51 protein-coding genes (2 of these 51 running past the window's edge) are annotated in these 56,862 nt (G+C 64.2%); 31 read left to right on the forward strand and 20 right to left on the reverse strand.

Annotated features, from left to right (window positions below; translation table 11 throughout):
• The 3 genes from NKG59_RS20905 to NKG59_RS20915 all read left to right on the forward strand — a co-directional run.
• Window positions 1–498: the 3' portion of a malonate decarboxylase holo-ACP synthase gene (locus NKG59_RS20905; RefSeq protein WP_253540790.1), read on the forward strand. Its footprint begins 138 nt before the window's first position; 498 of the gene's 636 nt are visible here — the last part of the coding sequence; its start codon lies off the left edge, out of view; its stop codon occupies window positions 496–498.
• Window positions 495–1,430: a malonate decarboxylase subunit epsilon gene (gene mdcH / locus NKG59_RS20910; protein WP_253540792.1), complete on the forward strand. Its 936-nt coding sequence runs from the start codon at window positions 495–497 to the stop codon at window positions 1,428–1,430. Before NKG59_RS20905 ends, mdcH begins: the two co-directional genes overlap by 4 nt.
• Window positions 1,431–1,509: 79 nt before the next feature.
• Complete coding sequence (locus tag NKG59_RS20915; RefSeq protein ID WP_253540794.1) at window positions 1,510–2,067, forward strand: hypothetical protein; 558 nt, start codon at window positions 1,510–1,512, stop codon at window positions 2,065–2,067.
• Here NKG59_RS20915 and NKG59_RS20920 read toward each other — a convergent pair.
• Entirely contained in the window at window positions 2,064–3,659 is a 1,596-nt protein-coding gene (locus tag NKG59_RS20920) for a peptide chain release factor 3 (protein ID WP_045205917.1), read from the reverse strand. The two genes, NKG59_RS20915 and NKG59_RS20920, sit on opposite strands and share 4 nt — an antisense overlap.
• A gap of 360 nt (window positions 3,660–4,019) precedes the next feature.
• On the opposite strand from NKG59_RS20920, the gene NKG59_RS20925 reads away from it, so the two are divergent.
• Together NKG59_RS20925 and NKG59_RS20930 are read left to right on the forward strand one after the other, a co-directional pair.
• The gene (locus NKG59_RS20925; RefSeq protein ID WP_004632457.1) at window positions 4,020–4,247 is read left to right on the forward strand and encodes a hypothetical protein; all 228 of its coding nucleotides are present in this window, start codon (window positions 4,020–4,022) and stop codon (window positions 4,245–4,247) included.
• Between the two features lie 137 nt (window positions 4,248–4,384).
• Window positions 4,385–4,693: a hypothetical protein gene (locus tag NKG59_RS20930; protein ID WP_253540796.1), complete on the forward strand. Its 309-nt coding sequence runs from the start codon at window positions 4,385–4,387 to the stop codon at window positions 4,691–4,693.
• A 10-nt stretch (window positions 4,694–4,703) separates the two neighbouring features.
• On the opposite strand, the gene NKG59_RS20935 is transcribed toward NKG59_RS20930, so the two are convergent.
• The 4 genes from NKG59_RS20935 to NKG59_RS20950 form a co-directional block, all read right to left on the reverse strand.
• Window positions 4,704–5,717 (reverse strand): YihY/virulence factor BrkB family protein, encoded by a 1,014-nt coding sequence (locus NKG59_RS20935; RefSeq protein WP_253540798.1) that lies wholly within the window; start codon window positions 5,715–5,717, stop codon window positions 4,704–4,706.
• A 120-nt stretch (window positions 5,718–5,837) separates the two neighbouring features.
• Complete coding sequence (locus NKG59_RS20940; protein ID WP_253540800.1) at window positions 5,838–6,143, reverse strand: hypothetical protein; 306 nt, start codon at window positions 6,141–6,143, stop codon at window positions 5,838–5,840.
• 69 nt (window positions 6,144–6,212) lie between these two features.
• Window positions 6,213–6,380 carry a DUF1328 domain-containing protein gene (locus NKG59_RS20945; RefSeq protein ID WP_004632450.1) on the reverse strand — a complete coding sequence of 56 codons (168 nt, stop codon included), beginning with the start codon at window positions 6,378–6,380 and terminating at the stop codon, window positions 6,213–6,215.
• A gap of 90 nt (window positions 6,381–6,470) precedes the next feature.
• The gene (locus NKG59_RS20950; protein WP_253540802.1) at window positions 6,471–7,877 is read right to left on the reverse strand and encodes a sigma-54-dependent transcriptional regulator; all 1,407 of its coding nucleotides are present in this window, start codon (window positions 7,875–7,877) and stop codon (window positions 6,471–6,473) included.
• Window positions 7,878–8,418: 541 nt separating this feature from the next.
• Here NKG59_RS20950 and NKG59_RS20955 point away from each other — a divergent pair.
• Window positions 8,419–9,522 carry a sigma-54 interaction domain-containing protein gene (locus tag NKG59_RS20955; protein WP_253540806.1) on the forward strand — a complete coding sequence of 368 codons (1,104 nt, stop codon included), beginning with the start codon at window positions 8,419–8,421 and terminating at the stop codon, window positions 9,520–9,522.
• 64 nt (window positions 9,523–9,586) lie between these two features.
• On the opposite strand, the gene NKG59_RS20960 is transcribed toward NKG59_RS20955, so the two are convergent.
• Window positions 9,587–9,733: a hypothetical protein gene (locus tag NKG59_RS20960; protein WP_253540818.1), complete on the reverse strand. Its 147-nt coding sequence runs from the start codon at window positions 9,731–9,733 to the stop codon at window positions 9,587–9,589.
• Window positions 9,734–9,755: 22 nt separating this feature from the next.
• On the reverse strand, window positions 9,756–10,307 hold the full coding sequence (locus tag NKG59_RS20965) for a hypothetical protein (RefSeq protein WP_253540820.1): 552 nt from the start codon (window positions 10,305–10,307) through the stop codon (window positions 9,756–9,758).
• Between the two features lie 171 nt (window positions 10,308–10,478).
• Here NKG59_RS20965 and NKG59_RS20970 point away from each other — a divergent pair, with 171 nt between their 5' ends.
• The 3 genes from NKG59_RS20970 to NKG59_RS20980 are packed head-to-tail and all read left to right on the forward strand — an operon-like array spanning window position 10,479 to window position 14,037.
• Complete coding sequence (locus NKG59_RS20970; RefSeq protein WP_253540822.1) at window positions 10,479–11,981, forward strand: RNA polymerase factor sigma-54; 1,503 nt, start codon at window positions 10,479–10,481, stop codon at window positions 11,979–11,981.
• Between the two features lie 25 nt (window positions 11,982–12,006).
• Window positions 12,007–13,221: a glycosyltransferase gene (locus NKG59_RS20975; protein WP_253540824.1), complete on the forward strand. Its 1,215-nt coding sequence runs from the start codon at window positions 12,007–12,009 to the stop codon at window positions 13,219–13,221.
• 21 nt (window positions 13,222–13,242) lie between these two features.
• Window positions 13,243–14,037, forward strand: coding sequence for a DUF2334 domain-containing protein (locus NKG59_RS20980; protein WP_253540826.1), 795 nt, complete (start codon window positions 13,243–13,245; stop codon window positions 14,035–14,037).
• A 9-nt stretch (window positions 14,038–14,046) separates the two neighbouring features.
• Here NKG59_RS20980 and NKG59_RS20985 read toward each other — a convergent pair whose 3' ends face one another.
• The 6 genes from NKG59_RS20985 to NKG59_RS21010 all read right to left on the reverse strand — a co-directional run bounded on the left by NKG59_RS20985 (window position 14,047) and on the right by NKG59_RS21010 (window position 20,994).
• Window positions 14,047–14,583 carry a phosphatase PAP2 family protein gene (locus NKG59_RS20985; protein ID WP_024978053.1) on the reverse strand — a complete coding sequence of 179 codons (537 nt, stop codon included), beginning with the start codon at window positions 14,581–14,583 and terminating at the stop codon, window positions 14,047–14,049.
• A complete protein-coding gene (locus tag NKG59_RS20990; RefSeq protein WP_253540829.1) occupies window positions 14,561–15,733 on the reverse strand; it encodes a glycosyltransferase family 4 protein in 1,173 nt (390 codons plus the stop codon). Before NKG59_RS20990 ends, NKG59_RS20985 begins: the two co-directional genes overlap by 23 nt.
• 7 nt (window positions 15,734–15,740) lie before the next feature.
• Window positions 15,741–16,172 (reverse strand): hypothetical protein, encoded by a 432-nt coding sequence (locus NKG59_RS20995; RefSeq protein ID WP_253540832.1) that lies wholly within the window; start codon window positions 16,170–16,172, stop codon window positions 15,741–15,743.
• A 225-nt stretch (window positions 16,173–16,397) separates the two neighbouring features.
• Window positions 16,398–17,654, reverse strand: coding sequence for an AI-2E family transporter (locus NKG59_RS21000; protein WP_253540835.1), 1,257 nt, complete (start codon window positions 17,652–17,654; stop codon window positions 16,398–16,400).
• A 52-nt stretch (window positions 17,655–17,706) separates the two neighbouring features.
• Window positions 17,707–20,124, reverse strand: a complete 2,418-nt coding sequence (locus NKG59_RS21005; RefSeq protein WP_253540848.1) for a hybrid sensor histidine kinase/response regulator — start codon at window positions 20,122–20,124, stop codon at window positions 17,707–17,709.
• An 87-nt stretch (window positions 20,125–20,211) separates the two neighbouring features.
• Entirely contained in the window at window positions 20,212–20,994 is a 783-nt protein-coding gene (locus tag NKG59_RS21010; protein WP_253540851.1) for a DUF4397 domain-containing protein, read from the reverse strand.
• A gap of 300 nt (window positions 20,995–21,294) precedes the next feature.
• On the opposite strand from NKG59_RS21010, the gene NKG59_RS21015 reads away from it, so the two are divergent.
• Window positions 21,295–22,557 carry an integrase gene (locus tag NKG59_RS21015; protein ID WP_253540855.1) on the forward strand — a complete coding sequence of 421 codons (1,263 nt, stop codon included), beginning with the start codon at window positions 21,295–21,297 and terminating at the stop codon, window positions 22,555–22,557.
• Window positions 22,558–22,847: 290 nt separating this feature from the next.
• On the opposite strand, the gene NKG59_RS21020 is transcribed toward NKG59_RS21015, so the two are convergent.
• Window positions 22,848–24,152 (reverse strand): NCS2 family permease, encoded by a 1,305-nt coding sequence (locus NKG59_RS21020; RefSeq protein ID WP_253540858.1) that lies wholly within the window; start codon window positions 24,150–24,152, stop codon window positions 22,848–22,850.
• 1,434 nt (window positions 24,153–25,586) lie between these two features.
• Here NKG59_RS21020 and NKG59_RS21025 point away from each other — a divergent pair.
• Window positions 25,587–26,663, forward strand: coding sequence for a replication protein RepA (locus NKG59_RS21025; protein WP_045205615.1), 1,077 nt, complete (start codon window positions 25,587–25,589; stop codon window positions 26,661–26,663).
• A gap of 76 nt (window positions 26,664–26,739) precedes the next feature.
• Here NKG59_RS21025 and NKG59_RS21030 read toward each other — a convergent pair whose 3' ends face one another.
• Entirely contained in the window at window positions 26,740–26,943 is a 204-nt protein-coding gene (locus NKG59_RS21030) for a cold-shock protein (RefSeq protein WP_004632415.1), read from the reverse strand.
• 416 nt (window positions 26,944–27,359) lie between these two features.
• On the opposite strand from NKG59_RS21030, the gene NKG59_RS21035 reads away from it, so the two are divergent.
• From NKG59_RS21035 to NKG59_RS21065, 7 genes are all read left to right on the forward strand, one after another.
• Entirely contained in the window at window positions 27,360–28,028 is a 669-nt protein-coding gene (locus NKG59_RS21035; RefSeq protein WP_045205614.1) for a ParA family protein, read from the forward strand.
• Window positions 28,025–29,035 carry a ParB/RepB/Spo0J family partition protein gene (locus NKG59_RS21040; protein WP_253540860.1) on the forward strand — a complete coding sequence of 337 codons (1,011 nt, stop codon included), beginning with the start codon at window positions 28,025–28,027 and terminating at the stop codon, window positions 29,033–29,035. Before NKG59_RS21035 ends, NKG59_RS21040 begins: the two co-directional genes overlap by 4 nt.
• A 320-nt stretch (window positions 29,036–29,355) precedes the next feature.
• Window positions 29,356–30,174: a DNA-binding protein gene (locus NKG59_RS21045; RefSeq protein WP_253540862.1), complete on the forward strand. Its 819-nt coding sequence runs from the start codon at window positions 29,356–29,358 to the stop codon at window positions 30,172–30,174.
• Window positions 30,175–30,442: 268 nt separating this feature from the next.
• Window positions 30,443–31,393 (forward strand): UTP--glucose-1-phosphate uridylyltransferase GalU, encoded by a 951-nt coding sequence (gene galU / locus NKG59_RS21050; protein WP_253540865.1) that lies wholly within the window; start codon window positions 30,443–30,445, stop codon window positions 31,391–31,393.
• Between the two features lie 282 nt (window positions 31,394–31,675).
• On the forward strand, window positions 31,676–33,016 hold the full coding sequence (locus NKG59_RS21055; RefSeq protein ID WP_045205610.1) for an MFS transporter: 1,341 nt from the start codon (window positions 31,676–31,678) through the stop codon (window positions 33,014–33,016).
• A gap of 4 nt (window positions 33,017–33,020) precedes the next feature.
• On the forward strand, window positions 33,021–34,937 hold the full coding sequence (locus NKG59_RS21060; RefSeq protein ID WP_253540868.1) for a sensor histidine kinase: 1,917 nt from the start codon (window positions 33,021–33,023) through the stop codon (window positions 34,935–34,937).
• Window positions 34,934–36,292 carry a sigma-54-dependent transcriptional regulator gene (locus NKG59_RS21065; protein WP_253540870.1) on the forward strand — a complete coding sequence of 453 codons (1,359 nt, stop codon included), beginning with the start codon at window positions 34,934–34,936 and terminating at the stop codon, window positions 36,290–36,292. The genes NKG59_RS21060 and NKG59_RS21065 overlap by 4 nt, the downstream gene beginning before the upstream one ends.
• Here the strand turns inward: NKG59_RS21065 and NKG59_RS21070 are convergent.
• Complete coding sequence (locus NKG59_RS21070; RefSeq protein WP_253540872.1) at window positions 36,289–37,089, reverse strand: YhfC family intramembrane metalloprotease; 801 nt, start codon at window positions 37,087–37,089, stop codon at window positions 36,289–36,291. The genes NKG59_RS21065 and NKG59_RS21070 overlap by 4 nt on opposite strands.
• A gap of 125 nt (window positions 37,090–37,214) precedes the next feature.
• Between NKG59_RS21070 and NKG59_RS21075 the strand changes: the two genes are divergently transcribed.
• The 7 genes from NKG59_RS21075 (at window position 37,215) to NKG59_RS21105 (ending at window position 45,492) form a co-directional block, all read left to right on the forward strand.
• A complete protein-coding gene (locus tag NKG59_RS21075; protein WP_045205606.1) occupies window positions 37,215–37,655 on the forward strand; it encodes a surface-adhesin E family protein in 441 nt (146 codons plus the stop codon).
• Window positions 37,656–37,763: 108 nt separating this feature from the next.
• Window positions 37,764–40,445, forward strand: a complete 2,682-nt coding sequence (locus NKG59_RS21080) for a diguanylate cyclase domain-containing protein (RefSeq protein WP_253540882.1) — start codon at window positions 37,764–37,766, stop codon at window positions 40,443–40,445.
• A 449-nt stretch (window positions 40,446–40,894) separates the two neighbouring features.
• Window positions 40,895–42,055 (forward strand): ABC transporter substrate-binding protein, encoded by a 1,161-nt coding sequence (locus NKG59_RS21085; RefSeq protein ID WP_045205604.1) that lies wholly within the window; start codon window positions 40,895–40,897, stop codon window positions 42,053–42,055.
• 109 nt (window positions 42,056–42,164) lie between these two features.
• The gene (locus NKG59_RS21090; RefSeq protein WP_045205603.1) at window positions 42,165–43,046 is read left to right on the forward strand and encodes a branched-chain amino acid ABC transporter permease; all 882 of its coding nucleotides are present in this window, start codon (window positions 42,165–42,167) and stop codon (window positions 43,044–43,046) included.
• Between the two features lie 10 nt (window positions 43,047–43,056).
• The gene (locus NKG59_RS21095) at window positions 43,057–43,965 is read left to right on the forward strand and encodes a branched-chain amino acid ABC transporter permease (RefSeq protein ID WP_253540884.1); all 909 of its coding nucleotides are present in this window, start codon (window positions 43,057–43,059) and stop codon (window positions 43,963–43,965) included.
• Between the two features lie 7 nt (window positions 43,966–43,972).
• The gene (locus NKG59_RS21100; protein ID WP_024978075.1) at window positions 43,973–44,770 is read left to right on the forward strand and encodes an ABC transporter ATP-binding protein; all 798 of its coding nucleotides are present in this window, start codon (window positions 43,973–43,975) and stop codon (window positions 44,768–44,770) included.
• Window positions 44,767–45,492, forward strand: coding sequence for an ABC transporter ATP-binding protein (locus tag NKG59_RS21105; protein ID WP_253540887.1), 726 nt, complete (start codon window positions 44,767–44,769; stop codon window positions 45,490–45,492). Before NKG59_RS21100 ends, NKG59_RS21105 begins: the two co-directional genes overlap by 4 nt.
• A gap of 108 nt (window positions 45,493–45,600) precedes the next feature.
• Here the strand turns inward: NKG59_RS21105 and NKG59_RS21110 are convergent, their stop codons facing one another.
• Complete coding sequence (locus tag NKG59_RS21110; RefSeq protein WP_253541008.1) at window positions 45,601–46,473, reverse strand: LysR family transcriptional regulator; 873 nt, start codon at window positions 46,471–46,473, stop codon at window positions 45,601–45,603.
• Between the two features lie 205 nt (window positions 46,474–46,678).
• Here NKG59_RS21110 and NKG59_RS21115 point away from each other — a divergent pair, with 205 nt between their 5' ends.
• From NKG59_RS21115 to NKG59_RS21135, 5 genes are all read left to right on the forward strand, one after another.
• Window positions 46,679–47,677 carry a quinone oxidoreductase family protein gene (locus NKG59_RS21115; protein WP_253540889.1) on the forward strand — a complete coding sequence of 333 codons (999 nt, stop codon included), beginning with the start codon at window positions 46,679–46,681 and terminating at the stop codon, window positions 47,675–47,677.
• Window positions 47,678–47,804: 127 nt separating this feature from the next.
• On the forward strand, window positions 47,805–48,122 hold the full coding sequence (locus NKG59_RS21120) for a YciI family protein (protein ID WP_253540891.1): 318 nt from the start codon (window positions 47,805–47,807) through the stop codon (window positions 48,120–48,122).
• Window positions 48,123–48,174: 52 nt separating this feature from the next.
• Window positions 48,175–49,578, forward strand: coding sequence for a ClcB-like voltage-gated chloride channel protein (locus NKG59_RS21125; RefSeq protein ID WP_253540893.1), 1,404 nt, complete (start codon window positions 48,175–48,177; stop codon window positions 49,576–49,578).
• Window positions 49,579–49,862: 284 nt separating this feature from the next.
• Window positions 49,863–52,091 carry a TonB-dependent receptor gene (locus tag NKG59_RS21130; protein ID WP_253540896.1) on the forward strand — a complete coding sequence of 743 codons (2,229 nt, stop codon included), beginning with the start codon at window positions 49,863–49,865 and terminating at the stop codon, window positions 52,089–52,091.
• A 48-nt stretch (window positions 52,092–52,139) separates the two neighbouring features.
• Window positions 52,140–52,826, forward strand: a complete 687-nt coding sequence (locus NKG59_RS21135) for a Fe2+-dependent dioxygenase (protein ID WP_045205595.1) — start codon at window positions 52,140–52,142, stop codon at window positions 52,824–52,826.
• Window positions 52,827–52,892: 66 nt separating this feature from the next.
• Here NKG59_RS21135 and NKG59_RS21140 read toward each other — a convergent pair whose 3' ends face one another.
• The 3 genes from NKG59_RS21140 to NKG59_RS21150 form a co-directional block, all read right to left on the reverse strand.
• Window positions 52,893–53,039: a hypothetical protein gene (locus NKG59_RS21140; protein WP_252694076.1), complete on the reverse strand. Its 147-nt coding sequence runs from the start codon at window positions 53,037–53,039 to the stop codon at window positions 52,893–52,895.
• A 124-nt stretch (window positions 53,040–53,163) separates the two neighbouring features.
• On the reverse strand, window positions 53,164–55,692 hold the full coding sequence (locus tag NKG59_RS21145) for a PEP/pyruvate-binding domain-containing protein (RefSeq protein WP_253540898.1): 2,529 nt from the start codon (window positions 55,690–55,692) through the stop codon (window positions 53,164–53,166).
• The gene (locus tag NKG59_RS21150; protein ID WP_253540900.1) at window positions 55,692–56,321 is read right to left on the reverse strand and encodes a TetR/AcrR family transcriptional regulator; all 630 of its coding nucleotides are present in this window, start codon (window positions 56,319–56,321) and stop codon (window positions 55,692–55,694) included. The genes NKG59_RS21145 and NKG59_RS21150 overlap by 1 nt, the downstream gene beginning before the upstream one ends.
• 121 nt (window positions 56,322–56,442) lie before the next feature.
• Here NKG59_RS21150 and pip point away from each other — a divergent pair, with 121 nt between their 5' ends.
• Window positions 56,443–56,862, forward strand: partial view of a prolyl aminopeptidase gene (gene pip / locus NKG59_RS21155; protein WP_253540901.1) — the 5' end (the start) only. 534 nt of this gene lie beyond the right edge of the window; only the first 420 of its 954 coding nucleotides appear in the window; it begins with the start codon at window positions 56,443–56,445; its stop codon lies off the right edge, out of view.

A 56,862-nucleotide genomic window follows, 5' to 3' on the forward strand; every position in this document is an offset into this window, starting at 1 on the left:
CGCGGCAGCAATGGTGCAGTGCCGGTCGGCCTGCGCGGCGGTGCGCGGCATGAACGCTGTGCAGCCACCGTTGCCGCCAGCGCCATCACGCGCGTGCTCTCGCCCGAAGCGCTGGCGACCACAACGGCCTCCATCGCACCCGACGCGCCGTTTGCGGCACTGCGCACCTTGCGTGCGCTTGCGCCAAAACTCGACGCGCTGGGCTGGGCGTGGGGCCCGACCGGCGGAGCGGGCTTTGCGCTCGCCAGCGGCTTGGCGGTGCTGCATGCGGACAGCGATCTCGATCTCGTGCTGCGCATGCCGCATGCACCGTCGGCCGCGCAGCGCGATCAGCTCGTGCACGTGCTGGCCGAAACCGAATGCCGCGTCGACCTGCAGATCGACACCGGGCGCGGTGGATTCGCGTGGCGCGACTGGCTGACCTCGCCACGCCAGACCTTGCTCAAGACCGATCACGGCCCACACCTCGTTGCAGACCCGTGGAGCGAACTCGCATGAGCGTGCTCTTCATGTTTCCCGGCCAGGGCAGTCAGCGTGCGGGCATGCTGCACGCGTTGCCTGTCGATCCGGCCGTCGTGCAGACCCTGGCCGAAGCGGGCGACGTGCTGGGTACGGACCCGCTCACGCTGGATACGACAGAAGCACTGCAGTCGACCGTGGCCGTTCAACTCTGCCTGCTGATTGCCGGTGTTGCGGTAGCGCGCACGCTGGTCCGGCAGGACGCCGCGCCCGACATGGTGGCCGGCCTGTCGATTGGTGCGTGGCCTGCAGCGGTAATCGCGGGCGTGCTTGATTTCAACGATGCGCTGCGCCTGGTCCGCCTGCGCGGGCAACTCATGGAAGACGCGTATCCGAGCGGTTACGGCATGGCCGTCACGGCGGGGCTGACCGAACCCGAAGTCGCTGCCATCGTTGCGCAGGTCAACTCGGCCGCAACGCCAGCCTATGTCGCCAACCTGAATGCGGAACGGCAGATTGTCGTAGCGGGCAACGATGCGGCGCTCACGCAAGTCATGGCGCGCGCGCAAGCGGCGGGCGCATCAACGGCAACGCGGCTGTGCATGGCAGTGCCGTCGCACTGCCCGCTGCTGGATGCACAGGCTGCCGAGCTAGCTGCCGCCGCCGCAAAGGTCACGGCCCACGCGCCGCAACTCACCTACGTCAGCAGCAGCCGGGCGCGAGCGCTCTTTCGCGCCAATCTCATCGTCGAGGATCTTGCGTGGAACATGGCGCGGCCCGTGCTTTGGCACGACACGCTGCAGCATGCACTCGAGCGCGGCGCGCGCATGGCGGTGGAGGTGCCGGGTGGCGGCACGCTGGCGCGTCTGGCGCAGGGTGTGTTTGCGGACAATGCGGTGCTGGATGCAGGCGGCGGACTGGATGCGGTGCGGGTGCGGATACAGCGCCAACGCTGCGGGGATGGCCTTTGAATTGGCTGCAGCATAGATTTGTCGGCGGCATTCCGGCATTGTTGCGCACCGGATTTCATAGCTCGTGAGAGGCTCCGAATTGCGCGTCCTGTCCATTGCTGCCATCGCCACCTTGTTCGCCACATCCGCGTTGGCGGCCGCCACGGAGACCGTCGAAGAGGAGCTGGCAAGCTGGTACTACGTCCCACAGTCATTGACTTATGGCGGTTATGAAACCGATGGCCTGAGCTTTTCCGCCGACTGCGAGGACAAGCAGCTCCACGTTGCGGTATTCACAAACGCGCAACCGGAGCAAAACGGAAAGGCCCTCCGCATCCAATTGGCTTCCGGCCCTCTCCGTTTGACGATCCCCGCGCGCCTTGAGGTGTCGGACATGGACGCGTATGCCGTGGGGGACGTGAAGTCGCGGGCGCGCTTCTACGCGTTGTTCCATACAGGCAAGCCGATCACGGTCAAAGTGACCGGCGCAGACCCGCAGACCCGCAGCCTCTGCAGCTTCTGCAGCTTCTGCAGCTCTCACAGCGAAACGCCGACACCGGTGCCCGCGGACTTGAAGCGGTTTGCCCGGTGGCGCGCCGAAGAGGTCAATAAAAAACGGGGCTCTACGCCCCGTCTCTTTTCACCCATCGTCGCTTAAACGATTTCCCGCGTTTCCATGAACTGGATGTCCGGAAAGCGCTCCTGCGTCAGCCGCAGGTTCACCTGGCTCGGCGCCAGATACACGTAGTCACCCGCACCATCCAGGGCTACGTTGTGGCCGGCCTTGTCGATCAGCTTGTCGATATCTTCCTGCTTGCCGCGCAGCCAGCGGGCCGTTGAGCATTCGTGCGGTTCGAAGATGGCATCGACGCCGTATTCGTGTTCAAGGCGATGCGCCACCACGTCGAACTGCAGGATACCGACGGCGCCGAGCACCAGATCGTTCGACGCCAGCGGGCGGAACATCTGCGTGGCGCCTTCTTCGGCCAGTTGCTGCAAACCCTTCTGCAACTGCTTCAGGCGCAGCGGGTTGTTCAGGCGCGCGCGGCGGAAAAACTCCGGCGCAAACGACGGGATGCCCGTGAACTTGAGCGCCTCGCCTTCCGTAAAGGCATCACCCAGCCGGATCGTGCCGTGGTTGGGCACGCCGATGATGTCGCCGGCAAATGCCTCTTCCGTGGTGTTGCGGTCTTGCGCCATGAACGTGATGGCGTTGTTGATGGCAACCGTCTTGCCGGTCGACACCTGCAGCAGCTTCATGCCGCGCTCGAAGCGGCCCGAGCACACGCGCACAAAGGCGATGCGGTCACGGTGCTTCGGGTCCATGTTGGCCTGAATCTTGAAGACGAAGCCGGTGAACTTCTCTTCCATCGGCTTGACTTCGCGCGTTTCGGTGGGGCGTGCCAGCGGCTCGGGCGACTGATCAACCAATGCATCCAGCAGCGATTGCACACCGAAGTTGTTCACCGCCGAACCGAAATACACCGGGCACTGCTTGCCGGCCAGGAATGCCTCTTTGTCGAACGTGTGCGATGCGCCCCGCACGAGTTCGATGTCGATGCGCAGCTCTTCTGCCTGCGAGCCCAGCACGCGGTCCAGTTCGGGGTTATCCAGGCCTTGAATCAGGCCGGCGGTGGCGCCCTTCTCGCTGTCGGCGTTCGGGTCGAACAGCTGGACCGTATCGTTCACGAGGTGATACACGCCCTTGAACGACTTGCCCATGCCGATCGGCCACGTCATCGGCGCGCACTGGATCTGCAGCACGCTTTCGATTTCATCGAGCAATTCGATGGGCGCACGGCCTTCGCGGTCGAGCTTGTTGATGAACGTGAGAATGGGCGTGCTGCGCAGGCGGCAGACGTTGAGCAGCTTGATGGTCTGCGCTTCCACGCCGTTGACGGAGTCGATCACCATCACGGCGGAGTCGACTGCCGTGAGCGTGCGGTACGTGTCTTCCGAGAAGTCTTCGTGGCCCGGGGTGTCGAGCAGGTTGACGATGTAATCGCCGCCGGCGTTGCGGTACGGGAACTGCATCACTGAAGACGTGACCGAGATGCCGCGCTGCTTTTCCATCTCCATCCAGTCGGAGGTGGCGTGGCGGTTGGCCTTGCGCGCACGCACGGCGCCGGCCATCTGGATGGCGCCCCCGAACCACAGCAGTTTCTCGGTGAGCGTGGTTTTACCCGCATCCGGGTGGGCAATGATGGCGAACGTCCGGCGGCGCCGGATCTCCTGCTGCAGCGTACTCACGGGCAAAAACCGAAAGGGAGAAGTGATGAATGCGCCCATGGCATGGGCGCTGGCTGGCGGGGTCATCCCGGCGGCCGATGGACTGCCCGATCAGAGTTGTCAATCCGGGCAGCCGAGATTGTACGCGATCGGCGCCCTTGCTTAAGATCGACTGATCCGAGCGGCAAACAGGGGAAACTCCCTAGGAACCGTCCCCCGGACGGAGGAGACCAACCCGTTGTGGGAATGCACTGACAACCCTTTCGGAGTCGATGTTATCGAAGTTGTCATGAAGCTCCCGTATTGTGGAGGCCGTCGCGAAACCCGCCTTTGGGTACGCCGCGACGTCGAAAGAAGCAAAGAAGCAAGGAGTCCAACATCGTGCGTAGTCGAATCCCTGTCGATCCGGCAGTGCAACGCATCATCGAGACCACCCGCAAGGCGTGGCAACTCGACGAGCAAAGCGTGCGCGCGGCGCGTCAGCAGCGTGCCGCCAATCGCCGCAAACGGATCAAGGCTTTGCCGCAGGACAGCCTGCAGGCACTCGCCGCACTCGCCCTACAAGCTGAAATCTGGGCCGTGCGCAAGACCGTGGTGACGGTCGGCTAGTCGCGCAGTTCCTCACCGTGTCGAGGGCCACAGTCGTGGCCCTTTTCTTTTGGGCGTCACGCAACGATCGGGTGCCATGAGACGGGGCATGGCGGTTGCTTGTGATTGGCTGACACGACTCAACTCAGGAGGCCGACATGACCGAACTGACCCCCAAGCCGCCCACCAGCAGCAATGGCACCAACGGTGCGACGGTCACCACGCTGCACCCGCAGATCGATCACACCGCGCAGCGCGTCAAAGATGCCACGGCAGAAGGCATCGACCGACTGGCAAGCGTTCTTTCCACAGCGCTGACGCAGTTCGACAAGCGCACCGAACAGTTGAAGAACCTGCACGCGAATGTGTCGGAGCAGGCAAGCGGTTCCGTGCGTCAGCACCCGGTCATTACGATCGGCTTGGCGTTCGTGGCCGGAATGCTGCTGGAGCAGTTGACGCGGGATTGAGCCGGCGTCCTTAGGTCTTAGCGGCTGTTGCGCGCTGCGTTCGGGTTACCGCCCGTTCGCCGTTGGACAGGTTTGCCGCCAGCGCCGGGTTGAGCAACGCCGCCTGCGCGGCCGCACCGGTCTGACGTGACGCTTCGTACTGGCGGCTGCCGAATCGCAGCGCGTATTGCCGCGTGACCAGCGCGCCAAAGAAGAAAATCTGGGCAGAGTAGTAAATCCACAGCATCAGCGCCACCACCGAACCCGCCGCCCCGTAAGACGACGCCACAGCGCTGTTGCCGAGATACAGACCGATGAGGTGTTTGCCCAGCGTGAAGAGCAGCGCCGTAACGATGGCGCCCAGAGCAACGTCGCGCCAGGCCACGCGCGTTTCGGGCAGCATTTTGAAAATGGTGCCGAACAACAGCGATACGACAGCAAACGAAAACGCCGACGACAGCACCTGCGCCACCAGCAGCGCAATGCCCGAAGTGGAGCCCGCCCACAACGCCCCCCAGAAGCGCTCCACCACCGCCAGCGCCGCGTTGATGGTGAGCGACACCAGCAGCAGAAACGCCAGCACCAGGATCAGGCTGAACGACAGCAGGCGCGATCGCAACAAGCCCCAGAGCCCTGCTTGCTGGCGCGGCGGAACTTCCCACAGTTCGTCCAGGCTGTCCTTGAGTTCGGAGAAGGCCGTGGTGGCGCCTATCAGCAATAGCGCGACGGCCGTGACTGCAGCGAAAAGGCCGCTGCCCGAGCGCCGGGTAGCCGCGAGCACGGCTTCCACCGCAGAGGCGCCCTGCGCTCCCACCAGACCTTGGATCTGCCCAAAGATTTCGCCACGCGCCGCCTGTTCGCCAAAGAACAAGCCGGCAATGGAAATGACCAGCACCAGCACCGGCGCCATCGAGAACAGCGTGTAGAACGACAGCGCCGCGCCCTTGCTCGCAGCGCGGTGCGCAGACCACTGCCGCACCGCCCCCATCAGCACTTGGGCAGAGCGCTTGAGCAGGTCGCGGTCGAAGAAGGCAGCCGGGCGCATGGAGGTTCCTTGCAAGGCGATGCGGCCAGCGCTGTGCCGGCCTCGACCTTGAGCCTAGTCAGCGCACGGCACGCGCGCAAGCGCGACCGTGGCTGCGAGGAATCTTGAGGGCTTGCGCCCTCAGTCGTTACCGCTGCCCAGCAACCGGCTGATCAGAAAGCCTGCGCCGAACGCCAGGCCGATCGTCGCAAGCGGATGCGATCGCATGCAGTCCGCCGCATCGCTCATCAGACGCTGCTGCGAGGCGCGCCACTGATCGCGCTTGGCAGCGGCCTCGTCAAGTGCGGTGGCCGCTGCGTCGGCAGTGCGGTCGATGGCCTGTGCCGTGGTCGCCTTTACACGCTCGGCGGCTTGCGCCACGTCGCCGCGGATGAGGTTGCCGTTGGTATCGGATTTGGGAAACGGGTTGGTTTGAGACGGTTCCATCAGTCAGCGCTCCTGGAGTTGCGTGGCATCGTGAGAGCCGGGTTGAAAGCTATGCGCATCATCCCGGCGTCATCCTCTGCCCGCGACCAGACCCCAGATCAGGCTGACCACAAACAGCACCACGAAAATCATGAACAGGATCTTGGCGATGCTCGCTGCGCCGGCAGCGATGCCGCCAAACCCGAGCACGGCCGCAATCAGGGCGATGATGAAAAAGACGACTGCATAACGCAGCATGGTGACCTCCTGTGCAGTTGAGTGAGCTTGCCGCCATGGGGCGGATACCCCACTGGTTCAGCAAGCCGCGTACCGCGCCAGGAGTCCGGGTTATGCCTCAGTGGCATGCGCGCGGCCGGAGCCCGCGCTGTTGCCGTCGCCGCCGTCGTCGGCGTTGCTGTTGCCGTATTCCTCCAGCCGGTTGTAGAGCGTCTTGAGGCTGATACCGAGCAGTTCAGCCGCGCGCTTTTTCACACCGCCGCACTGTTCCAGCGTGGCAAGAATGATCTTCTTGTCGGCGCTCGCCAGCGAGGTGCCTACCGAAATCGTCAGCGTGGAACCAGACGAAACCTGCGTGCTCGACACCTGCAGCGGCACGTTGGCTGTATCGATGCCGGCGTCGTCGGACAGGATGTATGCGCGTTGCACGTAATTGCGCAGTTCGCGCACGTTGCCCGGCCAGTGATAACCGCGCAGCGTTTCCATGGCCGGTGGCAGGAATGCCTTCTTGGTATTGCTCTGCGCGTTGAGCTGGTCGAGGAAATGTTGAGCCAGCAGCTCGACATCCTTGCCGCGCTCGCGCAGCGGCGGCAATTGCAACGGAAACACGTTCAGGCGGTGATACAGGTCGGCGCGCAGCTTGCCGTCGGCCACGGCCTCTTCCGGGTCACGGTTGGTGGCGGCAATCACGCGCACATCGGAGTCGATCTCGCGGTTGGTGCCCACGCGCATGAACACGCCGGTTTCCAGCACACGCAGCAGTTTCACCTGCAGCTCGACCGGCATCTCGGTAATTTCATCCAGGAACAGCGTGCCGCCGTTGGCGCGTTCGAAATAGCCCTTGTGCTGACGGTCTGCGCCGGTAAAGCTGCCGCGCTCGTGGCCGAACATTTCGGACTCGATCAGGTTGGGCGAAATGGCACCGCAGTTGACCGGCAGAAACGGCTGCTTGCGACGCAGACTGAGGTCGTGGATGGTCTGCGCGGCCAGTTCCTTGCCGGTGCCCGATTCGCCAATCAGCAGCACGGTCGCCTCGGTGGGCGCCACGCGGCTGACCTGGTCATACAGCGTCTGCATCACGGTCGAATTGCCGAGCATCTGGCCGAAGAGCCCCAGGCGGCGCAGCTCACCACGCAGGTTGCCAATCTCGGCTTTCAGATCGCCCGGGCGCGGGATGCGCGCCAGTACGGATTTCAAACGTTGGAAATTGACGGGCTTGACCAGGTAGTCGGCCGCGCCCATGCGCAGGGCCTCGACGGCGGTTTCCACGCTGGCGTGGCCTGTCATGACGATGATCTCGGTGCCGGAGTGCGGCGCGATGTCTTCCATCAGATCCATGCCGTTGCCGTCGGGCAGGACAAGGTCGATCAGCACGGCATCGGGGCTGTGACGCGACATCTGAATGCGCGCATCGCGCAGCGACCCGGCCAGCGCGGTGGTGAAGCCTTCGGCGCCCACCAGCTCACCTAGAGCGGCGCGTGCGTTGGCATCGTCTTCGACAATCAGGATATGTGGCATCTCGATTTGGTTGGATGAGCCGGTTATGTGCCGGCGGTCATGCAGAGCACAACGGCCCGTTCGACTAGAGGACCGGCGGCAAGTGCAAAAAGTATTCCATCCAATACAACCTCCGCCATCACGCGCCTAAACCCGTGTCGTCAACGCGGGGGTCGGTAATTTTTACACGCACGCATGCAAGAAATGGATCGAATACATCACTCCAGGGTGGGCCACTGGTACTACGCAGGAGTCAGCATAGTTGAGAAGGTCAGCGCTTCGCCACCTGCGGGCCGAAATGGACACCTTACGCCGCATGACAAATGTGAAACCCGCGCGGCATCTGCGTCTCAGGCCCGTTTCTTGTCAGCGTTTGGCCGACAGGATGGAAGAAACGTCAGCGCATGCCCGACATACAACGCGCTTGGGCGGCCCTGATAATGGCTCAACTTTTCAACACAATGTGACGGGATGACGACGTACCCTGCCTTCCGAAGACTGCATCGCTGAAGATGCAGCCGCTCGCCAGGACGTCCCCGTCGCGACCAACCACGAGGGAGCCATGTCCTTGAGCGAAGCCTTCGCCGACGACCGCGCAGTGACCGTCGGGCGCCTGCGCTATCCCCCTGCCCTGGCCGACTTTGGCGACACCGAACGCGTGCCGTCCGACGCCGAAACATCCCCTACCCAACCGATCGCCGAGCCGGATTTCGGTCACCTCTACGGCCGCTCGCCCGTGATGCGTGCGCTGTACGACCAGATCGGCAAAGTGTCAGGCACGCTGGCCACGGTGCTCATCATGGGTGAATCGGGTACGGGCAAGGAGTTGATCGCGCGCACGGTACACGACATGAGCCCGCGCGCAGACCAGGCCTTCATCGCGGTGAACTGCGGCGCCATCTCGCCCAACCTGATCGAGTCGGAACTGTTCGGCCACGAGAAGGGCAGCTTTACCGGGGCGGCCCAGCGTCATGTCGGCTATTTCGAACATGCCTGCGGCGGCACGATCTTCCTCGATGAAATTACCGAGATGCCGGTCGAGATGCAGGTCAAGCTGCTGCGCGTGCTGGAGACCGGCGTGTTCATGCGGGTGGGCGGCACTGAGCCGATCCAGACGCGCGCGCGCATCATCGCGGCCACCAACCGCAATCTCTTGGAAGCGGTGAGTGAAGGTGCCTTTCGCGAAGATCTGATGTATCGCCTGGCCGTGGTGCCGCTGCAGGTGCCGCCGCTGCGCGATCGCGAAGACGACATCGAAGAGCTGGCCTTGCACTTCCTTGCCCAGTTCAACGCTGCGCACCAGACCGACAAGGTGTTCTCGCGCCAAGCCCTGGCGGCACTGCGTGGCCAGCTGTGGCCCGGCAATGTGCGCGAGTTGCGCAACGCCGTGCAGCGCGGCTACATCCTCGGCGAGAAAACCGTCGAACTGGCCGCACCGCTGGCGCCTGCCCGCGGCCCTGCGCGCCCGACCGTCAAGGAAGGTGTGCTCAGCCTGTCGGTGGGCGTGACGCTGGCGGATGCGCAACGCGCAATGATCCTGGCCACGCTGGAGCATTTTCATGGCGACAAGCGCCAGGCCGCCAAGACGCTCGGCGTCAGCCTGAAGACGCTGTACAACCGCCTCGACCTCTATCAAAGCACCGCAGCAGCCGCCATGGCGGCTTGACCGCGCGCTTTCAAGCTCAAACGCCCCCCGGCCCTGACGCACCCGGCGCATCCGCGCTGACGTTCTAGCGCGGATGCGCGTGCGCGCGCTCGCCCGGATGCTCATGGCGGCGGCGCTCCTGCGGTTCCGGCGTCGGCCGGCGCGGAGTGGGTTCGGTCTCCGCGCGGGCGCGCGGGCCCGTGCGGACGGCGGTGGTAAGTTTCATCGGCATGGCGAGCCCTTCCCTTTCAACGTTACTGGCCTGGCTTCGAGCTACCGGGGTAGGAATTCCCGGTGGTCGTTGCGGCGTCATTGCCCCCCGCCTGCACGCCCGAGTGCGACATGTCGCCCGCGCTGTTGGTACCGCCCGGCACGGTCGAATTCGATTTCTTGTGATGGCGATACTTCTTGTGCATCGGCTTGCTGGTGTCGTTGCCGCTCCCTGCGGCGGGGGCCGCCTCGCTGCCGGGCATCGCTGTATTGGCCGTGCGGTCGGCAGTCGAAGACGGCGGATCGGTGCGCTTGCCCGGCGCCTTGGTCGGGTTGCTGGATTCCTGGTTATCGACCGGCGCGGTCGTTTCTGGGCCACGGCCGTGCCGATGCCAAGCCCGAAGATGGCGCTGGCGAGCGCAGCGGTCAGGAAACGTGTTCGCATGTGGTTTCTCCTGCGATGTGATGCTCGATAAGAAGGCGATGGAAGCGCACTGCGGCGCGTCTCCCGCCTCCCACCGCAGCAACGCATGTACCTGCGGTGCCACCCATCTGCACCCGCGCAGGCTGCCCGCAACCGCCGTCGGCGCTGTCATGTGCCGGCAACAATGGGCATATAAAAACGACATGACCATGTAGAAACGGCGTGCCAGCCGCCCGTAAAGCCTTGTGGCGACTGGCTTCGTTCGCATGGCATACCCTTTGCATCGATGCGGTGACCGGTCGACGGAAATGTCGACGCCCACTCACCAAAGGAGGCAAGGCGAATGGTCAAGGCCGCTCTGGAAATGCGTGCGAAGCAGCATCTCGCGCTCACGCCGCGACTGCAGCAATCCGTCAAGCTGCTGCAGTTGTCTGCAACCGAATTTGCGCAGGAAATGCAAGAAGCGCTCGCAAGCAATCCGTTCCTCGAAGAAGTCGAGCAAGAAGCAGGTGCGCAGCCTGATGCCGCGCGCACCGGCGACATTGCCATTTCTGCCGATCGGGACGGCGCCGCAGCCGATCACACGCCTGCAGACGACGCTCCGCTGGAAACCACCACGAGCGCCATCGAGACTGATCCGACGCTGGCCGCATCGGAAGATTTCCCCACCGACTTCAGCACCTATTACAGCCACGGTGGCGCCCACCATGGCGATGGTGAAGACAGCGACATCGGCGAATGGGTGCACTCCACGCCGAGCCTGCGCGAACATCTGCATCAGGAGTTGCGCAGCTATCGCCTGTCAGAGCGCGACTGCCTCCTCGCACAGACGCTGATTGAAGCGCTGGACGACGACGGTTACCTGCGTCAGTTGCTCTCCGAGCTGATGCCGCTGGCGCCGGTGGAGCCGCCGCCCACCGAGAAGGAGATGCAGATTGCGCTGGCGCTCGTACAGAGCCTGGACCCGCCGGGCGTGGCGGCGCGTGATCTGGCGGAGTGCCTGCGCCTGCAGATTGAAGCGCGCCCCGCCGACACCGAAGCTGAAGAACGCATCCAGGAGATCGCGCAAGACATCGTGCGCAGCCACCTGCCCCGATTGGCCAAGCGCGAACTCACGCAGATGCGTCGCGCGCTCGCCTGTACCGAAGAGGAGCTGCGCGACGCCTGCGCACTGATCCGCATGCTGGACCCGCGCCCGGGGCTGCGCTTTTCGCAGGCCCATGCGGGCTACATCGTGCCGGATGTGATCGTCACCAAGATCAAGGGCAAATGGATTGCCCTGACGAACCCGGCGGTGGCGCCGTGCGCGCGCGTCAACAAGGTCTACGCGGAGTTGTTTGCCCAGACGCGCGGCCACAATCGCACGCCGCTGGCACACCAACTGCAGGAAGCACGCTGGCTGATCCGCAACGCGCAGCAGCGCTTCGCCACCATCCAGCGCGTGGCCGAGGCGATCGTCGCGCACCAGAAGCACTTCCTGGAATACGGCGAGGTGGCCATGAAGCCGCTGGTGCTGCGTGACGTGGCCGAAGAGCTGGGCCTGCACGAATCGACCATCTCGCGCGCAACAGGCAACAAGTACATGGCCACACCGCGCGGCATCTTCGAGTTCAAGTACTTCTTCTCGCGCCAACTGGCAACCGACACCGGCGGCGCATGCTCGGCGGCCTCGGTGCGGGCGTTGCTCAAGGAGATGATCGAAGCCGAAGATTCGGATGCTCCACTCTCCGATGTGTCGCTCGCCAAGATGCTGGCCGAGCAGGGCGTGATCGTTGCGCGCCGCACAGTGGCCAAATATCGCGGGCTGATGCGCATTGCGCCGGCGGAAATGCGGCGCCAGGTCTGACGCGCCCGCCACCGACAGGAGCCCCGTGCGCAAGCTGCCCACCGATCATTACCCGCCACGCCGCATCGACGATGCGATGACCGCGTCATTCCATCTGGCCGACGTGACGATGTTCTGGGCGGCGGAAAGCGGTGGCGTCAAACGCTACCTGCGCGCCAAGCACGACTTCCTGCGCTCCACGCAATGGCGGCACACGTTGGTCGTGCCCGGCACGGCGGACGACGCTACCAATGAGATCGCCGTGGTGCCGGGCGTACCGCTGCCGCTGTCGCATGGTTATCGCATTCCCTTGCGGACCGGGCCAGCCATGCGGGCGCTGTGTGCGCTGTCGCCCGATCTGATTGAAGCGGGTGACCCGTACCGGCTGTCGTGGGCGGCGGTGCATGCCGGCGCGCAGTTGCAAGTGCCGGTGGCGGCGTTCTATCACTCCGATCTGCCCGCGTTCTTCCGCCGCCTGGGCGGCCCGCCTGCCGAGCTGGCCGCTGCCGCGTACGCCCGCAAGCTATATCCGCACTTCGATACGGTGTTCGTGCCCAGCCGCTACATCGCGCAGAAAGTGGCTGACCTTGGCGTGCAACGCATTGAACTGCAACCGTTGGGCGTCGACACGCGCCTGTTCCACCCCGCGCGGCGCTCGCTGCGCTGGCGCGAACAGCTTGACCTACCGCGCGATGCACGTGTGCTGCTTTACGTCGGCCGCTACGCACCCGAGAAGAATCTGCACGTGCTGTGCGACGCGGTGGACAAGCTCGACGACGGCAGCGTGCTCGTCACCATTGGTTCGGGTCCCACACCCCCACGCGGCAAGCATGTGCGCGCGCTCGCTTATGAAGGCGACACGCAGCACCTAGCTGCGGCCATGGCGAGTGCCGACGCGTTTGTGCACGCGGGCGACCAGGAAACATTCGGCCTCGTCGCATTGGAAGCGATGGCCAGCGGCGTGCCGGTCGTCACCTGCGCGGCCGGCGGCTTGAGCGAACTGGTGAACGAGCGTGTCGGCTATGCGGTGCCGCGTTGCCGCGCTGACGATTTCGCGCAGGCACTGCAGGCGCTGCGCCAGCGCGATCCGGTCGCACTGGCGCACGCGGCGCGCCGGCATGCCATGCAGTACGACTGGCAGGCCATCCTGCCGCAACTTCTGCAACGCTACCGCGCGCTGCTCGGCCGGCAAACCAGCGCCGCTGCGGAGACACCTCCACAACCGGCTCGCGAGCGCGTGCGTGCATCGCGCGGCCGGTAGCCCTGATCGATCCTGTTCATCATGTCGCGCCATCTCATTCTTGCCATGCACGATGTCACGCCCGCCACATGGCCTGCGTGCAAGGTGTTGCTTTCTGCGTTGGATGAGGTGGCGCGCGTACCCAAGTCGCTGCTGGTCATTCCGAACTTCTATCGCGGCCCGACCGCACGCAGCAGTGAGCGTTTCTGCCGCGTCATGAGCGAATGCCTGGCCGAGGGCGATGAGCTTGTCCTGCACGGCTATGCGCACCTGGACGACCAGCCCCCCGGCGGCGTGATCGACCAACTGATCCGCACCCGCTATACCGCGGGCGAAGGCGAATTCTCTGCAATTCCGCTGGCAGCGGCACGTGCGCGCATTGAGGCCGGCGCCGCGTGGTTTGCAGCCAACGGCTGGCCGCTGCATGGCTTTGTCGCCCCGGCGTGGCTGATGAACCGGCCAACCTGGGAGGCGCTCGACGGCCTGCCCCTGCGCTATACGACCACGCTGCAACGCTTCTACTTGCTGCACCCGCGGCGCCCGCTCAAGGCGCCATGCCTGACGTACAGCGTGCGCTCGCCGGCGCGCCGGCTGGTGTCGCGGTACTACCTGCGCTGGCTGGCGCAGCGACACGCGGAGGCGCCACTGGTGCGCCTGGGCCTGCATCCGGCCGACGCGGCGCATCCCGACGTCATTCGCCATTGGCAGGAATTGCTCGCTGCATGCCTGGAGACACGCACGCCCGTTACCAAGAACGGCTTTGCGCAGGTGCTGGCCCAAGCCTGGATGGGCGGCCCGGAAACCACCGTCGGCGGGCACGCGCAAACGTCGTACTAAACGCAAGCGCTAGAACAACCACACCGACAATCCGCCGATCAGCATCCCGAGCCCGGCACCCGCAAGCACGTCGCTCGGATAGTGCAGGCCGAGCACGACGCGAGAGACGGCCACCATGAGCGTAAACGGCACGAGCGCCAGCGCCATGCGCGGGTAATACGCCGCCATCACAATGCTGAACGACACCGCATGCAGCGTATGGCCCGATGGAAAGCTGAACTGATCGAGCACGCGCCCGCACAGGTGGATCTCTTCGCAAGAGAGGTAAGGCCGGGGCCGGCACACGCCGCGCTTGAGCAGGATGTAGATGACCAGCGAGAGCAGCCCCGTGAGCCCCATCTGCTTGGCGCATTCCCAGCCGGTGTCACCGCCTACCACGGGCAACGCCGCCATCAACGCATACCAAAGCATGCCGTCGCCAAGGCGACTGACACCACGATAGAAGCGCATGGCCGACGCATCGCCGGCCACGTGATTGAGCGCCACGGCAAGCTGCCGATCGCGCTCGCGCCAGCGCTTCCAGTCAGGCCAGGCGTGGGTCGCCATGGTAGGCCTCCCCGTTGGTGGCAGCGTCGTGCACGGCGATGAGCGCGGCTTCAAAACGTTCGAGCACGCGCGGCCAATCCAGCGCCTGCGCTGTCAACCGCGCCGCTTGCCCCAGGCGCTGCCGCAAGCCGGCATCGGTGGCAAGTGTGACGGCAGCCTGCGTGAACGACGCGGCATTGCCGAGGGGCGCGAGCCAACCGTTCTCGTGGCTCCGCACGTGCATGCCGGCCGCAGCGGTATCGAACGCCACCACGGGCAAGCCACTGGCCATCGCCTCGACCACCACGTTGCCGAAGGTCTCGGTCACGCTTGGAAAGAGAAACACGTCTGCCGATGCATAGTGCGCGGCCAACGCCTCGCCGTGCTGCGTGCCTGCAAAGATGGCACCGGGGCAACGACGGCGCAGTGCGTTGCGTTGTGGACCATCGCCCACCATGACGAGGCGTGCCTCGGGCACGCGCTCGCGCACGGCATCAAACGCATCCAGCGCAACGCCCAGGTTCTTTTCCAACGCAAGACGCCCCACCGCGAGCACGACCGGCGTGTCGGCGTCAGCCCCCCATTGCGCACGCAATGCGTGACTGCGGGCTTGCGGCGTGAACCTGTGTGCGTCCACGCCGCGCGTACTGACCGTCAGGCGCTCGAAATCGAGGTCGCTTAACTGCCGCTGCAGTTCGCGCGTGGGAACGAAGGTGCGATCGGCGCGATTGTGAAACGAGCGCAGATAGGCGCGCACCAGCGTTACGGCACCTTCCCACGCGTAGTGGCGGCCGTACTCGTCAAAGCGCGTTCTGAAATCGGAGGTCACGGGCACACCAAGGTGCCGCGCAGCCCGAACGGCCGACCAGCCGAGCGGTCCTTCCGTGGCGACATGCACAAGATCGGGTCTATAGGCGGCCCACGCACGAAGCAACCGCCTGCGTGCGGGCAGACCCATACGCAAATCCGGATACAGCGGAATCGGCACGCCAGGAACGCGGAGCGTGTCGTCCGCCAACGCAGGCTGGCCGGCGTCGATGACACGCTGGCGCGGGCGCACGACCATCACGTCATGCCCGCGCGCCTGCAGAAATGCCACGGTGCGCGCGGCAGTGAGCGATACACCGTTAAGTTCCGGCGGCCAGGTTTCGGTCACATATGCAATGCGCATGGGCCGATCAACCTTTGTGCTCATCGCGGCTGTGCGAGGGGCCGCCCGTCTGGCCTCGTTTGTCAGCAAGGTCGTCTGCGCTGCGATTGGCGACTTGGCGATCGCTGTCGTCGCGGTTGGCCGCATGGCGCTCGCGCACGACGCGTTCTACGCCGGGGGTATTGTGCAGATCGGTGTCAAGCTGACCGCTTTCGATGTCGCGCGCGGCCTGCTCGACATTGCTGCGCGGGGCGGAACGTTGCTCTTCTAGGTGTTGATCGCGCTCGTGCGGCAGCCGGTCTTGCGATCCCGACCCCGGCTTGCCCTGCTCCGGCTTGCCGAGCATCTTGTCGATGTTTTCAGCGTTTCGGCCCGCGCCTGGCGCACGCGGCGGTGTCGTACCTGCCGGCCGTTCGCCGCGCTCATGTGAGCCGCGTAAGGTGGGGCGTAGTCGGTTCATGGTGCCCTCCTGCGGACGTGATCTGGTTGCCTTGCGCACCGCAACCACCGTGCCCACAACCCACGCGCGCATGCTGCAATCGACAAGACCTGCACCACCGCTGCACAACGGCGCGACGGAAACATTGCAGCGTACCCACGCATCCGCCAGCGTCGTGGCGTGGTCGTTGCGTAAGCGTTACATGCGCGCTTGTAACGCTTGCTGCGCAAAGTGACTCTTGTGCAATCAGCGAGGAAGCCGCACGCGTTCCGAGCGACGCGTCGGGCGGCCGCGCAGTCGGTCCAGCAACCGCTGCGACACACCTGCCGGCGCGTCAGTGGTGCCGAGCAGCGTACCGAGCGGACGCAGCCGATCGACGTGATCACATACCACCTTGATCATCGCCGTGATCGACGTCCCAAGCAGCAAGCCCCACAGGCCCCACAGCCAGCCCCACAGCAGAAGGCCGATGTAGACCACGCACGGATCGAGCTTGGACGCCCGGCTCTGCAGCCACGTCACGAGCAGCGTGCCGACCAGCGTGGCCAGCAGCAGCGTGACACCTGCCACGACAAGCGCATCCGACCACGCGCCCATCTGCAGGTACGCACCGATGCCGCTGGCCACGGCAATCACCACGGAACCGAGATACGGCACGAAGTGCAGAACGGCCGTCGCCAGACCCCAGACCGCTGCGTCTTCCATGCCGAGCAGCACAAAGGCCACCGTGGTGAGTACGCCCAACACGATGTTGGTTGCAAACAGCACCAGCAGCGAATACTGAATCTGCGTGCCGATAACCGCCATCATGCGCACCGCGCGCTTCTTTTCGCTCAACGTGTTGCCCACCGCGCGCACCCATTTACGCTTGAGTGCCTGGCCCGAAGCAAGCAGGAAGTAAACGAGAAACGAGACCACGACGAGTTGCCCCACCAGCGCGAAGAGGTTGGCGGAACCCGTCCATAGAAACTCGCGCAGCGGCAGCACCGGCTGCGCGGCAGGAGCAGCGACTGCAGGCGACCGTTTGGCAAGCGCTGGCGCCGGCTTGCCCTGCACGCCTTCGGCGGCGTGCTCGAGCGCGACGGTCACCTCGCGCATCTTGTCGAATGCGCCGCCCATGTGCCCGCGCATACCGTCGACGGCTTCTGCCACGCGCTCCGCGGCCAACGGCAGCCGGGCCGCCATGGCAGAGACGCCGTCTTGCATCCCGAAGACCAGCACTGCACCGGCAATCCACAGGCCGAGCACCACGATGGCCGCTGCAATGGGGCGCGGCACATAGCAGCGCCGCAACCACACGACCACCGGGTTCAGCGCAAACGCGAGCACCACGCCAAGGGTGAACGGCACCAGAAACGCGCGTGCCCATTGCAGAAATACCAGGGTGCCGCCAATGGCCACCAGCACCATCGCCACGCGCCAGGCCGGCTGCCGCAGCCCGTCGAGAAGGCTGCCGTGCAGCGGTTCCGGCTGCGTGGGAGGAGGAGTGAGTTCGGCTGGCATGGCAGAGAATGTGGTTCACCGTTCTCTGCGCAAAAGTTGTGCCTTGGGGCGCCTATGAAGTCGTGGAAACAGGCATGGCAAGCATGCGCAAGGTGCGCACCAAATCGTACGGCGACACAGGCTTGATCAGGTGTTCCTGAAAACCGGTGGCCAATGCCTGAGCACGATCGTGCGGTTGTGCAAATGCGGTCAGCGCGATGGCGGCCATCGGCGCAGCACCTGCTGGCAGATGTTCGTGTTCCCACGCCCGAATTCTCTGCAGGATCGCGTAGCCGTCTTCATCGGGCAGCGCGATGTCGCAGACCACCGCCTGCGGGCGGCCTGCTTCGCCTCGCGCGCTCCAGACGTCGAGCAGCGCCATCGTCTCGTGGGCGGAGCCAACGCTGCCGACTTCCGCACCGACTTGCGTGAGCAGGGTGGCCAGCGCGTCGCGCGCGTCCTCCTGATCGTCGACCAGCAGCACGCGCAGGCCCGCCAGTGAGGGCAACGGCCCAGTGCGCTCGGAGTCTTCAGCCAGCGGTGTGATCAGATCGGCGCCGGCATGCAGCGGCAGATATACGGTGAAGGTGGTGCCTTGCTGGTCGCCCTCACTGCGCGCATACACGCGCCCGCCATGCAGTTCGGTCAAGCGCTTGACCAACGCCAGACCCAGTCCGAGGCCGCCCGTGCGCCGCGTGTGCGCGCCGTCAGCCTGACGGAATGGATCGAACAGATACGGCAGGAACGCCGGCGCAATCCCCCGGCCGTTATCGCGCACGACAATGCGCGCCACCTCGCCCAGCAGATCGGCCGACAGCCAGACCTCGCCACCTTCCTGCGTGAACTTGATGGCGTTGGTCAGCAGGTTCCACACAATCTGCTCGACACGATCGGCATCGCCGTCAATCTCGTGATCGTTCAGTTCGATGGTGGTATGCAGGGTGATGCGGCGTTCGGCTGCCAGCACGTGCACGCTGTTGAGCGCGCTTTCCAGCGCCGCGCGCAGCACGAATGGCTCGCGTGTCAGGCGCAGCTTGCCGCTCATCACGCGCGTGGCGTCCAGCAGATCTTCAATCAAGCGCACCTGCTGCTCGACGCCGGTCTTGATGCCCGCTAGCGCCCGCTGCATGAGCGGCGCACCGCCTGCGATCTGGCTCTCCAGCACATACGCCCAGTTCTGGATGCCATTGAGCGGCGAGCGCAGTTCGTGCGACACCACTGCCAGGAACTGATCGCGCGCCAGCGCTGCGGCCTCCGCTTGTGCACGTGCGGCTTGTTCGCGCAACAACAAGGCATCGCGCTCGCGCTCGGCCTCGGTACGTTCGGTCACGTCGTAAATGATGAGCAGCGCCGATTCCATCGCACCATTCCGGTCGGCTTCGGGAATGACACGCGCGTTGTAGTGCGCAATGCGCGGGCGTCCGTCCTGCACTTCGAGATGCAGCGCGAGCGTCTGTTCCGCACCCAGGGCGAATGCGCGGCGCGCAGCGTCCTCCAGCGGAAGGGTGACGTCAACGGAAAGGGGCGATGCAGCCAGCGTCTTGCCAATCAGCCCGGCAGGCGTCACGCCAAAGGCTTCGGTTACGGCGCGGTTGACATACACGCAGTGCAGTTCGCGATCGAGCCGGGCAATCACGTCGGGCGCGTTCTCGACCAGCGTGACGAACTCGCGCTGATGGCGAAAGCGCTCGTGCTCGGCCTCCTTGCGCTCGGTGATGTCTTCCACCACGCAAACGAGCGCCTGCACGCTGCCGTCCGGACCGTGCTGCGGCGAATACGCGGCATGCACAAATCGGCGACCAACATCAGCCGGGTACGACAGCTCCATTTCAAATTCGACGCGTTGCCCCGCGAATGCATCGCTCAGGTATGGCAGGACGCGCGCGTACGCAGTCTCGCCCATCAGTTCGCGCAGATGGCGCCCCAGCACGTCTTCGTGCCGAGCGCCAAAGCGCTCTGCATAAGCGCGGTTTGCAAAGCGCACGCGGTGCTCGGGGTCGATCTGCACAAGCGGAAACGGCACGCTTTCGGTCAGCCATTGCAGCTGGAATTCCGACTCGGCGAGTGCCGCCAGGGTCTGCTGGCCCTGCGGCACGTCTTCGACCACGCCGACGGCGTGGGCGGATGCACCGTCGAGGCTTGGCATGAGGTAGCCGCGCTCACGAACGCGGTATTCGCGCGTTTGGCCGTCGTCGGTGCCGAGCCAGCGGTATTCGAGGACGAACTCCTGCCCCCGCGCCAAGCCCTCCCAGGCGGCACGCAGGGCGATATGGTCATCCGGATGCACATGGACGAGCCAGCGGTCGCGGATACCGCACAACGAATCGGGCTGCACGCCCCACGTCTGCGCCCCGGCGCTCACGTGCAGACGCGTACCCGTCAACGGATCGTCTACCCAGAACACATCAACCTGCTTCCTTGCGGCCAGTGGGGTACGCGTCTCGCGCGCGGCGCGCACGGGTGCCGACCAGCCCGTTACGGATTCACTCATTGCGCCCTTCGTTAGCAGTTTTCATTCCCGGGGCACCGCGAAAAAAATGCGGTGCCGCAGCACCGCATCATAGAGCGTGGAGCGAAGTTACTGCGAGGGCAATTCAGAAGCTGTTTGCGAAGCGCCGTTGGCCTGGGCCACGAGCACGCGAATCGCGTTCGGTGTAACCGCGCCAATACCCCCCGCCGGCAGCGTGGTGATCAGCCAGTCGGCGTTGTTGGCCAGGCTGAAGGGCTGCGAGGTGAAGATGATGTTCTTCGTTCCCGCCGTCGCCACGCGAACCTGGTACGTGCCGCCGTCGACGTAGATCGAATCCTGCGTGCTGGCCGGCGCAGCGCCGCCATACGCAGCGCCGCTCATGGTCGGCGCAATGGCGGAAAGATCCACATTCGGCGCGGTCACGTAGACGTCGACGTTGGGCGCGTTGTACGAAGCGTTGAAGGTGCGCACGCGCGCCTTGTCCGACAGGATCGACTTGTTGTACGGATCATCGATCAGCGCCAGGCTCGTCGCCGAACCATTGGCACCCACGATGGCCAGCGCCGTGTAGCGGTGGCCGTTTGCGGGCGTGAAGCCGGTCGAGGCCAGCGGCGTACTGCTGCCCGTGTTCGACACCGTGGCCGTGCTGGCCGTCGCGTCGATGCCGAAATAGTTGCTGACGTTCTTGAAACCGACATTGGTGATCTTCGTGGTGCCGTTCACACCAAAGTCAACGTTGCCGATGAACGGGTTGGCGTGCACCGTGCGGTATTGCGGCGAGCTGGTACCGATGATCTGCCCGATGTCGTCGTCACCGCCGCCGCATCCGGCAAGCACGCCCAACGAACCCAGCGCCAGCACGGCGACAATCTTCCTGATCTGTATCTTCATTCTTGCACCTCGGAGGGAGAGTCTTTTCATGAATCGGGCCGCATACATCGCTCGCCCATGTACGTTGTTGTCAACTTGTGGAGCCGAAGATAAACGCACACATTCCGCGCGCCTGTCGAACCGGTTCCGATCGTTTTGTCGGATGCGTCCGACATACGAAGCGACGTTCCCGCATTGAGCACGGCGCGTGCCCATCGCAGTTGAATGACCACTCCAATCGGGTCTCACGACCTGGGCGTGGAGGCGGATCGCTATACTTGCGCGATCCGTTTTTGTCTTCGTGCGCCACACACGCTCCGCATGCTCGAACCGCGCCCGGCTGATACCGTGCCCCTTCCCGATAACGCCGCTTCCCAGGCCGATCTGCAGGCTTTCGCGCAAGAGCGCGAACGCGTGCAGGCGTGGCTCGCTGCGCGCGCTTCTGGCGCCCGTGCGGTGAGTGCTTCCACGCTGTCGCAGTACCGCGTGGAAGCCGAGCGCGTGTGCTGGTACGCGCGCACGTTCGGTAAGCCGATCGCAAGCTGGCAGCGCGATGACGCGTCGGCCTATCTGCGCTTTTTGCAAGAACCGCCTGCATGGGCGATCAGTGCGCGCGGCATTGAACGCGACGATGCCAACTGGACGCCGCTGCGCGGCCCGCTCTCGGCACGTTCCACACGGCAAAGCGGCATCATCGCGGCGAACCTCTGTGGCTGGCTGCAGCGTGCGGGCTATCTGCGCGTGAACCCGTTTCTCGATGACGATGCGATCGTCATTACCGTGCCTGCGCCAAGCACGCCTGCAACCAGATCCGTCGCGGCATCCGAACCGGACACGGCACTGAGCGCATCCGACATGGCTTTGATGATCGATGCCGTGCGCGCCCGTGTCGCCTTGGGCCGTGAAGCGCGCTTGCGCCAGGCGCGCGATCACTTCCTTGCCGTGCTGCTCGCACAGGCGGGCATACGTGTATCGGAGCTGGTGTCCGCCCGCATGGGCGACGTGGCTCTGCACGCCGTGCCGGCAGAGCACGCGACATCGGATGCATTGCTGCCGACGTCGGTCTGGCTGCTGGCGATCGGCACAGGCCGCTCGCAGCGCTGGCTGCCATGCGATGCGTTGATGTCTGCGCTGCGCGAATACCGTGCGGCCTTTGGCCTGTCGCCGCTGCCACTGCCGAATGAAGCCACGCCGCTGCTGCTGTCGGTGCGCAAGCGATCGCCACGACGCGCAGACGGCACCATCATCGACTCGCCCGCCCTGCGCCGCGACTTCGGCGAGCGCAAGGGCATCGCCTCGCGTTCGCAACTGCTGCTCATCGTCAAGGCCATGCTCGGCGAAGCCGCTGAGTACGCTCGCGCCATGGGCCACGCCGACGCGGCAGTACGCCTGGCGAATGCGTCGTTGCGCGGCGTGCGCGGCGCTCATTTGCGCGAGCGGCTTGCGGCCGGTGAGGCCGCAGCCGACATCGCCCATGCGCTTGGCCTTGCCGCCCTGCCAAGCGCTTCCGTGCGTGCACGCGAAGCCGATCTGGCCGCCAGCATTGCTGACGCAGCCCGCAAACTGGCCCTGCCGTCCGCCTGACATTCCTCCACACATCGCGCAGAAACGGGTACGCCCCGCCTGCGCGGATGCCGTATTCACGCATTGTCGGAACCAATTGTCGACGCGATTCGCGCGACAGTTGTCGCTTACGTCGTCCGCAGAATTGGGTACGCTCCGCCGCTGAATCGTCGACGGTGGCACGCAGAAACGGGTACGCTCGGCTCCGAAATCGCACGCAGAAACGGGTACGCTTTGGCGCAAATGCTCCCAAAAAAAAACGCGGACCCGAGAGTCCGCGTTCATTGTGCGTTGCCTGAAGACCCTGGCGCTCAGTGCCCGCCCGACAGATAGAAGAAGCGGAACAGGAACACCGCCGAGATGATCCACACGATGATCGGCACCTCGCGCATGCGCCCCGTGAACAGCTTCAGCCCCGAGTACGTGATGAAGCCGAACGCGACGCCGTTGGCGATCGAATACGTGAACGGCATCATCAGCGCTGTCAGCACGGCCGGCACGGCTTCGGTGGTGTCTTCCCAGTTCAGATCCACCAATTCGCGCAACATCAGGCACGACACATACAGCAGCGCGGGCGCCGTCGCGTAGGCCGGCACCACGCCAGCCAGTGGCGAGAAGAACAGACACAGCAGGAATAGCACCGCCACCGTCAGCGCCGTCAGCCCCGTACGGCCGCCGGCCTGCACACCCGAAGCGCTTTCGATATAAGCGGTGGTCGACGACGTGCCCAGCAGGGAGCCCGCCATGATGGCCGTGCTGTCGGCCAGCAGCGCCTTGTTCAGGCGGTCCATCTTGCCCTGCTTGAGCAGGCCCGCGCGGTTGGCCACGCCCATTAGCGTGCCCGTCGCGTCAAACAGCTCCACCAGGAAGAACACCAGCACCACGTTCAGGATGCCCACCGACAGCGCGCCCATGATGTCGAGCTGCATCAGCGTGGGCGCAAGCGACGGCGGCATCGATACCACACCGTGGAAGGTGTTGCCCGCAAAGAAGAAGCTCGCTGCCGTCACGGCCAGAATGCCGATCAGGATGGCGCCTTTCACGCGCAGGTGGTCCAGCGCGACGATCACGAAGAAGCCGATCACCGCCAGGATGACCGAAGGCTGGTGCACATCGCCGAGCGTCACGAGCGTCGCCGGATTCCCGACGATCAGCCCCGCACCACGCAGCGAGACGATGCCCAGGAACAGCCCGATACCCGCGGTGATCGCCACGCGAATCGAATGCGGAATCCCGTTCACGATCATCTCGCGGATGCGGAACACGCTCACCAGCAGGAACAGGCAGCCGGAAATGAACACCGCGCCCAGTGCCGCCTGCCACGTGAAGCCCATGCCCTTGACCACCGCGTACGCGAAGTAGGCGTTCAACCCCATGCCCGGCGCCATCGCGATCGGGTAGTTCGCGTACATCCCCATGATGATCGTGCCGATCGCCGCGGCAATGCACGTGGCGACAAATACCGCGTCGTGCGGCATGCCCGCGTCAGCCAGGATGTTGGGGTTGACGAAGATGATGTACGCCATCGTGAGGAACGTCGTCAGCCCGGCCAGCACTTCCGTGCGGACGTCGGTCTGGTGTTCCTCGAGTTTGAAGGTGCGCGCGAGCCAGGTCATTCAGGTTGTCTCCTCTTGTTGTGAAGTGTCATCGCTGGCCGACGCCGTCCTGCGCCTGGCTCCCCCGATGCACGCCCACCACGGGGCGAGGCTACTCTTAGCAAGATTCCGGCGCCCCAAGGCAGCGCGGTCGAAATACCGTTCATGCGAATCGAATGATGGAAAACGCGCCAGCCAAGTGCCACGCCGGCGCGCGGGATGCGCATGATGCCCGAAACGCCGGGCGTGTGCACGCGCCCGGCGGGACGCATCGCTTCGGCAACGGAAGGCGTGACTCCACCGGCAAACCGTACCCGTTTCTGCGAACACCCGAAGCCGCGCGGCGTGCGTTGCGATTGGCGTACCCGTTTCTGCGCCTGTCTCCGCAGAAACGGGTACGAACCTCTGCAAATGTAGGAACGTGTGACGAAAAGGCGATGGCGTACCTGTTTCTGCGCGCCTTTGAAGAGCACACCGTACCCGTTTCTGCGCGCGATGACGCCGGGCTCGACTCAAAGCGAACCCGTTTCTGCGAAAGTGGCCTTAAATGGGCCGTACCCGTTTCTGCGGAGCATCGCGCAGAAACGGGTACGCCTTATCTGCAAGCCGCCGCGCCAAGCCCTTGGCCAATAAGGCTTTTTACCCGCAGAAACAGGTACGGTAGCCAGAACGGGGAGCCACAAGACCTCGGCAAGCCGCATCCTCTCGTGCAGGTTTCAGCGATGAAAGTTCAGAATTCGCCCATCGAGGCGACAGGCTCGGTGAGGTGTGGCCACATACAGCTTGCGAGCCGCCACGCAGAAACGGGTACGCGTGAATCCTAGGCGGGCTGCCAGAAGCGTGCGCTCGCTTTCATGGAATGGTCTGTAATAAGGAGCGCCAAAAAATCACCAGAATCGGCAGGCGCGCAGATTTGGGTACGCCAGCACGTGCAGAAATTACCTTGATCCACGCAGAAACAGGTACGCTTCGACGGCGAGCAGGCTGAACCGGTCTCAAAAGTCATCAAATCGGCCGCAGAAACGGGTACGCACGTGCAGAAACCCATCGAACGGCGTCGCCCGACCCCAGTTTTCTGTGGATAACACTGTGGACAACATGATGTTGTCCCCGCAGATTCCGGTACGCCGAATGCGCAGAAGCGGGTACGGTTTCGCGCAGAAGCGGGTACGCCATCGCGCAGAATCTGGTTCGCACGTCCGCAGAATCTGGTTCGGTTTGCCCCCCTAAACCCAGTGCTGGCAAGGCTTTGCGGGCCGCGTATACGGTTTACCTGTAGTAAACGTAGAAGGTATATATAGCTTGTAGTGAGGAAAGGTCTTCCGTGGACAACCTTAACGGTTGCCCACCGATGCCCTTCCCGCGACAACGAGCAAAAATAAGAAAACGTACCCGATTCTGCGTGACAAGGCGAAGGCGTTTTAGTACAAAGGCTCTGAACAATTCTTGCCCACCATGGTCACCAAACGCCTTACACCCAATGGGAAACCGGCCGACGAATCGCCCGGCCGCATCATCGTCCCCTCGGGAGGGCAAGTCATTGCCGCGCCAGAGAAGTTTCAGCGCCTGTTCGACGAAGCACAGGCGATGGAACGGGAAGACGCCTGGCAAAGCGGCGAGGTTGGCTTTCTCAGCCGCGCCAGCGTGCAGGTCACCCTCCCCTATCGCGCTCCCAAGGGTGCGCCGCCAGTCTGGACGCGTTCCAGCGGCAACATTTCGCTGATGATTCAGCCGGGCTACTTCACGCAGCAGCGTTCTGAACGGGCCAGCAACGGGCGGCAGCGCATCGTCTCCGAGACGGTCTCTTTCGGCTATCCCTATGGCTCGTATCCTCGGCTCATGCTGGCCTGGATCGGCAAGGAAATCATGGCCAAGAAGAAGCGCGGCGAATTCCAAGGCACGGTGGAAGACCGGCGCATTTCGCTGGGCAACTCGTTGTCCGAGTTCATGTACAACCTGGGCATCCCAATGGCCACCGGCGGCAAGCGTGGCACCATGACGCTGGTCCGCCAGCAGATGATCCGCTTGTTCTCTGCCACGATTGCCATCGTGCAAAACAAGTCGGCGCCCAGCAGCCAGAATCAGAACCAGGAACCACTGTCGATCGATCGCATCGGTTACCTGCTGGCCGATCAATTGTCGACGTGGTGGGATCCAATGCAGCCGGGCCAGGGTTCGATGTTCGAGAGCTTCGTGGTGCTGTCAGAACCGTTCTTCAACGAACTCGTGAATCGCCCTGTGCCGGTGGATATGCGTGCGTTGAAGGCGCTCAAGCAATCGCCGTTTGCGCTGGATGTGTATTCGTGGCTCACATACCGCTTCTTTACGATCCAGAAGCGTACAGAGATCCCTTGGGAAGCGCTGCAGATGCAATTCGGTACTGAGACCGAAAGCGAGCGGAAATTCCGTGCGTTGTTCCGCAAGGCGCTGAAGGACGTGCTGGTTGTCTATCCAGACGCGAAAGTCGATGCTGACTCGTCCAAGGCCTTGATTCTGCAGCCATCGCGTACCAGCGTGCGGAAGCTGGCCTGAGGTACGCAAAAGCGTTGGACAAAAAGAAAGGGGAGCAGATGCTCCCCTTTTTCATCTCAGGCGATCAGCCTGAAACTTATTCCGGCTTGATCGCCGAGGCTTGCAGACCCTTCGGGCCTTGCTTCACCTCGAAGGTGACCTTCTGGCCGTCCTTCAGGGTCTTGAAGCCCGAACCCTGAATTTCGGAGAAGTGCGCGAACAGATCTGCGCCGCCGCCGTCCGGAGTGATGAAGCCGAAGCCTTTGGTTTCGTTAAACCATTTGACAGTACCCGTGGCCATGCAAAAATTCCTTTAAAAAACAAAAAACACGTCGTCCAGCCGATCCGGACATCGCACGAAGAACCGGCTGATTCCGAATCTTGCGTAGACAAAGTCTTCAGACGACTGTCTGAGCATCATAACCAGTTTGAGGCAGAGTGTCGATGGGCGGCATTTTCGCAAAATGTCGCTTTTATGCATCCCACTGGTAAACACCTACAAAGCCTGTAAATGCTGGGATGAACGCAGAAAGTTATGCGTTAAAGGCCGCATTTACATCTCAGTTTAGGCGAATTGAAAACCACCTGACCGGCCCCTTTTTTGACGGGGCCCTTCGGATGAAATTTGTATGAATTGAAATTTATCGAACTTGTGTTTTTGTGCTGTCTTCCCTAAGATGAGCGCTGCTGACTTTCAGCGCTGAAAGTGGAGGACCAGTGAGCGCCAAGATCGTAACGGTATTCAATCAGAAAGGCGGATGCGGCAAGACCACGGTCAGCATGCACATCGCCGGAACCCTTGGTTTGCGGGGGAATAAGACGCTGCTGGTCGATATGGACGAGCAAGGAACGGCCACACGGTGGGCCGCCCAAGCGCCCGAAGACAAGCCCTTTCCGGCTTCGGTGATCGGTTTAGCACCGTCTGGCGGCGCCATGCACCGAGAGGTGCGCAAGTTTGTGGCGGACTACGATTACATCGTCGTCGATTGCCCTCCGGCGGTCCACTCACCGTCGTCGTCAAGCGCGCTGCTCATCTCCGATATTGCGTTGATCCCCGTAGTGCCATCGCCCCCCGATCTGTGGGCTGCTGTGGCAGCCAAAGCCTTGGCTCAGCAGGCTCAGGTGACCAACGAGACACTGCGTATTCGCGTACTGGCAAACATGGTTCAGCGGCGTGTCTCGCTTGCCAAGCAAGCAATTGAGATTCTTGGTGACGATGGTGATATTCCTTTGATGGATTCCATGATCGGCTCGCGCTCTGCATTTCGTGAGTGCCAAGCGATCGGTGCGACGGTGCACGGTGTGCCGGGCGCCCGGGAAGCCGTTAGTGAAGTCGACATCCTGATCGACGAGGTGTTGCAGTTGTTGCAGGAGGAACGTGTATGAGCGCGAAGTTGAAATCGCTCAAAGACGGCATGCTGGCCGGCATCGCCGCAGAGAAGACCAAGGCGACACCGGTTGATCGCTTTGCTTTGGCGGAAAAAGCGATTACATCGCACCCCCGCGGGCTGCTTGGGCAAGCGGCTCCTGCCCCTGCTTTCAGCGCTGAAAGTCCCGCACCTGCAAATACTTCTGAACGCAGGGTGGTCAAGGTTTCGCTTGAACGGCTGCAGGAAAATCCGCTCAACGCCCGTCGTATCTACGATCCGCAGATCGTTCAGGAGCGGGCGGCATCCATCGCTACGCATGGTCAGCAGACACCAGGGTTGGCGGCGCCAGACCCCGCACGGCCAGGCTGGTATGTCCTGATCGACGGTCACTATCGGAAGCGTGCCTTGGCCGCTGCTGGGAAGGCCGAGATGGACTGCTTCATCGAAGACGGCCTGTCCGACATCGATTTCTACCGTCTGTCCTTTGTCTTGAACGAGCAGCGTTCTGGCCAATCCGTGCTGGACAACGCCATCGCATGGCGGCAGCTGCTAGATGAAGGAAAAGTTAAAAAAGAAGAAGATATTTGTGAGATTACCGGCGTATCCGCGGGAACGGTCAACAAGACGTTGGCATTGCTGAAACTGCCGGAGTCTGTGCTCGAAGTCATGAAGGAACGACCGGCTGGCATCGGTATCGCGACCGGATACGAGTTGACGCTGTACTTCAAGAGCGCGGGCGAAGACCGCACGCGTGAGCTGGTACATCGCGTCCTGGAAGAGGGGCTCTCAAGCCGCGACGTGGAGCAGATCCGCAAGGTGGCTCAAGAAGGGCGTACCCGCAAGGTGAAGGAAGTCAGCCGCCAATATAAGATTCGAAGCGCGGAAGGTGATCTTCTCGGCACAATCAAGGAGTGGGATTCCGGAAGAGTGATGCTCGATGTGAAGCTCGGAGATCGTGCCGCCCGGGAATCGCTGGTGGAAGCGCTGAAAAGTCGATTTGGCCTGGATGTCGCCCTACTGTAGTTTCGCCGCAGGTTTGTTCACCAGAAGCGCCCCATGGGGCGCTTTTTTTTTACCCTGATTTCGGGCTCGGAAGTCATATCGGAGCGTAGAGCGTACCCGTTTCTGCGCCGGCTCAACGGTGTCCGGTGTACCCCATCGAAGGGCTCGTTTCCCGGCCCGCTCGGCACCGAATTGAGTGGATTCCCCCTTCAAAGGGGATGTCTATGTTTCAAGACTCGACTGCAATTATAAATACACTAAATATAAATAATGACCTGTAAGACGGGTTGCTTGAGGTTTTTAACCCTTCATGTACACTATATGGACACTTGATAGCCCCTATGGCACGCCCCGGTCTCTATTTCTCGGCTGAGCAGCAGCAGCGAATCGTTGAAGCGATTCGACGGTTGGATATCGCCTTCCCGCACGACAACGCTGTGTTCCTTGATGAGGTAATCGAAGCCGTCCAGGCCGTGACGCGCCGTGTTTACGGCGTTCGGCGTTACGTGCAGTGGTTGGCGGAAGCGGGAGTACGCCGGCGTCCGAGCAATTCGACGTTACAGAAGGCGATAGACCGGGCGCAGGGGCGCGGGCCGATTGCAAGTGGTGTCGCTACGGATGCGGTTGAGCCTTGGCCGATCCCGTTGGCACACGCAGAAACGGGTACGCTTTCGGCGCGTGACGAGCGCAACCGTATCGCTTCGCGCGCCATCGGCGCGCCCGGTGCCGGCGCCGAATGGATGGAAGCGCGCATCCGAGCTGAGGTGGCGGAGCGCGCGCTGGAACACGAAGCCGCGCGCAATCGGCAATTGCAGGCCGCCATGGCCGACTTGGAACGCCGTCTCGGCGAGGCGCTTGCCACGGCGCCTGCCGTCCCGCCCAAGTTGACCGACGCGACCCTCGAGCGCCTGGAACAGACCATGGAAACCGTGACCCGCCTGGAGGGCGCGGCCAGCGCGCTGGCGGGTACCGAGCGCTTTCTACGCTTGCAGAACGATGCGGTGCGCCAGCAGACGCAAAACGAAGCGGATCAATTGCGCCAGCGCATCCGCACCCTGGAAGCCGAGGTCGCGCAACTGAACGCCCAGATCGATGCCTACCGGCGCACGCCCGAGCGCACCGCGCCGGTCTCGCGCGGCTGGGTCAAGCCATCTTCCTGATTTTCCAAGCACTGTTAGCGGGTGCTTACTGGTCTGGTCGACCGCGAGTTGGCTCAGAACGGCACGCAGAATTGGGTACGCTTTTCGACTTTCGGCGCTGAAAGTTGGTGCGACGGAGTTTCAACCCGTTGTAGGAAAGGTGCCGATGCCGTGCTCGCGACGTTGCGGCGGGGGCGCGCCAGATGGTGCTCCATCAAAGGGTCGACCCCTTTAATTTGCGCTGGCATATGACTTGCTCATGACGCTACGTCTCACCAATGGAGTTGTCATGAACGAGAAGATCACCAAGGCCGTGTTTCCCGTGGCGGGGCTCGGTACACGTTTTTTACCCGCCACCAAGGCCAGCCCGAAAGAGATGCTGCCGATCGTCGATAAGCCGCTGATTCAATATGCGGTGGAAGAGGCTGCCGCCGCGGGTATCACGGAAATGATCTTCATCACGGGCCGCGCCAAGCGCGCTATCGAAGACCATTTCGACAAGGCCTACGAGCTTGAAACTGAGCTGGCCGCCAAGAACAAGCATGCGCTGCTGGAGATGGTGCAGTCGATCAAGCCGCCCGGCGTCGAGTGCTTCTACGTGCGTCAGCCCGAGACGCTGGGCCTTGGCCACGCAGTGTTGTGCGCGCAGAAACTGGTACGCGACGAGCCTTTCGCCGTGATCCTGGCTGATGACTTGCTGGACAACCAGCCGCCCGTCATGCAGCAGATGACGGAGCTTTACGATCACTACCGTTGCTCCATCGTCGGCGTCGAAACGATTGCGCCGGAAGCCTCGCGTTCTTACGGGGTGGTGGCCGGCCGCGAATGGGATGACCGCCTGGTCAAGCTTGATGGTATCGTCGAAAAGCCGGCGCCGAAGGATGCACCGTCCAACTTGGGCGTGGTCGGGCGTTACATCCTGACGCCGCGCATCTTCGATCATCTGCGCAATCTGAAGCCTGGCGCAGGCGGCGAATTGCAGTTGACGGACGCCATCCAGAGTCTGCTCGCTGAAGAGCAGATCCTGGCGTATCGCTACCGTGGTCAGCGTTTCGATTGCGGCAGCAAGTTCGGTTACCTGCAGGCGACGGTCGAGTTTGCGCTGCGCCATCCGGAAGTGCGTGCTGACTTTGAGGCGTATCTGCATGAGCGTCTGGGCCTGTCCCAAACGCATGAAGATGTGTCTGCCGAGATGGATTCGTTGGTCCGCGACACCATTCCGCTGAGCGTGGCCGCCTGAGCTTCGCCTCTTTCAGAATCGGTCGTGCGGGTTTCCGCACAGGCCGCTCGGCCGATTCTGAGAAACCGCACACTTCTCCTATTCCCCAACGTTCCGTCGATTTCTCGCAAAGCCTTGTGCCATGGGCCTTTGCGGCGGATCGACGCGCCTGTTTTCTGCATGGAATGCTTCTTGAGTAAGAGCGACCACCCATAAACCGGCGGACCGCTTGGACGTCGCACACGCAGCTTGGTGTGCGACTTGTCACCAGCAAAGGCCGCCGCAACGCTCCAAGGAGACACCATGACGCAGCCCCAGGCTGGTGCGGTCACGGGCGACTTTTCGCCCGCGCAGGCCCCCACCAAAGACACTCCCGCAGACGTACGCCGTCGTCTGCGTTCCATCTTCTCTGGTTCGATTGGCAATCTGGTCGAGTGGTACGACTGGTACGTGTACTCGGCGTTTGCGCTGTACTTTGCCAAGTCGTTCTTCCCGAAGGGCGACCAGACCGCGCAACTGCTCAATACGGCGGCGGTGTTTGCGGTCGGCTTCCTGGCGCGTCCGGTGGGCGGCTGGTTGATGGGCATCTACGCCGATCGCTATGGCCGCAAGCGCGCGCTGTTCTTCTCGGTGGTGCTCATGTGCGCGGGCTCGCTCATCATTGCGCTCACGCCGAGCTACGCGACCATCGGCGTTGCGGCACCCGTGATGCTGGTACTGGCTCGTCTGCTGCAGGGGCTGTCGGTCGGTGGGGAATACGGCACCTCGGCCACGTACCTGAGCGAAGTCGCCAACAAGGAAAACCGCGGTTTCTACTCGAGCTTCCAGTACGTCACGCTCATCGCCGGCCAACTGACGGCGCTGGCGCTGCTGATCGTGCTGCAGCAGTTCGTGCTATCGCCGGCGCAGCTTGAGGCGTGGGGCTGGCGCATTCCATTCTTTGTCGGCGCACTGTGTGCGCTGGTGGCAATGGCCATGCGCTCGCACATGGAGGAAACGCAGTCCTTTACCGCCGCGAAGGCAAACAAGAAGCGCGGCACGCTGTCGGAACTGGCCAAGCATCCGCGTGCCGTTGCGACGGTCGTGGGCCTGACGATGGGCGGTACGGTGGCGTTTTACACGTACTCGATCTACATGCAGAAGTTCCTGGCCAACACGGTGGGGCTGTCGAAGGACACGGCGACGCTGGTGTCCGGCGCCACGCTGCTGCTGTTCGCGATGCTGCAGCCGATCGTGGGCGGGTTGTCTGACCGCATTGGCCGCCGTCCGATCCTGATTGCGTTTGGCGTGCTGGGTACGCTGTTCACCGTGCCGATCATGACCGGCATCAGCCAGACCACCAACGTGTGGACGGCCTTCTTCCTGATCATGGCTGCGCTGGTGATTGTCTCCGGCTACACGTCGATCAACGCGGTGGTGAAGGCCGAGCTGTTCCCCGCGGAAGTGCGTGCGTTGGGCGTGGGCCTGCCGTATGCACTCACGGTGTCGATCTTTGGCGGCACGGCGGAGTACATCGCGCTGTGGCTCAAGCAGGCGGGTCACGAATCGCTGTTCTACTGGTATGTGACGGGCACGATCTTCCTGTCGCTGTTGGTCTACGTGTTCATGCGCGATACTCGCGAGCATTCCCGCATCGAACATTGATCCCATGTCGCCAACCGACGGCCACGCCGACCTTGCCCACCCCGCACACGGGCGCGGCTGGCGCGTGGCTGTCGCGCTGGCCATGGCGGCGTGCTGTGCGGCAGCGGGCTGGGGCGCTTACGCCATCGCCCTGCAGCGCTACGTTGCCACGCGCGCCGAAGAGGCCGGCCAGCGCACCACCTTCTACGCACAGAACCTGCGCAGCACGCTGGCCCGCTATGAATCATTGCCGAGGCTGGCGGCGCTGGAGCACGTGCTGCACGTCGCGCTGCAAGAGAATCCCCAGGCCGGCGACGCCGTCATGCGTCGCGCGGCCAACGCCTATCTGAAAGAAGTCCAGGCGGCCACCGACTTGGCCGCCGCTCACCTGATCAATACGACAGGCCTCACGATTGCGGCCAGCAACTGGGATCTGCCGACCTCGTTCGTCGGCCAGAACTACGCATTCCGCCCGTACTTTGTCGAGGCCATGCGCGAAGGGCTCGGTCGCTTCTACGGTGTCGGCAATACCACGGGCGAGACGGGCTATTTCGTGGCCGCCCCTGTGCGCGAAGACAACAAGCCGATCGGCGTGGTGGTTGTGAAGGTCAACCTCGATGCGTTCGAAGCCACGTTGTCGCGCAGCGGCGATACGGTGCTGCTGGTGGATCGGCACGGCGTGATCTTCCTATCGTCCGTACCCGAATGGAAATACCGAACGCTCGGCACCTTGAGCGCGGACCAGCGCGCAGCACTCGACGCGACGCGCCAGTACGCGCCCCACGTACTTGCGCCGCTCGGAATGGCCGACGGGCAAGCCGCGAGCGTACCCTTTTCTGCGGACCACCCACCGCAGACTGTGCGCGTGGCGTTGCCCGGAAAATCTGCGTCGACACTGCGCGTGCAGTACCGCCCGGTGGGCCTGCTCGGCTGGCAGGTCGCCGTGTTGATCGACCCGCGCGACGAGCAGCGCACTGCGTTGGTGGCCGGTGCGAGTGCCGCGTTTGCGATGGCGCTGATCTTCGCCGTGCTCGTTGCTTTGCGTTTGCGTACGCGCCGGCGCGAAGAGCAGCACCGCGCGCGCGCCGCGCTGCGCGAAGTCCAGCGTGATCTGGAAGCGCGCATCGCACAGCGCACTGCGGAGCTGACATCCGCCAACACCGCGCTGGCCGGCAAGGTCGAGGCGCTCGATGCCGCGCAACGCATCCTGCGCGAAACGCGCGATGCCGCCGTGCAGGCCGGCAAGCTCGCCGTGCTCGGCCAGATGGCCGCCGGCATCACGCATGAACTCAACCAACCGCTCACCGCACTGACCACGCTATCCGACAACGCCAACCAGCTTGCCGAACGCGGCCGCATCGACGAAGTGCGCGGCAACCTCACACACATCAGCCAGCTTGCCGAGCGCATGGGGCGTATCGTTTCGCACATCAAGGCGTTCTCGCGTAAGGGCGATGCGGCACGCGCGGCCGTGTCGGTGGACGAGGCCATCCGCCAAGCACTGATGCTGGTTGAGACCCGTCGCCGCCAGGCCGGCGTGACGGTGGTGGCCGAGCCGGTGCCGGCCGATCTTGCGGTCTGGGCCAACGCTGTGCGGCTCGAGCAGGTGCTCGTCAACCTTATCCGCAACGCCATTGATGCCACCGCCGAGGCCCCCGCAGCCGACTCGGCTACCGTGCGCGTGAGCGTCGAACCCATCGAGAAATGGGTACGCATCACCGTGCGCGACTTCGGCCCGGGCATTCCCGCCGACGTGCTGCCGCGCCTGTTTGAGCCGTTCTTCACCACCAAGGACGATGGCCAGGGCCTGGGGCTCGGCTTGGCGATTTCGCTGGCGATCATCGAAGACTTTGGCGGCCGGCTCGAGGGCAGCAATGCGGGTGACGAAGCGGGTGGCGCAGAATTCATCATCGAGCTTGAACGCGTTGTGAAACCCACATGACTGAACACGGTACGCCGGACCCTTCCCCCATCGACCACGCGCACGTCTTCCTGATCGAAGACGATGACGTGGTGCGCCTGGGCTGCGAGCAAGCGCTCACGCTGGCGGATCTGCCGGTGCAATCCTTTGCAGATGCGGAAAGCGCGCTGGCCGCACTCGCCACGCAAACACCGGCCGTGGTCGTCACCGACGTGCGCCTGCCCGGCCGCGATGGCTTGGCTGTGCTGCGCGAGATGCTGCAGCACGACCGCCAGTTGCCGGTCATCCTCATCACCGGCCATGGTGACGTGACGATGGCCGTGGCCGCGATGCGCGCCGGCGCCTACGACTTCATGGAGAAGCCGTTCCACTCCGAGCGCCTGGTCGATGTGGTGCGGCGCGCGTTGGAAAAGCGCAGGCTCACTTCCGAAAACCTGCGTTTGCGTGAAGCGCTGCAGGGCCGGCAGGCGTACCCATTGATCGGCCAGAGCGCCGTCATGCAGAACGTGCGCCGGCTCGTCACCGCACTGGCGCCGACCGATGCCGACATCCTCGTCACGGGCGAGACCGGCTCGGGTAAGGAAGTGCTCGCGCGCGCCATTCACGAAGGCAGTCGACGTCGCGGGCCGTTCGTCGCGCTCAATTGCGCGGCGCTGCCGGAATCCGTGTTCGAGAGCGAGATGTTTGGCCACGAGGCGGGCGCTTTCACAGGCGCCAACCGCCGCCGCATCGGCAAGATGGAATATGCGGATGGCGGCACGCTGTTCCTGGATGAAATCGAATCGATGCCGCTGGCGCTGCAGGCCAAGCTGCTGCGCGCGCTGCAGGAACGCAGCATCGAACGGCTGGGCAGCAACGCGAGCGTGCCCGTCAATTGCCGTGTGGTGGCCGCCGCCAAGGTCGACTTGAAGGAGGCTTCCGATCACGGCCAGTTCCGCGCGGACTTGTATTACCGCCTGAATGTCGTGTCGATTGCGCTACCGGCGCTGCGCCAGCGTGCCGAAGACATACCACTGCTGATGGCCCACTTTCTGCAGCAGGCCGCGGTGCGCTACGAGCGTGCGGCGCCCGATTGGTCTGCGCAGGACATGATGCGCTGGCAGCACCACGACTGGCCCGGCAACGTGCGTGAACTCAAGAACGTGGCGGAACGCTTTTGCCTCGGATTGGACGATGGCCTGGTGGTTTCAGAAGCGAGCCAGCATTCTCTGGCGGGCCGGATGATGGCGGTCGAACGTACCACCATCGAGGAAGCACTGCGCGCCACGGAGGGCAACGTTGCACGCGCGGCCGATCTGCTGGCCGTGCCGCGCAAGACGCTGTACGACAAGCTCAACCGGCACGGGATCGAGCCGGACCGCTTCCGCAGCAGTTAGCGCAGCGAGGATTCGCCGATCTTGCGGCCGCCTTGCGGGGGCCAGCACGTTGCTGCCAGCAGCACGGCCGCCACGGCATAGATCGCTTCGGTCACGGCCAGCGGCAGCACATGTACCTGGTACAGCGCAGCGGGCAAATCTGCCAGCGCATGCAGCAGCACCGCCAGCACGACAATCACAAACCGCTGCTGCCGCACCGCGTTCCACACCACCAGCGTGAGCGTGAACTGGATCAGCATCGCGGCAATGCGCTCGCTCACTGCACCGAGCGCCAGCCACGGCGAGAGCTGCGCCAGCATGGCGTGGATGGTCCCGACCATGGCATCGGCGCCGCTGGCCGCGAGGCGCGATTCCAGCTCGCCGCGGTTGGCGGCAATGCCGAACATCACCATCTGCGCCTGCGATGCCGCACCGACCAGCCAGGCTTCGATGCCCGCGTGACCGAGCGCGTAGGCCACAGGTGTGGCGGCACCCCCCGGCTTGCGCACGAGAAAACGCAGGCCAAGCCAGCGGCCGCTTTCCTCGAACAAACCAGCCATCAGCGCGCCGTAGATGACAAACAGCACGGGCATGCGCAACCAGTGCGCCGTGATCGGGTTGAGCTGCAGCAGATACAGGTGCAGCGTGCGTTCCAGTACCAGCGCAAACACGACAAACACCGCCGCGCCCACGCCGATGTCGCGCCACGCCAGGTCAAAGCGCCGCCGCAACCAGAACCACGCCACGACCGGCACGCTTGCGATGAGCAAGGCCGCGATGGCGTGGGCAACGAGGGCAGACAGGGCGACGGTGGGCATGGCGGATGGCGCAGTTGGGGCGACGAGTTCGCCCGCATGCTACCTGAGGGCGCGGGCGCGAGTCTTGCGGGCCGATTGTTACAATATGTGCCTGCGGCAGCAGTGCCGCTTCTTGACTTCTTGATATGGCAGGACGGACGTTCGTGAAACGCATGATGTGGCGGTGGATCTGGATATGCAGTGTCGGCGTGGGCGCCTTCGGCATGGCGGTGCCTGCCCAGGCTGCGCGCTGGCACCAATACCTGACGACGACGTCCGTCGTGGCGTCCATCGATCGCACGTCGCTGCGCTCCAACCGTACCGGCCACAAAATTTTTTTGGCGCGCACGGTGCTCAAGCGCAGTGAACGCCGCGCCCATGGCGCCCATTACCGGCCCGGCACGGTGATCCTTTCGCGGCAGGAGATCGACTGCCATCGCCAGCGCATCCGCCTGATCGACTACGTGGTGCGCGCTCCCGACGGCGCCACGCTCGATACCGATACCGCAGCCGGGGCGCACTGGATGCGCATCCGCCCCGGTACGCTCGCGGCGCGCTCCGCCGCCTATGTCTGCGGCCGCCGTTAGACATCGCGGCGACTCGACATTGATTGGCGGGCATAGCACTATGGTGTTTGCCCTCCCACTACAACAAGACACCGGTCGCGAGGGGCGCCGGTGCCAGCCGACGGTCCGATGAAACTGACCCTGAAGTCGCAGGCGGCCATCATGGCGACCGTCATCAGCGTGACGGTGGTGAGCGTGTTCGGCTGGTCGCAACGCGAGCCGATCCGCCGCGAGGTGATGGCGCAGATCAAGGCGCAGCAGACGGCCATGGTCAAGGAGTCGGCGGAAGACCTCAAGCAGCGGCTGGACACCTACCTGGGCGTGCTCGAGCGCACCGCGCAGCAGATGCGCACCGTGCGCTTCGACTCGCCTGCGCAGGAAGCGGCGTTCTACCAATCCATCCAGCCCGCCAGCGGCCTGTTCGACGGCGTGTTCCTGGCCTCGGCCGATGGCAAGGTGACAGCCACCTCGCGGCGCCGCGCGGGCGTAGTCGGCATCGACATTTCGGATCGGGATTACTTTAAGCAGGTCATGGTGGTCGATCAGCCGACCATCTCCGCGCCGCTGCGCAACCGGGTGGGCGGCGAGCCCATCGTCATCATGGCCGCGCCTGTGCATGATCAGGACGGCAATCTCGTCGGGTTGATCGGCGCGTCGCTGTACCTGCTCAAGCCGAACTTTCTGGGCGACATGCGCGATATGCGCGTGGGCCAGACCGGCCACGTCTACCTGGCCACGCGAGGTGACAACCCCGTTTATATCGTCCACCCCCAGGCCGACAAGACGCTGGCGCCGCTCGATGCCGATCCGGCGGTGGCCGCGGCCTTCCAAGCGAATCCAGATGCGCTGCCTGATCGCGGTGGTGACGTGGTCACCACGCAAGACATCACCTCGGCCGGCTGGACCCTCGCTGCTGTGTTGCCCGGGGCCGAGGCCAACCGGCAGCTCTTCCTTATGCGCCAGCGTTTTCGCTGGTCGCTCCTGGTGCTGGCGGCGTTGATCGGCGCATCGGTGTGGGCGGCGATGCTGTGGCTGTTGCGCCCGCTTGGCCGGTTGCATGCAGCCATGACGCAGCTTTCGGCCACGGACTTGCGCAATGCGCCGCCACTCGAGCTGGGCGGTACCTCGGCGGAAATCGACGCGGTGTCGACGGCGTTCCACAAACTGATGGGCGAGGTCGTCCGCCAGCGCGCCGAACTCGAAGCTGTGAACGATGCGTCGCCGCTCGGGTTGTTCCGCTCGGATGCGGAGGGTCGGACCGTCTATACCAACGAGGCGTATCGCCGGCTGCTCGGCGCAACGCATGAAGAGGCGCTGGCCGACGTGTGGCTCGCACGTCTGCATCCGGACGACCGCGATGCCACCATGGCCGGTTGGCGCGATGCGGTCGCACGCGGGGCTGGCTACAACGCCGAGCAGCGCGTGATCGTGCCAGGCCTCGGTGAGCGATTGCTGGTCGTCACGACAGCGCCGGTGCGGGTGGACGGCGAGGTGGTTGGCCACGTTGGGGCCATGGAAGACATCACCGTGCGGGCGCGGGCGCAACAGGCCTCGCGCGTGCTGACCAAGATCCTCGACTCCACCACCGACTTCGTTGCGCAGAGCGACGTACAGGGCAACGTCACGTACATGAATCCGGCCGGCCGCCGCTTTGCCGGCATTGCGCCGGATGCCAATCTTCAAGGCCTGACGATTGCGGATTTCTACCCGCCCGAGACAATGGGCTGGCTGCGCGAGGTGGCTGTACCCGCAGCCTCGCGCGATGGCGTATGGATTGGCGAAACCACCGCGCGAGGTGCCGAGGGTCAGGTCGTGCCGATCAACCACATGATCATCGCGCACCGCGATCCTGCCGGGCGTATGGAGTATTTCTCGTCGGTCATGCGCGACATCACCCAGGACAAGGCCGCCAAAGAAGCGCTGCAGCGCAGCCGCGAAACGCTGCAGACCGTGACCGATGCGCTGCCTGCGCTGGTCGCCTTCATCGATACCGGGGAGCGCTTCCGCTTTCTGAACGCCGCCTACGAGAAAGCGTATGGACGATCGACCGCGAGCATGCTCGGGCAGACGCTGCGTGAAGTCGCGGGTGTGGACGCTTACAGCAACCTGCGCGATGCGTTGCAGCGTGCGCTGGGCGGCGAGACGATGGTCTTCGAGCGCGAGATCGGGGCCCTCGATCAGTACCGGTGTGAAGAGGTCAGCTACCTTCCGCAGTTCGATTCGCAAGGCCGCGTGGCGGGTGTGCATTCGGTGACGCTGGATATTACGGAGCGCAAGAAGCAGGAGCTGCGCCTGCGCGCGCTGACAACCACCGACCACCTCACCGGCCTGGCCAACCGTGCCGGCTTTGAAGCGCGTTTGCAGGCGGCGCTGGACCAGGCACGTGTGAATGGATCGACCGGAGCGCTCCTGCTGATCGATCTCGACCACTTCAAGGTGGTCAACGATACGCACGGGCACGCCGTTGGCGATGCGCTGCTGCGTACTTTCGCGCAGCGGCTGGCGCGTGCAGTGCGCCCGTATGACGGCGTGGCGCGTTTTGGCGGTGACGAGTTTGCCGTCATCCTGGAACACCTGTCGCACCCGGGCGACGCAAAGACGGTTGCCGCGAATATCCTCGCCGCATGCAACAAGCCGTTTCGCTTGCGTGAGACGATGGTTCAGGTTGGCGCGAGCATCGGTATCGCAACCTTCGACGCGCGTACGCTGGCGCAGAGCGTCGTCTTCGAAGCCGCCGACGAGGCGTTGTACGAAGCCAAATCGCGCGGCAAGGGGTTGTTTGTCAGCGCCGACGAGCTGCCGACGGACTGATTTCGCAGTGCGGCAAGGCACGCAGAAACGGGTACGCTTCACGTCGATCTGGCGGTATTGCGCAGGTAATGTTGCGCCGCAATGACCGCCCCCCAGGCCGGGCGGCGGACAATCCCCTATCGCACGGTCGTGCGCTTTCCGGTAAAGTCCCGCGACTGACTGCACGTGCCGGCCACCCCGGCGCGTCGCACAAGAGCGCTGTACCCATGGCGCCTTCGCTTCACACTCCGACGCACTTCCGGTGCACGCATGCCCGATCCGGCATCGCTCGCCCGGCAGGTCTTCCGCCGTTCGCCAACGTTGTTTGACTTCGTGGCGCGAAACCCGGCAGGCGAGCGTCCGGACGCGATGCAGGGCGCATGCGGGGGGAGCGACGGTGTTGGGCCAGCGCATCTTCGAGACGAATCGCATTCAAGCAATCGCGACGGACAAACAAGGAGCAGGTTCGCATGCAAAAAATGATCAAACGGCTGCTGTTGACGGCAGTGGCTGCGGGGGCGGCAATCGCAACGGGCGCGGCAACCGCGGCCCAGGACATCAAGATTGGTGTGGCCGAAGCGCTGTCGGGCGGCGCAGCCCAGTACGGCGTGGCCATCCGCAACGGCTTCCAGCTGGCCGCTGACGAGATCAACGCCGCGGGCGGTATCAACGGCAGCAAGATCGCGCTGGTGATCGAAGACGAGCAGGGCAAGAAGGAAGAGGCCATCAACGTCTTCAAGAAGCTGATCTTCCAGGACAAGGTGGCGATGGTGTTCGGCCCCACGCTGTCGAACTCGGCACAGGCGGCCGATCCGATCGCGCAGGCCTCCAAGACGGTTGCCTTTGGCACTTCCAACACCGCAGACGGCATCACCAGCATTGGTGATTTCGTCTTCCGCAATTCCGTGACCGAAGCCGACGTGCTGCCGGCCACGATCCAGACCGTTGTGAAGAAAGCAGGCGTGAAGAAGGTGGCCGTGCTGTACGGCAACGACGACGTCTTCACCAAGAGCGGCTACGACAACTTCAAGAAGGCGCTCGAAGACCTGAAGATCCCGGTGACGACCACCGAGACCTTCGCCAAGGGCGACGTCGACTTCAAGGCGCAACTCACCAAGATCAAGGCGACGAATCCGGATGCGATCGTGCTGTCGGCGCTGATTGCCGAAGGTGGTCCGATCATGGTGCAGGCGCGTCAGCTCGGCCTGAACGTGCCGATCATCGGCGGCAATGGGATGAACTCGGTCAAGGTGTTCGACCTGGCCAAGGACAAGTCCGACAACCTGTGGGTGGGCAGCCCGTGGTCGATCGAGAACCACACGGCCGAGAACAGCAAGTTCATCACCGCCTACACCGCCAAGTACAAGGCAGCGCCGGATCAGTTTGCGGCGCAGTCGTATGACGCGATGTACATCGCGGCGACAGCGCTGAAGAAGGTGAAGTTCAGCGGCAACCTCGAAGCCGATCGCAAGGCGATCCGCGATGCGCTGCCGGCAGTCAAGCACGTTGGGGCGACCGGGGCGTTTGCGTTCCGCCAGGTGACGGCACGTGGCAAGCCGGCCGGCTATGACGCCGTGCAGACGCCGATCGTGAGCGTGACCAAGAACGGCAAGTACACGATCGAGAAGTAATCTTCGGTTCTCGTTGAAACCGAAACGCGGGGCGTAGCTAAACCTACGCCCCATCGCTTTTTTTGCGGCTGCTTTGGTGACATTCGGCCGCACCTCACTCTGATTCATCATGCTGGAACAGCAACTCGTCAATGCGCTGTCGCTCGGCTGCGTGTATGCGTTGTTCGCCCTGGGGTTCACGCTGGTTTTCGGCATCCTGGGCGTGATCAACCTGTCGCACGGCGCGGTCTTCATGCTCGGTGCCTATGCGGCGCTGCAGGTCGTCCTCCACTTCGATCTGCCGCTGTGGGCGGCGCTGGCCGTCGGTTTTGCCGTGAGCGGCGTGGCCGGCCTCATCATCGATGTGCTGCTGCTGCGACCGCTGCGTCGCCGCAACGCGCCCCACCTGATTCCGATGATCGGCACCATCGGTGCGGGCATCGCCATCAATAACGCCATGCAAGGCGCGTTTGGCGCCGAGAACCTGCGCTTCCCGGCCGGGCTCGTGTCGGACGCCTCGCTGGATCTGGGCGGCATCCACCTCACGCCGCTCGAGCTGGGCATCATCGTGCTGTCGTTCGTGCTGATGGGTGCGCTCATGCTGCTGCTCAAGCGCACGCAACTCGGCCGCGCACTGCGCGCGATTGCGGAGTCGCCCAAGGCAGCGGCACTGCTCGGTATCAACGTCGAAGGGCTGTTCCTGCTGACCTCGTTTGCAGCCGCAGCGCTGGGCGGGTTGTCGGGCGTGCTGATCGGCCTGTACTCCAACGCCGTGTTCCCGCTGATGGGCCAGCCGATGCTGCACAAGGGCATCGCGGTCATCATCCTGGGCGGCCTGGGCGATATTCGCGGCGCAATGCTCGGCGGGCTGTTCCTCGGCTTTGCCGAGGTGCTGTCAGTGGCCTACATCGGCTCGACCATGCGCGACGCCGTGGCGTTCGGTCTGCTGTTCCTGATCCTGCTGGTGCGGCCGCAAGGGCTGTTCGGCAAGGTGCTCGAACGCAAGGCATAAGGAGACCGACATGGAATGGTTCGACAACTTCTGGTCGGTCTACAGCAACCTGGTGCTTACGCTGGGCATCAACGCGTTGCTGGCGCTGTCCATTTATCTCACGCTGTCGTGCGGCCTTCTGGCGATGGCGAATGCGGCTTTCATGGGCATCGGCGCGTATACCTCCGCGCTGCTGACGATGAATGCGGACATGCCGTTCTCGGTCGCGCTGCTGGGCGGCATGGCGGCACCGGCCGTGGTGGCCGTTGTCATCGGCCGGCCGACGCTGCGTCTTTCGGGCGTGTATCTGGCCATGGCCACGCTTGGTTTTGGCGAAGTCGTGCGCGTACTGATCCTGAACACCGAAGACTGGACCGGCGGCGCGCTGGGCCTGAACGGCATTCCGCAGCTGACCGAGTGGTGGCACGTGGCGCTGGCCGTATTGGCCACGCTGTTCGTGCTGGCGCGCATGCGGCGGTCCAAGGTTGGCCGCGCATTCGAGGCCATCAAGGAAGACGAGACCGCCGCAGGCCTCATGGGCATCAACGTGGCCGGCACAAAGCTGCTGGCGTTCACGCTGGGTGCGGCCATCGCCGGGCTCGCGGGCGCACTCAATGCGCACCTGACGTTCTTCATCGGCCCGAACGAATTCGGTTTCGATCGCGGCGTGGAAATTCTCACGATGACGATTCTGGGCGGCACCAACGGCCTGACAGGCCCTGTGCTCGGCAGCCTGATCCTGTCGCTGCTGCCCGAGCTGTTGCGTGCGTTCAAGGATTTCCGCTTGGTCGTCAATGGCGTGATCCTGATGGTGATCGTGCTGTTCCTGCCCAAGGGCATCTGGGATCCGGCGCGTTTCGCGCGCTGGTTCGGCATGAAGCGCGGCGGCACCATGCCGGGCACGGGCGACAGCCGAGCTGCTTCCAATGAATCGCACTGAGGCCGCCATGCTGAAGCTCACATCCATTTCCAAGCGCTTTGGCGGCCTGTCAGTCTTGCAGGACGTCAACATTGAAGTGCCGCAGGGCACCATCTTCGGCTTGATCGGCCCGAACGGCGCCGGCAAGACCACCGTCTTCAACCTGATCACCGGCCTGCTGGCGCCTACGGGCGGCTCGCTCACGTTCAACGGCGAAAATCTCGTCGGCAAGAAGCCCCATCAGATCACGCAGATGGGCATCGCGCGCACGTTCCAGAACATCCGCATCTTCAAAGAGATGACGCTGCTGGAGAACGTGGTGGTCGGCATGCATCGGCATCTCGACTACGGCGCGCCGGGTCTGCTGCTGTCGCTGCCCAAGTACCGCGCCGCCGAGCGCCGCGCGCGCGACCGTGCGCTGGAACTGCTCTCCTGGGTCAAGCTCGACCACAAGGCGCACGACATTGCCGACAACCTCTCGTACGGCGACCAGCGCAAGCTTGAACTCGCGCGGGCGCTGGCCACCGAACCCAAGCTGCTGTTGCTCGACGAGCCCGTCGCCGGCATGAATACGGGCGAGAAGGTCGACCTGATGGCCGAGATCGAGAACATCAAGGCGCGCGGCTACACGATCTTCATGATCGAGCACGACATGCGTTTCGTGATGGGCCTGTGTGAGCGCATTGCGGTGCTCAACTTCGGCCGCATCATCGCCGAAGGGCCGCCCGAGGCGATCCGCAACGACCCGCAGGTCATCGAGGCATACCTGGGCCGCGATGATGACGATGAAGCGAACGGCGATGCCGCGCAGAAGGAGACGGCATGACCACCTTGCTGGAAGTCAAAGGGCTGGACGTGTCGTACGGGCACATCGCAGCCGTCAAGGGCATCGACTTTGCGCTCAAGGCCGGCGAGATCACCTCGCTGGTGGGCGCAAACGGTGCGGGCAAATCGACCACGCTGCTGGCGCTCTCGGGGCTGATCCCGAAGTCGCAGGGAGATGTGCGCGGCCAGATCCTGTTCGAGGGCGAAGACGTCACGCTGTGGTCTGCTCACAAGCGTGTGGAGCGCGGCATCGTGCAGGTGGCCGAAGGGCGCGCCACGCTCACCACGATGACGGTGCGCGAGAACCTGGAGCTGGGCGCTTACACGCGTAAGGACAAGGGACAGATCGCCTCTGACCTGGAGCGCGTGTTCCACCTGTTCCCGCGCCTGAAGGAGCGTATCGATGGGCTGGCCGGCAACCTCTCGGGCGGCGAGCAGCAGATGCTGGCCATTGGCCGCGCGCTGATGGCTCGCCCGCGCGTGCTGCTGCTGGATGAACCCTCGATGGGCCTCGCGCCGATCATCGTGCAGGAGATCTTCCGCATCCTGCGCACCATCAATGCTGAAGGTCTGACGATCTTCCTGGTCGAGCAGAACGTGCGCCAGGCATTGAAGATCGCGCAGCACGGCTACGTGCTGGAGACCGGCCAGATCGTGCTCGCTGACAGCGGCAAAAACCTGCTGGGCAATCCGCGCGTGCTCGAAGCCTACCTGGGCGGCTGAGCGTTCCGAACATGCCTCGGCATGCAATATTGCCGAGGTGTAAGAACCGCATATCCATTGGGTTTGCGGTTCATTTTGACCCAAAAGCGTACCCGTTTCTGCGTACGTTCAAATCCCCGCCAATACGTGTCGCTGTGCGTCGAACAGCGCGATCAATGCGTCGGCCACGGCCCGCACGCGCGGTGATCGTCGAACGTCGGGGTGGATGACCAGCCAGATTTCTCGATGCAACGCAGGGTCGTCGACGGGCAATCGACGCAAAAGCGTACCCGTTTCTGCGGGCGCGCCGAGCAGGTGCGGCAGCGCTGCGACACCCAGTCCGGCGAGCGCCGCCTGATGCATCGCCGCCAGATCGCTGCAGCGTAAGACCACGCGACGTTCGCCTGCGTAGTTGTCCAGCCAGCGCTGTTGCGGGACGTGGCGCAGGTTTTCGTCGTAGCCGATGAATTCCCACTCTGATTCGGGGCGTGCGAGCACTTCTGCGGTGGCGTACAGGCCGTAGCCGAGGTCGCCCAGCGGCCGTGTCGCCAAAGTAGATGACGTCGGGCGTGACAAGCGCACTGCCAGGTCAGCTTCGTGCGCCATCAGGTTGGCGTTGCGCTTTTCGCCGAGCAGCACGAGGTCGATGCCGGGCCATTGCCGGCGCAGTGTCGCCAGGTTTGGCGCAATGATGTGGCTGGCCACCGTGGGCGGCGCGGAGATACGCACCGTCCCGCGCAAGCTGCCCGCCCCCGCAGCCGCACGCGCAAAGCCGGCGGCTTCCTGCTCCATGCGTTCAGCGCGCTCGGCCAGTGCGTTGCCTTCAGCGGTCAGGCGCCAGCCGCGCGGCAGGCGGTCGAACAAGCGCACGCCCAACGACTGCTCCAACGCATCGGCACGCCGCGCTACCGTGGTGTGTTCCACCGCCAGCCGCCGCGCAGCGGCCGACAAGCTGCCCTCGCGCGCCAGCACGAGAAAGTAGCGTACGTCATCCCATTGCAAGGAAGAGGAAGGTTCGGCCGCCGCCACACGCGCCAGGGCACGCACATTTTTTGGTCGACCTGGGCTTTTTTGCACAGAAGCTGATCAGTTTTTGTGAATTCCCGGGTGATTCTGAACGGATTACGCTTGTTTCACAACGTGACGAACGCGGTACCCGTCATCACCAAAACCGAAAAGCGTACCCATTTCTGCGAGGACTTTTGCCATGCATGCCAAGGTGATCCAACTCCGCGAACCCGGACCGGCATTGGGTTTGCGGCCCGCCAGCCTGATGTTGGCGCCCCCCGGCCCGAATGCGTTGACGGTGCGGCATACCGCCGTCGGCGTGAACTTTGTCGACGTGTATCACCGTGTCGGGCTGTACCCGGTGCCGGCATTCCCAGCGGTGCTCGGGGTGGAGGGCGTGGGCGTGGTGGAAGCCGTGGGTACGGATGTACGCGGCTTTGTGGTTGGCCAGCGCGTGGCCTGGGCCGGCCTCATGGACGGCGCGCCCGGTGGCTACAGCAGCCATCGCAACATCCCGGCCGAACGGGCGATTGCCTTGCCGGATGCGCTTGATGACCAAACCGTCGCGGCCACGTTGGTCCGCGGCATTACCGCGCACATGCTGCTGACGCGTGTACGGCAGATGCGCGCCGGCGATACGGTGCTCGTGCACGCCGCTGCCGGCGGCCTGGGCGTGTTGCTGGTGCAATGGGCCAAGCGCCAGGGTGCGCGCGTGATCGGCACGGTTGGCAGCGAGGCCAAGGCCGCCGTCGCGCTGGGCCATGGCGCAGACCACGTCGTGCTGCATCGCCAGCAGGAGGTGCGCGAAGCCGTGCTGCAGCTGACCGGTGGAGAAGGCGTCGACTATGTGATCGATGGGATTGGCGGCGCGATGTTGCAGACGTCGTTGGCGGTGACGCGGCCGTTCGGCATGGTGGCCAGCATCGGTCAGGCGGGCGATGTGGGCAACGCCCAAACGGATGTCGTCGATCTTGCGGCGCTTGGACCGTCGCGCTCGATTGCGCTGGCGCGGCCAGGCGTATTCCGCTACATGGCCGATCTGTCGAACTACCGGACGGGGGCGCAGGCGGCATTGCAGCGCATGCTGGATGGCGTGCGCGTGCCGGTGGGCGGCACCTATGCGCTGGAAGATGCGGCCGCCGCGCATACCGCACTGGAAGCCGGACAGACCTCGGGCGCACTGCTCTTGCGCCCTTGAGAACCCTGCGCGCCGAAGGGTTTCCGTGCAAAGCGTACCCGTTTCTGCGGGACACTCAGCGTCGTTGCTTCACGCTGCCGGGTCTCGCGTTTCGAAGGTTTCACCTCATCCCACAAGGAGCCGTCGCATGCTGTACCTGATTCTTTTCAACTACACCGCACCGCTCGAAGCACTTGATCGGGTGCTCCCTGCGCACCGCGCGCATCTGGACGCTCACTATGCGAGCGGCCACTTCCTGATGTCGGGGCCGTTTTTCCCGCGTGAGGGCGGCGGCATCCTCGCGCGTGCCGAATCCCGCGAAGAGATCGACGCCATCGTCGCGCGCGACCCTTTCGTGATCGAAAAACTCGTAGAGGCACGCGTCATTGCCTGGGGCCCGAATCGTCGGAGCGCTGACACACCGCAGGCGTGGTTGCCAGACGCCCTGGTCGCGACATCGACTTAAAACCGGTGCGGCGCCGCCGCTATCATGTCGGCTTGTCCTTGCGCGAACCGACATGACCGACACGCCGCCGCCTCAATCTGAAGTGCCGCGCCAGCCACGGTGGCGGCGCGCGACTGCCCGGCTGCCGTTCGGTCGCGAGCATCTGGTGTTCGTGATTGCCGGGGTGATCGGCTGCGCGGGCGCCTTGTCGACGATCCTGTTTCGCGAGTGCCTGCGCCATCTGCAATGGTGGCTCTCGGGTACGGACCAGGGTTTGGTGGCCACGGCACGCGCGTTGCCGTGGTGGGCGCGCCTGCTGGTGCCGACCGCGGGTGGGCTGCTGGCAGGCATCACGTTGCAAGTGGGCCTGAAGTGGATCCCCCGAAAAGGCTCGGAAGACTATATGGAAGCCATTGCCGTGGGCCATGGCGTGCTCAGCGCGCGCCAGAGCCTGGTGCGCAGTGCGTCGTCGTTGTGCTCGGTGGCCAGTGGCGCGTCGATCGGGCGCGAAGGGCCGATGGTGCAATTGGCGGCAATGTGCGGCTCGCTGGTCGGCCGCGTGTTGCGGCGCTGGACCTCTGTGCCAGTGGAGCAATTGCGTCTGCTGGTCGCGTGCGGTGCGGCCGCTGGCATCACCTCTGCTTACAACGCGCCTATCTCGGGCGCCGTGTTTGTCTGTGAAATCGTGTTTGGCGTCATCACCACGGCAACGCTCGGGCCGCTGCTGGTGGCCGCTGTCACCGCCGATATCGTGGTGCGCCAGTTCTTCGGGTACGGGGCGGTCTACGAGATGCCGCACTTCGATTTCGTTTCCGGCTGGGAAGTGTTGACGTATCTGGGCCTTGGTTTGGCGGCGGGGATGGTGGGGCCGCTGCTGCTGGGGCTGATTGACCGCGCGCGTGATGCGTTCGCACAGACCAAGCTGCCGCTCACGCTGCGATTGGCCGCTGGCGGATTGATCGTCGGTGCGCTGTCCACGGGCGTGCCCGAGGTCTGGGGCAACGGCTACAGCGTGGTCAATAGCTTTCTGCACGAGCCGTGGCTGTGGCAGACGGTGGCGCTGGTGCTGATCTGCAAGGTGGTGGCGACGGCGTCGAGCGCGGGCTCTGGCGCGGTGGGTGGTGTGTTCACGCCCACGCTGTTCTGTGGTGCGGCGCTCGGTTTGCTGTACGGCACGGGCATGCACGCGCTGCTGCCAGGTGTTGCGCCGGTGCCGGTCAGCTACGCGGTGGTCGGCATGGGCGCGCTGCTGGCAGCCACCACGCATGCGCCGCTCATGTCGATCCTGATGATCTTCGAGATGACGCTGTCGTATCAGGTGGTGTTGCCACTCATGTTGGCGTGTATTACCGGCTATGTGACGGCACATGCAGCCGGTGCGCCGTCGGTGTATGCGCGTGCGCTGGCGCGCAACCGCGCAGATGCTGGCGACGATGCGCAGCACCTTCCATCGCCCTTAGAGAGCACGCAGAAATAGGTACGCTTTGCTGGTTGGGACTTGCCTGGCCACAGATATTCCTTGTGGACAAGCTTGCCCAATCAGCTAAATCCAAGGAAAAGCGCTCTATAAGTCTCTTTAAATTGTGCGTTTCCGGGAACTTCCGGGAGTTATTGCGACATTTTGTTGCTGTTGCGAATCGTTATCATTTATATTTGCGTCCGCAATTCGTAGTGCGCTCTCGTGCACGGCGGCACGGGCGCAGGAGGGCGTTCCGGAGCGGCTGGCACCCAATAGAAGAGTGCCGCCGGAGAAACCACGCAATGAACCGCCGCACGCCCGTCGCCAGCGCCCTGTTGGCTCTGTTTGCCACCCCCACCGTCGCACTTGCCCAGCAGGCCACGCTTGCCCAGGCACCGGCCACCGCCACGTTGCCGGAAGCCGTTGTGAAGGGCTCCGCCCCGCGCGACGACTACAACGCCGCCAAAAGCTCCATCTCCAAGCTGCCTGAAAACCTGCGCGATGTGCCGCAATCGGTGACGGTCGTGCCCAAGGCCCTGACCGATGCGCAAGGCGGCAGCTCGCTGGCCGATGCGCTGCGCAACGTGCCTGGCATCACCATCGGCGCGGCCGAAGGCGGGCAGATCGGCAACAACATCAACCTGAACGGGTTCTCGGCGCGTACCGACATCTACCTCGACGGCTTCCGTGATCGCGGCCAGTACTACCGCGACTTGTTCGCCCTCGATTCGGTGGAAGTGCTGATGGGCCCGTCGTCGATGCTGTTCGGCCGCGGCTCCACCGGCGGCGTCATCAATCAGGTGACGAAGAAGCCGAAGCTGAAGGCGGCCACGGAAATCACGGGTTCGGTCACGACCAACGGCCTGGTGCGCGCGACCGCCGACGTCAATACACCGACGTCCGACACTTCTGCCTTCCGCATCGCCGCGATGGCGCAGAACGACAAGACCAGCACGCGCGACGAGATGACCGCGCAGGATTTCGGCATCGCGCCGTCGTGGCGTTTCGGCATCGGTACGCCGACCGAGGTGACGCTGTCCGCGCTGCTGCAGCACAACCGCGACATGCCCGATTACGGCGTGCCGAACCTCAACGGCCATCCGGTCAACGTAAGCCCCAAGACGTACTACGGCTACACCGATGACCGCACCACGCAGGATGTGGCGTCGTTCTCGGCCAATATCGATCACAAGTTCTCGCCCAACCTGCGCCTGCGCAACCAGACGCAGTTCAACTACGTGCAGACCGACGCGCGGGAGACGGCGCCCAACGCTGTGGGTACGGTCAATTCGTCGGGCGTGTTCACGGCGCTCGCCAACAGCAACTTGCCGCTCTCGGCGCTGTCGGTGCGTTTGCAAAGCCATGACCGCCGCATCCGCGACTATTCGCTGTTCAACCAGACCGAGCTGACGGCCAAGTTCGATACGGGTTCGGTCAAGCACACGCTGCTGGCTGGCACCGAGTTCGGCCACGACGGTTACGACAACCAGAACTATTACCGCAACGGCTCGTGCAACGGCACGCCGCTCGCGCAGTCGAGCATGACAAGCGGCTTCGTCTCGTGCGAGCCGCTGGTCAGCCCGAGCTACACCACGTCGCCGGCCAGCACGCCGTCGAGCCTGGGCAACCTGCAGGGCGGCTCGGCCAACACGGTGGCTGCGTATTTCAACGACTCGATCGAATTCACCAAGCAGTGGAAGGCGGTGGCCGGCCTGCGCTATGACCGCTACGTGGCGAGCATTTCCAATTCGTTGAATTCGGCGAACACGCCGGCGTCGGCCAAGATCACCGCGCTGCCGTATGCGCAGCAGAGCGTGAACTTTGTCAGCACGCGCCTTGGCGGCATCTGGCAGCCGACGGACTGGCAGTCGTACTACGTGTCGTATGGCACGTCGTTCAACCCGTCATTGGAACAACTCGTAGGCACCACCGGCCAGCAGAACCTGGACCCGGAGAAGAACAAGTCGTATGAAGCGGGTGGCAAGTGGGATCTGCTCAACGGCGATCTGTCGGTCAGCTCGGCGCTGTTCCAGATCACCAAGGACAACGCCCGCACGCAGATCGACAGCACGACGTACACGTCGGCCGGCAAGATCCGCGTGCGCGGTGCGCGCCTGGGTGCCACGGGCCACGTGACCGACAAGCTGCAGATCTTTGCGGGCTATACCTACCTGGATGCACAGATCGTCAATGGCATCGCCGCGGGCACGCAGGGCATGACGCCGGCCAACACGCCCAAGCACGCTGCCACGGTGTGGACGAGCTACACCTTCCTGCCGAACTGGGAGGCGGGCGCGGGCGCGTTCTACATGTCGCAGCGCTACGCCAACAACACCGACACGGTGCAGGTGGGCGGCTTCGTGCGCTGGGATGCGATGCTGGCCTACCACCAGCCGAAATACGACGTGCGGCTGAACCTGTTCAACCTGTTCAACAAGACGTATTACGATGCGCTGATTCCGTCCGATGGCGGTCGTGCCGTGCCGGGCACCGGCCGTGCGGCGATGCTGTCGGTGGTGTATCGGATGTAATGGCCGGGGGATGGGCCCTCGGCTGCATCCTCGTTTCCTTCCATCGCCATGCTCGTCTGCATTCCCAACGTCTTCAACGCCGCGCAGGTGGCTGCGCTGCGCGGTCTGCTCGATAGCGCAGGCGATGCCTGGGTCGATGGCCGCGTGTCAGCCGGGTATTCGGGGGCGCCGGTCAAGGTCAACCAGCAGATTGATGAGCGCGCGGAAGTGGCCCTGCAGTGCCAGCAGCTCATCCTGAGCGTGCTGGAGCGGCACCCGCGCTTCATCAGCGCGGCGCTGCCGAACGTGGTGTACCCGCCGATGTTCAACCGCTACGGCGAGGGCATGACGTTCGGCGCGCATGTCGATGGCAGCGTGCGTATCCATCCGCACAACGGCACAAAGCTGCGCACCGATATCTCGGCCACGCTGTTTCTGTCAGACCCTGCCAGCTACGACGGCGGCGAACTGCAGATTGAAGACACCTATGGCATGCACAGCGTCAAGCTCAATGCCGGTGACTTGGTCATCTACCCGGCAACGAGCCTGCACCAGGTGACGCCCATCACGCGCGGGGTGCGCGTGGCGAGCTTCTTCTGGATCCAGAGTTTGATTCGCGATGACGCGCAACGCGCCATGCTGTTCGACTTGGACAACGCCATCCAAACGCTCAACCAGACCGACGCGGATGCCACCGCGCGCCGCACGCTCATCGGCGTGTATCACAACCTGATGCGGCAGTGGAGCGAGACCTGATCCGCGTCTGCAGCGCCACTCCGAGGAAGGTGGGGCGCAGTATTCGCACGAACTGTGCGCTTCGGCTTAGTGGCCCGAACGGCGATACAGCTCGGCCATCATGCCGCAGCTTTCCACGTGCAGTGCAACGGCGCGGCTGGCTTCACGGCGCACGATTTGCCAGAAACGGGCGAGGCGCGAGGCGGGGGCGGCTTTGAGAGCGACGGTGTTCATGGCGATTCCTTCTGAGGACTGATTTAGGGATAACCCTAGTAGGGAATACCCGAATGTTAGTCCGAATATTGCGACGCAGCAAAGCCGCATTCGCCAGTGTCGCCTCGTCGCCACATATGGGTGCCTAACCCGCCACTCTGCTGACCGTGCCGGCATTGCCGTCAACGCAGATCGTCTCGCCGTCCTCCAACTGTGCCCGGATGCCGGGCAGGTTCACCACGGCCGGAATCCCGAACTCCCGCGCCACGATGGCGCCATGCGAGAGGTAGCCGCCGGTTTCCATAACGAGCCCACCGGCCTTCAGGAAAAGAGGCGTCCAGGCCGGGTCGGTGCTGGGGGCGACCAGGATATCGCCCGCTTGCAGCGCCGTGCCGGCGGCAGCGTGGTCAACCAGACGTGCCTGCCCCTGTGCCGAGCCAGCGCCCACGGCGGTGCCGCTCCAGGCATCTCCTGGGAGGGCGAATGGCGTGCTGGCCACGACCGGTGCCTCGCCATGTTCGGTGAGGATGTCCGGCTCCTGCGCAGCGGCCCAATCTTCCAACTGCTGGCGGCGTTCACGCGCGCGCTGGGCGGCGAAGCGCAGGGGTAACGTGCCGGTGGCCGCGGCCACGCATTCGTCCAGCGTCAGGTTGAAGATGTCTTCAGGCGTATCGAGTCCTTCCTCGCCGACAAGCCTGTCAGCCAGCTTTAGCAGACCGATGCGCAGCGCTTCCAGATACGCCACCAGCGCGCTGCGCGCGGCTTCGCGCTGGTTGCTATCGCGCACGGCACCCTTGAGCATCCCTCGCACGATTGGGCGCAGCCAGAACGGCAGGCGCGCCCACGCACGCTCAGATGCCGCCAACTGTCGTTGCCGCACTGCATTCGCGTCGCTGCCGATCAGGCCGACGACGAGGTCGAGCAAATAGTCGGGTTGCTCGCGCCAGCGCGGGCGGCGGAAGTAGCTCTCTTCAATGGCGCGGTGCCCGTAGCGCTCCAGAAACGTACTGAAGTGCTGGCGGAACGCGCTGTGCGCCGGCAGTTGCAGCGCCCATTGCGTGCCGATGCGGTTGTCGGCGCGAAGCCAGGCGAGGGCTTCGGCGTCGGCGGTGGCGGTTTGCGCCAGAGCCATCAGGTCGTAGCTTTGCTGCGCGGTGACGCTGGGTTCTGCGCCTGCCATGAGCGCGGCGGCCAGCGCGTGGCCCTCGCCGGGGCACTGTTTTTCGATCACGTCGACCAGGCCCGAAACGGAACCGCCCGCCGAGCCCTGCAGGAAGAACAGGCCGTCTGCGCGGCGCGCGATGTTGAAGCGTTCACGCAGGCAGGTGGCCAGCTCCGCTGTTGCTTCCGGCCACGTGTCTTCACGCCATTGCGCGGCTTGTTTGCGGGCGCGATTCAGATCGCTCTGTGCATGGCGGCGCGCGGCCCCGGCACTGCACAAATAACGTACGAGCCGCGCACCGCGTGCCAGCCGCTGCGGCCATGTGGCGCGCGGCAGCGCAATCTCGGGCTGCGTGCCGCCGAGCATGCGGTTAATGGCCTCCGGCGCAATGCCGAACGCGTCAAATGCCTCCCACTGCATCAACGAGACATCGAGGTACACGCAGCCGCCAAACAGTTTGGCGCGCGCGAGCCCCGGCAGCAACGCATAGCCCGCCAGCGAGTACGCCAGCATCAGCATGCGATTGGCCGCGTGACCGTAGAGCGTCCAGTCGATGGGCGACAGCGGCGCGGGAAACACCTCGCGCGTGTTGCCGCGCGTCCAGAACGTTGGCTGGGTTTGCAGGGCGGCGTAGGTCTGGCGCGCGGTCGTGGTGATCGGGCGAGCCTGCACGATCCAGAAGCGCTGCCCGTCCCAGACCCATTCGATGTCATAGCGCGGCTGCGCAAAGTCCAGTGCGCGTGCCGTGTCGCGCGCCACCGTGGCAAGTGCGATGAGCTGGGCGTCTTCCAGCACGGTGCGGCGCGCATCTTCGGTGGCGGTATCAGCGAGTGCGGTGCCGCCTTCGGCCAGCGCGCGCGTCATGCGGTGCTTCGTGCCGATCCGGCGTTCGACCACATGCAGCGTGTCGTCTTGCGGCGCAACTTCCAGTCGGTCGACGTCGCCATCGGCGTCGCCGCCCACCAGCGCTTCGCCCAGGCCCCAGTGTGCGTTGATGACGATGTGGTCGTCGCGGCCGCTCAGCGGGTCGCCGGTGAACGCGATGCCTGCGGCCACTGCCGGCAACATCGGCATGATGACCACGGCCATCGCCAGGTCGGAGGTGTCGATGCCAAAGCGCTCGCGGTATGCCAGCGCTTGCGGTGCGTGCGCCGAGTCCCACACGGCGCGCACCGCTTCCACCAGCGCCTGCACGCCAATCACGTTCAGGCGTGTCTCGTGAATGCCCGCGAACGAGCGTCGCGCGGAATCCTCCTGCGGCGCGGAGGAGCGCACAGCCAGCGGCGTGTTCTGCCAGCCGCGCGCGGCCAGCGCTTGCGCGATGGCAGCCAGTACCGTATCGGGCACCGCATCGCCGTGATTTCGCCCGCGGCTGGCATTTGCGGCCAGCACGAAACCATCGGGCACCGGCACGCCGAGTCTCGCCATGCGGCCAAGCTGCCAGCCCTTGCCGCCCGCCACTGCGGCACCGGCCTGCGCCGCTGCCGGCCAATCGAGCACGAGCGGATTCATCACGCCTCCTTGCGGGCCATGCCGTGCAGGAACAGGTCGATGACGGCGGAGAAACCCGCGTGCAGGTCTGTTTCGGGACGTGCCAGCCAGCGCATGAGCGCGCCGAGATACAAGTACTCGAACAGCCCTGCCAGCTGCTCGGCATCGAATCGGGTGTCGAGTTCGCCCGAGCGCTGCGCCGCGTCGATAAGTGCCATGAACACCGCTTCGAGCCCGCTGCGCTTGTCGCTGTCGCGGTTGCGGGCGGCTAGGTCGGCGCTGGCAAAGCGGTAGCGGAAATACGCGGCCAGATAGGGCCGGCGCACGTTGCACCAATCGGCCGAGGCGGAAAGCAGCACCGCCAGGCGGGAGGCGAAATTCGGCTGCCCCTCGATCTGTGCGCGCAGTTGCGTACCGCCTGCCTCCAGCTCGGCGTGGAACTGGTGCGCCAACAGCGCTTCCTTGACCGGAAAGTGGTTGTACAGCGTGCCCTTGGACACATCGGCCTGCGCTGCAATCTGCTCCATCGTCACCGCGTCGTAACCGTGCTGCTCGAACAGGGAAAAGGCCGTGGCCGCCAGATGGTCCAGCGTCTGGTTGCGCTTGCGCTCGCGGCGGCCGGCTTCAATGGGGATCGGGGTGGACGACATGGTGGGCCCGCTGTTTTTTTAAACGATGTGCAATTTTATACGTCGTTCAAAAATGTGTGCAAGCGAGAACCCCTCTGTAGAATCAGCCCATTCTTCCGGCAACCTTTCGACAGGATCGACCATGACTGCACTGCGTACCCTGTATCCGCCAATCGAGCCCTATGAAACCGGCATGCTCGACGTGGGCGATGGCCACACGGTCTACTACGAGCGCGTCGGTACGCCCGGTGCCAAGCCCGCGGTGTTCCTGCACGGCGGGCCGGGTGGTGGCGTTTCTGCTGACCACCGCCGCGTGTTCGATCCCGCACGCTACGACGTGATGCTGTTCGACCAGCGCGGCTGCGGGCGCTCCACGCCGCACGCAGGCCTGGAGGCCAACACCACGTGGCATCTCGTGGCCGATATCGAACGCCTGCGCGCGATTGCCGGGGCTGAGCGCTGGCTTGTTTTCGGCGGCTCATGGGGTTCGACGTTGGCGCTCGCTTACGCGCAGCAGTATCCGCAGCACGTGAGCGAACTCGTGCTGCGGGGCATCTACACC

This window comes from Ralstonia chuxiongensis (genome assembly GCF_024158925.1).
Classification (GTDB): domain Bacteria; phylum Pseudomonadota; class Gammaproteobacteria; order Burkholderiales; family Burkholderiaceae; genus Ralstonia; species Ralstonia chuxiongensis.

What these genes read in the sequence shown, in the direction of transcription:
- mdcH (WP_253540792.1), top strand. Translation starts at nt 495, where the DNA reads ATGAGCGTGCTCTTCATGTTTCCCGGCCAGGGCAGTCAGCGTGCGGGC.
- NKG59_RS20930 (WP_253540796.1), top strand. Translation starts at nt 4,385, where the DNA reads ATGACCGAACTGACCCCCAAGCCGCCCACCAGCAGCAATGGCACCAAC.
- NKG59_RS20935 (WP_253540798.1), bottom strand. Translation starts at nt 5,717, where the DNA reads ATGCGCCCGGCTGCCTTCTTCGACCGCGACCTGCTCAAGCGCTCTGCC.
- NKG59_RS20940 (WP_253540800.1), bottom strand. Translation starts at nt 6,143, where the DNA reads ATGGAACCGTCTCAAACCAACCCGTTTCCCAAATCCGATACCAACGGC.
- NKG59_RS20945 (WP_004632450.1), bottom strand. Translation starts at nt 6,380, where the DNA reads ATGCTGCGTTATGCAGTCGTCTTTTTCATCATCGCCCTGATTGCGGCC.
- NKG59_RS20950 (WP_253540802.1), bottom strand. Translation starts at nt 7,877, where the DNA reads ATGCCACATATCCTGATTGTCGAAGACGATGCCAACGCACGCGCCGCT.
- NKG59_RS20955 (WP_253540806.1), top strand. Translation starts at nt 8,419, where the DNA reads ATGTCCTTGAGCGAAGCCTTCGCCGACGACCGCGCAGTGACCGTCGGG.
- NKG59_RS20960 (WP_253540818.1), bottom strand. Translation starts at nt 9,733, where the DNA reads ATGCCGATGAAACTTACCACCGCCGTCCGCACGGGCCCGCGCGCCCGC.
- NKG59_RS20965 (WP_253540820.1), bottom strand. Translation starts at nt 10,307, where the DNA reads ATGACAGCGCCGACGGCGGTTGCGGGCAGCCTGCGCGGGTGCAGATGG.
- NKG59_RS20970 (WP_253540822.1), top strand. Translation starts at nt 10,479, where the DNA reads ATGGTCAAGGCCGCTCTGGAAATGCGTGCGAAGCAGCATCTCGCGCTC.
- NKG59_RS20980 (WP_253540826.1), top strand. Translation starts at nt 13,243, where the DNA reads ATGTCGCGCCATCTCATTCTTGCCATGCACGATGTCACGCCCGCCACA.
- NKG59_RS20985 (WP_024978053.1), bottom strand. Translation starts at nt 14,583, where the DNA reads ATGGCGACCCACGCCTGGCCTGACTGGAAGCGCTGGCGCGAGCGCGAT.
- NKG59_RS20990 (WP_253540829.1), bottom strand. Translation starts at nt 15,733, where the DNA reads ATGCGCATTGCATATGTGACCGAAACCTGGCCGCCGGAACTTAACGGT.
- NKG59_RS20995 (WP_253540832.1), bottom strand. Translation starts at nt 16,172, where the DNA reads ATGAACCGACTACGCCCCACCTTACGCGGCTCACATGAGCGCGGCGAA.
- NKG59_RS21000 (WP_253540835.1), bottom strand. Translation starts at nt 17,654, where the DNA reads ATGCCAGCCGAACTCACTCCTCCTCCCACGCAGCCGGAACCGCTGCAC.
- NKG59_RS21005 (WP_253540848.1), bottom strand. Translation starts at nt 20,124, where the DNA reads ATGAGTGAATCCGTAACGGGCTGGTCGGCACCCGTGCGCGCCGCGCGC.
- NKG59_RS21010 (WP_253540851.1), bottom strand. Translation starts at nt 20,994, where the DNA reads ATGAAGATACAGATCAGGAAGATTGTCGCCGTGCTGGCGCTGGGTTCG.
- NKG59_RS21015 (WP_253540855.1), top strand. Translation starts at nt 21,295, where the DNA reads ATGCTCGAACCGCGCCCGGCTGATACCGTGCCCCTTCCCGATAACGCC.
- NKG59_RS21020 (WP_253540858.1), bottom strand. Translation starts at nt 24,152, where the DNA reads ATGACCTGGCTCGCGCGCACCTTCAAACTCGAGGAACACCAGACCGAC.
- NKG59_RS21025 (WP_045205615.1), top strand. Translation starts at nt 25,587, where the DNA reads ATGGTCACCAAACGCCTTACACCCAATGGGAAACCGGCCGACGAATCG.
- NKG59_RS21030 (WP_004632415.1), bottom strand. Translation starts at nt 26,943, where the DNA reads ATGGCCACGGGTACTGTCAAATGGTTTAACGAAACCAAAGGCTTCGGC.
- NKG59_RS21040 (WP_253540860.1), top strand. Translation starts at nt 28,025, where the DNA reads ATGAGCGCGAAGTTGAAATCGCTCAAAGACGGCATGCTGGCCGGCATC.
- NKG59_RS21045 (WP_253540862.1), top strand. Translation starts at nt 29,356, where the DNA reads ATGGCACGCCCCGGTCTCTATTTCTCGGCTGAGCAGCAGCAGCGAATC.
- galU (WP_253540865.1), top strand. Translation starts at nt 30,443, where the DNA reads ATGAACGAGAAGATCACCAAGGCCGTGTTTCCCGTGGCGGGGCTCGGT.
- NKG59_RS21055 (WP_045205610.1), top strand. Translation starts at nt 31,676, where the DNA reads ATGACGCAGCCCCAGGCTGGTGCGGTCACGGGCGACTTTTCGCCCGCG.
- NKG59_RS21060 (WP_253540868.1), top strand. Translation starts at nt 33,021, where the DNA reads ATGTCGCCAACCGACGGCCACGCCGACCTTGCCCACCCCGCACACGGG.
- NKG59_RS21065 (WP_253540870.1), top strand. Translation starts at nt 34,934, where the DNA reads ATGACTGAACACGGTACGCCGGACCCTTCCCCCATCGACCACGCGCAC.
- NKG59_RS21070 (WP_253540872.1), bottom strand. Translation starts at nt 37,089, where the DNA reads ATGCCCACCGTCGCCCTGTCTGCCCTCGTTGCCCACGCCATCGCGGCC.
- NKG59_RS21075 (WP_045205606.1), top strand. Translation starts at nt 37,215, where the DNA reads ATGGCAGGACGGACGTTCGTGAAACGCATGATGTGGCGGTGGATCTGG.
- NKG59_RS21080 (WP_253540882.1), top strand. Translation starts at nt 37,764, where the DNA reads ATGAAACTGACCCTGAAGTCGCAGGCGGCCATCATGGCGACCGTCATC.
- NKG59_RS21085 (WP_045205604.1), top strand. Translation starts at nt 40,895, where the DNA reads ATGCAAAAAATGATCAAACGGCTGCTGTTGACGGCAGTGGCTGCGGGG.
- NKG59_RS21090 (WP_045205603.1), top strand. Translation starts at nt 42,165, where the DNA reads ATGCTGGAACAGCAACTCGTCAATGCGCTGTCGCTCGGCTGCGTGTAT.
- NKG59_RS21095 (WP_253540884.1), top strand. Translation starts at nt 43,057, where the DNA reads ATGGAATGGTTCGACAACTTCTGGTCGGTCTACAGCAACCTGGTGCTT.
- NKG59_RS21100 (WP_024978075.1), top strand. Translation starts at nt 43,973, where the DNA reads ATGCTGAAGCTCACATCCATTTCCAAGCGCTTTGGCGGCCTGTCAGTC.
- NKG59_RS21105 (WP_253540887.1), top strand. Translation starts at nt 44,767, where the DNA reads ATGACCACCTTGCTGGAAGTCAAAGGGCTGGACGTGTCGTACGGGCAC.
- NKG59_RS21115 (WP_253540889.1), top strand. Translation starts at nt 46,679, where the DNA reads ATGCATGCCAAGGTGATCCAACTCCGCGAACCCGGACCGGCATTGGGT.
- NKG59_RS21120 (WP_253540891.1), top strand. Translation starts at nt 47,805, where the DNA reads ATGCTGTACCTGATTCTTTTCAACTACACCGCACCGCTCGAAGCACTT.
- NKG59_RS21125 (WP_253540893.1), top strand. Translation starts at nt 48,175, where the DNA reads ATGACCGACACGCCGCCGCCTCAATCTGAAGTGCCGCGCCAGCCACGG.
- NKG59_RS21130 (WP_253540896.1), top strand. Translation starts at nt 49,863, where the DNA reads ATGAACCGCCGCACGCCCGTCGCCAGCGCCCTGTTGGCTCTGTTTGCC.
- NKG59_RS21135 (WP_045205595.1), top strand. Translation starts at nt 52,140, where the DNA reads ATGCTCGTCTGCATTCCCAACGTCTTCAACGCCGCGCAGGTGGCTGCG.
- NKG59_RS21140 (WP_252694076.1), bottom strand. Translation starts at nt 53,039, where the DNA reads ATGAACACCGTCGCTCTCAAAGCCGCCCCCGCCTCGCGCCTCGCCCGT.
- NKG59_RS21145 (WP_253540898.1), bottom strand. Translation starts at nt 55,692, where the DNA reads ATGAATCCGCTCGTGCTCGATTGGCCGGCAGCGGCGCAGGCCGGTGCC.
- NKG59_RS21150 (WP_253540900.1), bottom strand. Translation starts at nt 56,321, where the DNA reads ATGTCGTCCACCCCGATCCCCATTGAAGCCGGCCGCCGCGAGCGCAAG.